This window comes from Streptomyces himastatinicus ATCC 53653, assembly GCF_000158915.1.
Lineage (GTDB): Bacteria > Actinomycetota > Actinomycetes > Streptomycetales > Streptomycetaceae > Streptomyces > Streptomyces himastatinicus.
Genome location: NZ_GG657754.1, coordinates 10855429 through 10901646 on the forward strand (window position 1 = coordinate 10855429; position 46218 = coordinate 10901646).

At 69.5% G+C, this 46218-nt stretch carries 43 protein-coding genes and 6 pseudogenes; 25 read left to right on the top strand and 24 right to left on the bottom strand.

The features are described from left to right. The first annotated feature begins 2 nt into the window (after positions 1–2). From SSOG_RS45650 to SSOG_RS45675, 6 genes are all read left to right on the top strand, one after another. A complete protein-coding gene (locus SSOG_RS45650; RefSeq protein WP_086015842.1) occupies positions 3–941 on the top strand; it encodes an LLM class flavin-dependent oxidoreductase in 939 nt (312 codons plus the stop codon). Between the two features lie 859 nt (positions 942–1800). Next, on the top strand, positions 1801–4695 hold the full coding sequence (locus SSOG_RS45655) for an AfsR/SARP family transcriptional regulator (RefSeq protein ID WP_342634406.1): 2895 nt from the start codon (positions 1801–1803) through the stop codon (positions 4693–4695). A gap of 434 nt (positions 4696–5129) precedes the next feature. Further along, on the top strand, positions 5130–8933 hold the full coding sequence (locus SSOG_RS45660; RefSeq protein WP_039940361.1) for an nSTAND1 domain-containing NTPase: 3804 nt from the start codon (positions 5130–5132) through the stop codon (positions 8931–8933). Between the two features lie 962 nt (positions 8934–9895). Next, a complete protein-coding gene (locus SSOG_RS45665) occupies positions 9896–10816 on the top strand; it encodes a dihydrodipicolinate synthase family protein (RefSeq protein ID WP_009721127.1) in 921 nt (306 codons plus the stop codon). Positions 10817–10987: 171 nt separating this feature from the next. Then, on the top strand, positions 10988–12370 hold the full coding sequence (locus SSOG_RS45670; protein WP_009721128.1) for an MFS transporter: 1383 nt from the start codon (positions 10988–10990) through the stop codon (positions 12368–12370). A gap of 146 nt (positions 12371–12516) precedes the next feature. Next, the gene (locus tag SSOG_RS45675) at positions 12517–13536 is read left to right on the top strand and encodes a LacI family DNA-binding transcriptional regulator (RefSeq protein WP_009721129.1); all 1020 of its coding nucleotides are present in this window, start codon (positions 12517–12519) and stop codon (positions 13534–13536) included. Positions 13537–13539: 3 nt separating this feature from the next. Here SSOG_RS45675 and SSOG_RS45680 read toward each other — a convergent pair whose 3' ends face one another. Next, positions 13540–14616 (bottom strand): amidohydrolase family protein, encoded by a 1077-nt coding sequence (locus SSOG_RS45680; protein WP_245606548.1) that lies wholly within the window; start codon positions 14614–14616, stop codon positions 13540–13542. 273 nt (positions 14617–14889) lie between these two features. On the opposite strand from SSOG_RS45680, the gene SSOG_RS54580 reads away from it, so the two are divergent. The 3 genes from SSOG_RS54580 (at position 14890) to SSOG_RS45695 (ending at position 17302) form a co-directional block, all read left to right on the top strand. Next, the gene (locus SSOG_RS54580; RefSeq protein WP_039940362.1) at positions 14890–15210 is read left to right on the top strand and encodes a hypothetical protein; all 321 of its coding nucleotides are present in this window, start codon (positions 14890–14892) and stop codon (positions 15208–15210) included. A gap of 522 nt (positions 15211–15732) precedes the next feature. Continuing rightward, positions 15733–16656, top strand: a complete 924-nt coding sequence (locus tag SSOG_RS45690) for an NAD(P)/FAD-dependent oxidoreductase (protein ID WP_039940364.1) — start codon at positions 15733–15735, stop codon at positions 16654–16656. Positions 16657–16780: 124 nt separating this feature from the next. Continuing rightward, positions 16781–17302 carry a GNAT family N-acetyltransferase gene (locus SSOG_RS45695; RefSeq protein ID WP_039942871.1) on the top strand — a complete coding sequence of 174 codons (522 nt, stop codon included), beginning with the start codon at positions 16781–16783 and terminating at the stop codon, positions 17300–17302. Positions 17303–17452: 150 nt separating this feature from the next. Here SSOG_RS45695 and SSOG_RS45700 read toward each other — a convergent pair whose 3' ends face one another. The 4 genes from SSOG_RS45700 to SSOG_RS45710 form a co-directional block, all read right to left on the bottom strand. Next, positions 17453–18853, bottom strand: coding sequence for an MFS transporter (locus SSOG_RS45700; protein WP_009721133.1), 1401 nt, complete (start codon positions 18851–18853; stop codon positions 17453–17455). Between the two features lie 106 nt (positions 18854–18959). Next, positions 18960–19322 carry a type III PLP-dependent enzyme domain-containing protein gene (locus tag SSOG_RS51870; RefSeq protein WP_050800221.1) on the bottom strand — a complete coding sequence of 121 codons (363 nt, stop codon included), beginning with the start codon at positions 19320–19322 and terminating at the stop codon, positions 18960–18962. 234 nt (positions 19323–19556) lie between these two features. Next, on the bottom strand, positions 19557–20195 hold the full coding sequence (locus SSOG_RS58820) for an alanine racemase (RefSeq protein WP_009721134.1): 639 nt from the start codon (positions 20193–20195) through the stop codon (positions 19557–19559). 63 nt (positions 20196–20258) lie between these two features. Beyond that, complete coding sequence (locus SSOG_RS45710) at positions 20259–21488, bottom strand: M20 family metallopeptidase (RefSeq protein WP_063631633.1); 1230 nt, start codon at positions 21486–21488, stop codon at positions 20259–20261. A gap of 99 nt (positions 21489–21587) precedes the next feature. On the opposite strand from SSOG_RS45710, the gene SSOG_RS54585 reads away from it, so the two are divergent. From SSOG_RS54585 to SSOG_RS52975, 3 genes and pseudogenes are all read left to right on the top strand, one after another. Continuing rightward, the gene (locus tag SSOG_RS54585; RefSeq protein ID WP_009721136.1) at positions 21588–22145 is read left to right on the top strand and encodes an IclR family transcriptional regulator; all 558 of its coding nucleotides are present in this window, start codon (positions 21588–21590) and stop codon (positions 22143–22145) included. After that, positions 22090–22320: pseudogene (locus SSOG_RS58825) on the top strand (IclR family transcriptional regulator domain-containing protein); the annotation flags it as partial. The gene SSOG_RS54585 and the pseudogene SSOG_RS58825, both read left to right, overlap by 56 nt. 216 nt (positions 22321–22536) lie before the next feature. After that, positions 22537–22920, top strand: a complete 384-nt coding sequence (locus SSOG_RS52975) for a RidA family protein (protein ID WP_009721137.1) — start codon at positions 22537–22539, stop codon at positions 22918–22920. A gap of 75 nt (positions 22921–22995) precedes the next feature. On the opposite strand, the gene SSOG_RS45725 is transcribed toward SSOG_RS52975, so the two are convergent. Both SSOG_RS45725 and SSOG_RS45730 read right to left on the bottom strand, forming a co-directional pair. Continuing rightward, positions 22996–23496, bottom strand: coding sequence for a GNAT family N-acetyltransferase (locus tag SSOG_RS45725; RefSeq protein ID WP_009721138.1), 501 nt, complete (start codon positions 23494–23496; stop codon positions 22996–22998). Positions 23497–23652: 156 nt separating this feature from the next. Next, positions 23653–24555: a LysR family transcriptional regulator gene (locus tag SSOG_RS45730; RefSeq protein WP_009721139.1), complete on the bottom strand. Its 903-nt coding sequence runs from the start codon at positions 24553–24555 to the stop codon at positions 23653–23655. Positions 24556–24646: 91 nt separating this feature from the next. On the opposite strand from SSOG_RS45730, the gene SSOG_RS45735 reads away from it, so the two are divergent. Both SSOG_RS45735 and SSOG_RS57230 read left to right on the top strand, forming a co-directional pair. Beyond that, the gene (locus SSOG_RS45735; protein ID WP_009721140.1) at positions 24647–25474 is read left to right on the top strand and encodes an oxidoreductase; all 828 of its coding nucleotides are present in this window, start codon (positions 24647–24649) and stop codon (positions 25472–25474) included. Between the two features lie 108 nt (positions 25475–25582). Then, positions 25583–25696, top strand: a pseudogene (locus tag SSOG_RS57230) (aminoglycoside phosphotransferase family protein); the annotation flags it as partial. A gap of 177 nt (positions 25697–25873) precedes the next feature. Here SSOG_RS57230 and SSOG_RS45740 read toward each other — a convergent pair. From SSOG_RS45740 to SSOG_RS57235, 3 genes are read right to left on the bottom strand one after another with little or no spacing between them, the layout of a single operon-like run. Next, on the bottom strand, positions 25874–26218 hold the full coding sequence (locus tag SSOG_RS45740) for a MazG nucleotide pyrophosphohydrolase domain-containing protein (protein WP_039942874.1): 345 nt from the start codon (positions 26216–26218) through the stop codon (positions 25874–25876). 19 nt (positions 26219–26237) lie between these two features. Beyond that, complete coding sequence (locus SSOG_RS47850) at positions 26238–26519, bottom strand: hypothetical protein (RefSeq protein WP_009721143.1); 282 nt, start codon at positions 26517–26519, stop codon at positions 26238–26240. Beyond that, positions 26488–26739, bottom strand: coding sequence for a DUF6194 family protein (locus tag SSOG_RS57235; protein WP_009721145.1), 252 nt, complete (start codon positions 26737–26739; stop codon positions 26488–26490). Before SSOG_RS57235 ends, SSOG_RS47850 begins: the two co-directional genes overlap by 32 nt. Before the next feature lie 141 nt (positions 26740–26880). Here SSOG_RS57235 and SSOG_RS50075 point away from each other — a divergent pair. Then, positions 26881–27153: pseudogene (locus tag SSOG_RS50075) on the top strand (IS21-like element helper ATPase IstB); the annotation flags it as partial. A gap of 156 nt (positions 27154–27309) precedes the next feature. Beyond that, positions 27310–27678 carry a DUF952 domain-containing protein gene (locus SSOG_RS45750; protein WP_039940367.1) on the top strand — a complete coding sequence of 123 codons (369 nt, stop codon included), beginning with the start codon at positions 27310–27312 and terminating at the stop codon, positions 27676–27678. A gap of 800 nt (positions 27679–28478) precedes the next feature. On the opposite strand, the gene SSOG_RS45755 is transcribed toward SSOG_RS45750, so the two are convergent. Further along, positions 28479–30005 (bottom strand): hypothetical protein, encoded by a 1527-nt coding sequence (locus tag SSOG_RS45755; protein WP_009721149.1) that lies wholly within the window; start codon positions 30003–30005, stop codon positions 28479–28481. A 188-nt stretch (positions 30006–30193) separates the two neighbouring features. Beyond that, positions 30194–30681: pseudogene (locus tag SSOG_RS57240) on the bottom strand (ATP-binding protein); the annotation flags it as partial. Positions 30682–30901: 220 nt separating this feature from the next. On the opposite strand from SSOG_RS57240, the gene SSOG_RS57245 reads away from it, so the two are divergent. The 3 genes from SSOG_RS57245 (at position 30902) to SSOG_RS57250 (ending at position 31996) form a co-directional block, all read left to right on the top strand. Continuing rightward, positions 30902–31171: a GNAT family N-acetyltransferase gene (locus tag SSOG_RS57245; RefSeq protein WP_245606549.1), complete on the top strand. Its 270-nt coding sequence runs from the start codon at positions 30902–30904 to the stop codon at positions 31169–31171. Positions 31172–31237: 66 nt separating this feature from the next. Continuing rightward, positions 31238–31768: an IS5 family transposase gene (locus SSOG_RS50090; RefSeq protein ID WP_245606550.1), complete on the top strand. Its 531-nt coding sequence runs from the start codon at positions 31238–31240 to the stop codon at positions 31766–31768. Positions 31769–31786: 18 nt separating this feature from the next. After that, positions 31787–31996 carry a hypothetical protein gene (locus tag SSOG_RS57250; protein ID WP_050800224.1) on the top strand — a complete coding sequence of 70 codons (210 nt, stop codon included), beginning with the start codon at positions 31787–31789 and terminating at the stop codon, positions 31994–31996. Between the two features lie 3 nt (positions 31997–31999). Here SSOG_RS57250 and SSOG_RS45770 read toward each other — a convergent pair whose 3' ends face one another. Next, positions 32000–32350 carry a MerR family transcriptional regulator gene (locus SSOG_RS45770; RefSeq protein ID WP_009721153.1) on the bottom strand — a complete coding sequence of 117 codons (351 nt, stop codon included), beginning with the start codon at positions 32348–32350 and terminating at the stop codon, positions 32000–32002. Positions 32351–32471: 121 nt separating this feature from the next. Here SSOG_RS45770 and SSOG_RS45775 point away from each other — a divergent pair, with 121 nt between their 5' ends. After that, positions 32472–33377 carry an NADP-dependent oxidoreductase gene (locus SSOG_RS45775; RefSeq protein WP_039940368.1) on the top strand — a complete coding sequence of 302 codons (906 nt, stop codon included), beginning with the start codon at positions 32472–32474 and terminating at the stop codon, positions 33375–33377. 168 nt (positions 33378–33545) lie between these two features. Here the strand turns inward: SSOG_RS45775 and SSOG_RS45780 are convergent, their stop codons facing one another. From SSOG_RS45780 to SSOG_RS45790, 3 genes are all read right to left on the bottom strand, one after another. Further along, complete coding sequence (locus SSOG_RS45780) at positions 33546–34004, bottom strand: hypothetical protein (RefSeq protein ID WP_106516570.1); 459 nt, start codon at positions 34002–34004, stop codon at positions 33546–33548. 551 nt (positions 34005–34555) lie between these two features. Beyond that, on the bottom strand, positions 34556–34774 hold the full coding sequence (locus tag SSOG_RS45785; protein ID WP_009721156.1) for a hypothetical protein: 219 nt from the start codon (positions 34772–34774) through the stop codon (positions 34556–34558). Positions 34775–34842: 68 nt separating this feature from the next. Then, positions 34843–35130 (bottom strand): hypothetical protein, encoded by a 288-nt coding sequence (locus tag SSOG_RS45790; RefSeq protein ID WP_009721157.1) that lies wholly within the window; start codon positions 35128–35130, stop codon positions 34843–34845. A gap of 634 nt (positions 35131–35764) precedes the next feature. Between SSOG_RS45790 and SSOG_RS57255 the strand changes: the two genes are divergently transcribed. Next, complete coding sequence (locus tag SSOG_RS57255) at positions 35765–36205, top strand: sulfite exporter TauE/SafE family protein (protein WP_245606551.1); 441 nt, start codon at positions 35765–35767, stop codon at positions 36203–36205. 293 nt (positions 36206–36498) lie between these two features. Here the strand turns inward: SSOG_RS57255 and SSOG_RS45800 are convergent, their stop codons facing one another. Beyond that, positions 36499–36990 (bottom strand): hypothetical protein, encoded by a 492-nt coding sequence (locus SSOG_RS45800; protein ID WP_039942876.1) that lies wholly within the window; start codon positions 36988–36990, stop codon positions 36499–36501. 84 nt (positions 36991–37074) lie between these two features. Between SSOG_RS45800 and SSOG_RS57260 the strand changes: the two are divergent. The 4 genes and pseudogenes from SSOG_RS57260 to SSOG_RS50105 form a co-directional block, all read left to right on the top strand. Next, positions 37075–37437, top strand: a pseudogene (locus tag SSOG_RS57260) (hypothetical protein); the annotation flags it as partial. 743 nt (positions 37438–38180) lie between these two features. Then, entirely contained in the window at positions 38181–39233 is a 1053-nt protein-coding gene (locus SSOG_RS45805) for an acyl-CoA desaturase (protein ID WP_009721161.1), read from the top strand. A 503-nt stretch (positions 39234–39736) separates the two neighbouring features. Beyond that, a complete protein-coding gene (locus SSOG_RS45810) occupies positions 39737–40072 on the top strand; it encodes a hypothetical protein (RefSeq protein ID WP_009721162.1) in 336 nt (111 codons plus the stop codon). Between the two features lie 345 nt (positions 40073–40417). Then, the gene (locus tag SSOG_RS50105) at positions 40418–40867 is read left to right on the top strand and encodes a cupin domain-containing protein (RefSeq protein WP_086015900.1); all 450 of its coding nucleotides are present in this window, start codon (positions 40418–40420) and stop codon (positions 40865–40867) included. A 72-nt stretch (positions 40868–40939) separates the two neighbouring features. On the opposite strand, the pseudogene SSOG_RS45815 reads toward SSOG_RS50105, so the two are convergent. The 7 genes and pseudogenes from SSOG_RS45815 to SSOG_RS45835 all read right to left on the bottom strand — a co-directional run. Next, positions 40940–41480 (bottom strand): annotated as a pseudogene (locus SSOG_RS45815) (transposase); the annotation flags it as partial. After that, positions 41383–41823 (bottom strand): methylated-DNA--[protein]-cysteine S-methyltransferase, encoded by a 441-nt coding sequence (locus tag SSOG_RS58150; RefSeq protein WP_009721165.1) that lies wholly within the window; start codon positions 41821–41823, stop codon positions 41383–41385. The gene SSOG_RS58150 and the pseudogene SSOG_RS45815, both read right to left, overlap by 98 nt. Positions 41824–41829: 6 nt before the next feature. Further along, complete coding sequence (locus SSOG_RS45820; RefSeq protein WP_009721166.1) at positions 41830–42483, bottom strand: HAD family hydrolase; 654 nt, start codon at positions 42481–42483, stop codon at positions 41830–41832. Then, positions 42480–42992: an amidase family protein gene (locus tag SSOG_RS45825; RefSeq protein WP_167542559.1), complete on the bottom strand. Its 513-nt coding sequence runs from the start codon at positions 42990–42992 to the stop codon at positions 42480–42482. Before SSOG_RS45825 ends, SSOG_RS45820 begins: the two co-directional genes overlap by 4 nt. Then, entirely contained in the window at positions 42989–44470 is a 1482-nt protein-coding gene (locus SSOG_RS45830) for an MFS transporter (RefSeq protein ID WP_208867472.1), read from the bottom strand. Before SSOG_RS45830 ends, SSOG_RS45825 begins: the two co-directional genes overlap by 4 nt. 824 nt (positions 44471–45294) lie before the next feature. After that, positions 45295–45468: a hypothetical protein gene (locus SSOG_RS57270; RefSeq protein ID WP_245606552.1), complete on the bottom strand. Its 174-nt coding sequence runs from the start codon at positions 45466–45468 to the stop codon at positions 45295–45297. Positions 45469–45629: 161 nt separating this feature from the next. Further along, a partial coding sequence (locus tag SSOG_RS45835; protein ID WP_208867475.1) for a hypothetical protein occupies positions 45630–46218 on the bottom strand: 589 nt, incomplete at its 5' end.

The following is a 46218-nucleotide window of genomic DNA, read 5'->3' on the forward strand; positions in this document are numbered from 1 at the left end:
CCTTGAGCTTGTGTGCGAAGGCCACCAGCCGCATCAGGCTCGGCATCGGCGTGACCTCACCGGCGCTGCGCTCGGCCCCGGCCGCCGCGAGCGGGCTGGCCAGCCTCAACGCCCTGGCGCCGGGCCGGATCATCTGCGGGGTCGGCACCGGAAACACCGCCCGGCGCACCCTGGACATGCGGCCGACCACGGCGGCCAGGCTGGAGAACTTCACCGCCGCACTGCAGGACCTGTGCGCCGGACGTTCGACGGAGTATCGCGAAGGTGACCGGGTCCGCGACATCCGGTTCCTGCACACCGGTGCGCACGTGAACACCGCCGACCCGATCGAGTTCGTCGTGGCCGCGCTGGGCGGCCCGAAGGCCGCGGCCGTCGCCGGCCGCCGCGGCGCCGGCCTCATCTCCGTCGGCCTGCTGGACCCCACCGCCTGGCACGCGCTGCACGACGCCCGCCGCCACGCCGCCCAGGCCACACCCCATGGCCCGGACTCCCTCACGGGCTCCCGGGCGGACTCTTACGTGGTCACTTCGCTCCACGTCCTCGACGAGGGCGAGGACCCACACGGCGATCCGGCCCGGGACGCCACGGGCCACCTCGTCATGTCGCTCCTGGCCTTCGCCGCCGACACACCCGCCTTCGCCGAGCAACTCGGTCCTGAGGAAGGCGAGGCGGTGCGGCGGCTCCTTGACCGGCGCGGCACCACCTCCACCGCACCGGACCGGCACACCAAGCTCTACCCCAACTACCTCGGACGCATTGCACCGCAGGACCGCGACCTGGTCCTGCCCTCGTTGATGAACACCCTGGCCCTGGTCGGCACCCGCGACGACCTCCTCACCCGCATCACCGCCCTGGAACAGGCCGGCATCGGCGAACTCCTCATCCAGCCGGTGATCGACCCGCCCACCGAGATGGCCCAGCTCGCGAAACTCCTCACCTGACTCGGCAGAACCGCAGCAAGGCTGACCAGGATCCCCGCGAGTGGCTACCTACCGCCCCGGGAGCCCGCTGCCAGTACGTCGAGGGTGCCCCTCAGCCCGCCCACATGCGCAGGCCATCGCACCACTCCAGCCCCCGGGGAGCGAGTAGGGCTTTCCGATTCGATCTCAACGAGCAGCGCGCCCGGAATGGCTCCCCATTTTGAGAGCACGCCATCCGAGGACTGCTCCTTACCGACTTTCAAGCACGACAACAGGGAACCGTTCGCACATAAAAAATCAGTGAATTCAGGGATCGCCGAACGGATGTTCTTATTCGAAGGCGCCGCCCTGGTCATTGGCGCCCCCGTGAGCTGCCCGCCGGCGCGGAGAGTCCTGCGATCGGACTTTCGGACTTGTGGCTGGTTACGCACTGGGGCCGGTTCATCCTGGGGACTACGGTGATCGGGCATCCGTAGAACAAACGGAGCGCGGAGGCGAGACGCGAGTGGATCAGGCGGTCTTCAGACGGCTGTGCGAGAAGCGCCAGTGGGGTCGGCCAGAGGATTTCCTCAAGGCGTACGCCAAGGTCGCGGCCGGCCTCGGAGAGCCGGAGCGGGTGACAGCGCGGCAGTTTCACCGGTGGCGCCAGCCTGACCCACCCTGCCCGGGACCCTCGAGGCAGCGAGTGCTGGAAGAGATGTTCGGAATGCCCCTCGAACAACTCGGCTTCACCCTCCCCCCACACCGCAGATCGACAGAGGACTTACCCGCCGCATCCGATATCCCCGCCGCCGATGAACAACTGCCGCGAAGGAAGGCCGGCGTCACCAGGAGATCGCACAAGCCGCACGATGCCGCGGACACAGGGTTACGGTTCGCCGTGCTGGGCCCGGTTCGTATGTGGCGCGGTGAGCAGAAGCTCCCGCCCCTCAGCCCGCAGGAACAGACCCTGCTGTGCGCGCTGCTGCTACGTCAGGGACGCACCGCCACCGCGGACGAGTTGGTTGACGCGATGTGGGGGGAAGCACCACCGCCTGAAGCGATCGCCGGATTGCGCACTTACGTCTTCCGGTTGCGCCGGAAGCTGGGGCCTGGCGTGCTGGTCTCAGAATCCGGAGGCTACGCGCTCCGAGCGGAGCTACAGGCGCTGGACGTTGAGGTCTGCGGGGAATACGAGACGCAAGCGAAGCGCGCCCGGGCACGAGGGGATCTGGCCGAGGCGCGGAGATTGCTGCACATGGCGCTGACGCTGTGGGAGGGGAAACCCCTTGCCGGGGTTCCCGGCCCGTATGCGCATGCCCAGCGCAGTGGTCTGGAGGAGCGGCGCCTGGCCCTGTTGGAAAGCCGTCTCGAGCTCGACTTGGAATGGGGCCTGCACACGGAGATGGTCTCGGAGCTGACCGCGCTCACGGCTGAGCAGCCGCTGCGGGAGCGGCTGCGTAGCATGTTGATGCTGGCCCTGTACCGCAGTGGCCGGCAGGCCGAAGCGTTGGGCGTCTACGCCGATACGCGCCGACTGCTCGCCGAAGAACTCGGTGTGGACCCCGGCCCCGATCTCGAGCGGCTGTACCAGCGCATCCTGCGCGTCGACCCCGCCCTCGCCGCCCCGCCCGCCGTGCCGACGGACTCGACGGCCGTCCGCCCCACCGTTCCGCGCCCGGCGCAACTCCCCGCGCGGCCGACCGACTTCACCGGGCGCCGGGCCACCGTGGACGCCCTGGGGGAACATCTGCTGCGCCCGCGCGGAACAGCGGTGGCCATCGCCGCGGTGCACGGACTGGGCGGGGTGGGCAAGACCGCCCTGGCCGTGTACGTCGCCCAGTCCGTACGGGAGCGCTTTCCCGACGGACAGCTCTACGCGGACCTGCTGGGCCACGGCCCGCGCCCGGCCGAGCCCGCGGTGGTGCTCGGCACCTTCCTGCGCGCTCTGGGAACCCCGCCCGCTGCCCTGCCCGAGGGCACGCAGGAGCGGGCGGCGCTGTACCGTTCGCTCCTGGCCGGACGCCGGTTCCTGGTCCTGCTGGACAACGCGCACAGCGCGGTCCCTGAAACCTCTCCGTTGCTGCCCGGGGCTCCGGGTTTTTTCGGGCCCTGGGTCACCAGCCGCGCCCGTTTTGGCGGATTTTCGACGGCGCCGACCTGGTCGGTCTGGATGTCATGGAACCCGCCGGAAGCCCTGGACCTCTTCACCCGGATCGTGGGCCCGGAGCGGGCCGCGGAAGAGCCCGAGGCGTGTCAGGGAGCGGTCGCGGCCTGCGGCTTCCTGCCGCTCGCGATCCGTATCGCCGCCGCCCGGCTGGCCGCTCGCCCGGCCTGGAGGGTCACCACCCTGACCGGCCGGCTGGCCGATGAGCACCATCGACTGCGCGAACTGCGCACCGGCGATCTGGCCGTCGAGGCATCCTTCGCCTTGAGCTACGGGCAGCTGTCCCCCGAGCAGGCGCGGGCCTTCCGCCTGCTGGCCGTCCCGGACGCCCCGCGTCTCTCCCTCTCCACATCCGCCGCCGTCCTCCGCCGTGACCCACGGGACGACCGCGCCACCGCGGCCCTGCTGGAATCCCTGGTCGACCTGAGCATGCTGGAGTCGACCGCATCCGATCGCTGGCGCTACCACGACCTGCTGCGCCTGTACGCCCGCGACCGTGCCGAAGCCGAGGAGACCGGCGCGGAACGCCGGGCGGCCCTGTCCCGGCTCCTCGACTTCTACCTGGCCACCGCCACCGGCACCTACGCGCTGCACAACCCCGGCGACCGGCTGCTCGACCACCTGGCCCCGACCACCCGGCCCGGACTCCCGTTCGGCGACAGCAAATCGGCCCTGAGCTGGCTCTTCGACGAAGGGCCCGCTCTGCTCGCCACCGTCCAGCAGGCGGTCGACGAGCCGGCCCTGCTGCCCCGGGCGGCCGATCTGCTGCTCGTCAGCCAGGACCTGATGGAATCGGGCACCTGCGTGCACCAGTACGAGCAGGCCGCCCAAGCGGTGGCCGACCGCGCCGGTACCGTGCGGGACGCCGGCTCCGAGGGACGGGCCCGGCTCCTCCTCGGCCAAGTACACCACCTCGCCGACCGGCTCGACCAGGCACAGGCCCAGGCGCGGCACGCCCTCACCCTCGGCCGGACGGCGCAGGACCCCCTCACTCAAAGCTATGCGCTGAACCTCCGGGGCAACCTCGCTACCGCCCGGCACCGCTACGAGGAGGCGGCGGCCCACTACCAGCAGGCCATGGAGGTCTTCCGGGCCGACGCCAACCACTACGGCGAGACCACCATGCTCATGAACATCGCCAGAGCCGACCTCGAACTCGGCCGGAGCGAGCAGGCCATCGCCGCCTGCGAGCAAGCCATCGCATCCTGGCAGGAACTCGGCGCCCGGCTCCGCCTGGCCAACGGCCACTACGCCCTGGCCCTCGCCCTCCACCGGGCCCATCGCCATGAGCAGGCTCTGTCCCAGCTCCAGCGGGCGCTGGACGGATTCGAGGAAACCAGACAGCCCTTCTGGCAGGGGATGACCCACTACCGGATGGCCCAGGTGGAACTGGCCCTGCTGCGCCCCCAGCTGGCCGCCGTCCAGGCCGAACACGCCCTCGCCCTGCTCAACGACCTCGGCGGCGACCAGCGCCGCGCCCATGCCCTGACCGTGCTCGGGCGGGCGCTGGAACAGCTCGGCCAGCCCGGACGGGCCCGCACCTGCTGGGAGCAGGCACTGCACCTGCTCGGCCGATCCGACATTCCCGAAGCCGACGAGGTACGAGCCCTGCTGGCAGCCCGGCCATGACGCCGAAGCCCCGCAGGTCGCCGGGCGGAGGCCGAGCCGGTGCGCGCCCGGCCCCCGTGGCGCGCACCGGCTTCCACTCCCGTCAGCCGGCTGCCGGCGCGCCCGCCGACCGCGGCGGCGGCCAGTTCCCCGTCCCCGTCACGACTCCGGCCGAAGCGTGGGCGGCCGTGGTGTACCTGTCCTGGTTGCGCATGGTGACTCCTCCCCGTGTCGAGCCCGGCGGGCTCGCTGTGACAACCCCGCCCTCGTTCAGGGCTGGGCGGCTCATGACCGGGGCCGGGAAAGCGTCGGGCTCCCCGGCCTTCTGGTCCCGGCCACCTCCGAGTTCAGCCGCCGCGGCATTGAATGACAGCCACCTCCCACCAGCCTGATCAATGGCCGGACCGCCCGGGAGGGGGCGCGGGGCGGGCGGGACAGACCGGGAAGGATCACCCATGGCGGGTCGTCGTGAGGCGCCGCTGGATCCGGCCGAGGGGCCGGTGCAGCGGTTCGCCTACGCGTTGCGCACGTTGCGCCAGGAGGCCGGAGGCCCCACCTACCGGGCGATGGCGCGGACGTCGGGCCACGGGGCGAGCACGCTGTCCCAGGCGGCCGCGGGGGAGCGGCTGCCGACCCTGCCGGTCGTCCTGGCCTATGTACGGGCCTGCGGCGGGGACGCCGAGGAGTGGGAGCGGCGCTGGCGGCAGGCGGCCGAGGAGGACGCCGCCGAGCCGCGGGCGGATGACGGCACCCCCGAGCCGTACCGGGGGCTGGCCCGCTTCGAACTGGACGACGCGGACCTGTACTTCGGCCGCGACCAGCTCATCGACGACGTGCTGCGGCTGACGCGCGGCCGACGCCTGGCCGCCGTGGTCGGAGCCTCCGGCAGCGGCAAGTCGTCCCTCCTGCGGGCCGGACTCATCCCCCGCCTGCGAACGGCCGGCGACCCGAGCGCGCGGCCCGCCGGCGTACGCATCATCACCCCGGGCGAGCACCCGCTGCGCGACCGCGACCGCCGGCTCACCCCGAAGGACGCGGCGAGCGGCGACACCTGGCTGATCGTCGACCAGTTCGAGGAGCTGTACACCCTCTGCACCGACCCGGCCGAACGGACGGCCTTCATCGACCTGCTGCTGGACGCCATGGACCCGGGCAGCGGGATGCGGGTGCTGATCTCGGTACGGGCGGACTTCTTCGGCAACCTGGCCGGCCATCAGCCGCTGGCCGACGCGCTGCGCGATGCCACCCTCTTGACTCCGCCCATGAACAGCGACGAACTGCGGGAAGCGATCGTCAGACCCGCCCAGGCCACCGGGCTGATCGTCGAACGCGACCTGACCGCCCGCATCATCACGGAGGTGGAAGGCGAGCCAGGCGGACTTCCGCTGATGTCCCACGCCCTGCTGGAGACCTGGCGCCGCCGCAAGGGCCGCGCCCTGACCATGGAGAACTACGAGGCGAGCGGCGGGCTCCACGGCGCGATCGCCCGCACCGCCGAGGAGGTCCACGGTCGGCTCAGCCCAGCCCAGGCCGATGTCGCCCGGAGCGTTCTGCTGCGGCTGATCACCCCGGGGGACGGTACGCCCGACACCCGCCGCCCCACCCACCGCGACGAACTCGACTTCGGCGATGAAGGCGACACCGCCACCGTCATCGAACAACTCGCCCGCGCCCGGCTGGTCACCCTCGACGGGGACACGGTCGACCTGGCCCACGAAGCCCTGATCACCGCCTGGCCCCGGCTGCGGAACTGGATCGGCGCGGAGCGCGAGCGGCTGCGTGTCCACCGCCGGCTCACCGAGGCGGCCACCGCGTGGCGGGATCTCGGCCGCGATCCTGGGGCGCTGTACCGCGGAGCGCGTCTGGCCGTCGCACAGGAGACGTTCCCCCGGCCCGGCCGGGACGGCCATCTCGTCCCGCTGGAGCAGGAGTTCCTCGGTGCCAGCGGCACGGCTCTCACCCGGGAACGCCGTCGGCGGCGCGGTCTGGTCACCACGTTCTCCCTGCTGCTGGTGGTGTCCCTGATAGCCGGTGTGGTCGCCTGGCAGCAGAACCGCACCAGCGACGAGCGCCGGGTGCAGGCCGCGGCCCGGCGCGTGGCCGCCGTGGCGGAGAATCTGCGGTACTCGGACCCGGTCACCGCGATGCGGCTGAGCCTGGCATCCTGGCGTACCGCACGCACCACGGAGACCCGGTCGGCCCTGCTGGGGGCGATGGAGCAGCGGGAGGAGGACCGGTTCGCTCCGGCCCCCGAGGACCTGGCTGATCAGCTCTTCCTCAGCGACGACGGACGTGTGCTGCTCCAGGCGACCGGTCGGCAGGTGACGGCCTGGGACGTACCCAGCCACCGCAGAACCGGGCGGTACCGCGGCATCGGTGACGACTGGCAGGTGAGCGCACTGAGTCCCGACGGCCGTCGGCTCGCCTTGTCCGGGAACGGCGGGCTGGCCCTGTGGGACGTGGCCGGCGGACGCCGGATCGGCGCACCTCTCACCTCGCGATGGCCGACGACCGCGGTCTTCGGCCCGAGCGGGCGCACGGTCCTGGCCGACGACGGCCTGGGCAGCGGCACCGTCACGGTGCGCCTGTGGGACCTGGAGCGTCGCCGCACGCTCTTCGAGCAGCGGGTGCCGGGACTCCGTAAAGCGGCCGTCAGCCGGGACGACCGCCTGGTGGGGCTGTGTCCGGAAGACGGGCGGATACGACTCTGGCGGGTCGCCGGGCAGCGCCCGGTGACGTTGAAGAACGCCTACCGGGTGGGGGAGAACGACGAGTGCGCCGTGGCCTTCAGCCCCGACGGAGACCGGGTGACCTTCGGAGTCGGAGAGCGGGCGGGCACCTGGGACACGGCCTCAGGCCGACGGGTCGACGAGTTCCGGGGCAACGGGTCCGCGGCGATGCGCTACACCGGCGACGGAAAGTTCCTGCTGACCTCGGGTCAGGGCAAAATCCAGATGTGGCGGCGACCGGTGTCCGGCGACCCCGTTTTCCAGTACGCCACCACAGGAGACTCGTCGAGCGACTTCAGCATCGATCCCGGCGCCCGGTTCGTCCGCTACATCGCCGACGCGGGTCCCGACACCGGGGCCGGCAAGGCCGTCCGTACGGTCAGCCTGGGCGATCTGGCACACCAGCGCTGGACCACGGACCCGCCGCAGGGCATGTGGCTCGGCCCGGACGGCGCGACGCTGGCCACCGCTCGATCGTCACAAGGTCAGGAGCGGTTCCGGTTCGTCGATGTGCGCAGCGGCCGCGACAAGGGGAACGCTCCCGAGATCAGCACCTGTTCCGGGGCGGACACCCCGGGCGAGCGGGGCGGTGCGCCGGACGCCTCGTGCTTTGGCCTCGTGGCGTTCGCGGCGAACGGACGCAGCGCCGCCTATACGCTGACCTCCGTGGACGAGCCGGGTTCCCGTCAGCGCGTCGTCCTGTGGCGCGAGGGGAGCGGCCCGGTCGAGCTCACCCTGGCCATCCGTCCCAGGGCCCTGATCCGCCGGATCGCGCTGAGCCCGGATGGCTCGACCCTGGCGGTGTCGCTCCGCCGGGGTACGGAGACGTGGCGGAGCGAGGTCTGGGACGTCCGTACCCGTAAGAGGACCCGGGTCGTCAAGGGCGTCGGCGGCGACGCCCTGACCATCTCTCCCGACGGACGGTGGCTCGTCACAGCGGACGGCCATGCCGTCGACCTGACCTCCCCCTCCGCGCGGGTCAGAACGCTTTCGGCGGGGGCCGGCACAGCAGACCTCCCGCCCGCCGGGGGAGCGGCGTCCAAAGGTCTGCCCTGGACGGGCGTCGAGGTGATGGCCTTCAGCCCCGACGGCCGGTATCTGGCGGCAGGCGACCACTCCGGCAGGGTGACACTGCTCGACGGCGATCTGAGCAAGCGCCTGGGCACCATGTCCGGGCTGATCACCGACGCTCACCAGGACTCCGCGGCACCGGTGACCGCGCTGGGCTTCTCCCACGACAGCCGTACCCTGGCCGTGGCCGGCCTCGACGGGACCCTTCGGCTGTGGGACGCCGCCGCCAACCAGCCCCTGGGCTCCGTCCTCCCCAACCCGTCCGACCCCGTCCAGTCCGTCGCCTTCAGCCGGGACGACGGCACGGTGACGGTGGCCAGCGATCACATTCCGTCGCAGACGTACCGCGTGTCGGAGAAACACGTGGCCGCCGCGGTCTGCAAGCGTGCTCAGGGCGGGCTCTCGCGAGGCGACTGGGAGCGGTTGATTCCCGAAGTACCGTACCGCGAACTCTGCTGAGCCCTGGGACGGCGAGCCGACCGTCACCCAGGACGGTGGGCCACTCGGTTCACCGGTTCTGGTCAGGCAGGCCAGCCCCATTGCTTGACTCGCTTGTATCCGCCACCGGGGCAGTACATGCTGATTCCCCGCCGGTCACCCAGCCAGGGACCCGGACCGTAGTTGAGCTGACGGACAGCGGATCCTTTCTTGCACTGGATGCTCGCCCCGTACCGAGCTGGCCCATGTCCGTCGCACCAGACGTTGGCGGAGGTGCTGGTCTTCCAGTTGGTGTGACACGCGATCCGCAGCTTCGGCTGAGCCGGAGCCACGTCTGCCGCTGCTGCCGGCAGGACCGGGATGGCGACTGCCGCCGCGGTCACCGCGGTCAGCACTGCGCTTCGTAGATGCACTCTTCGTTCGCCCCGATTCATTCTTGCTGACTTTCAGATACAACAACAGGAAACCGTTCACGCATAAAAAATCAGTGAATTAACGCGTCACCGAACGGAGGTTCCCTTTCGGGGGTGCTGGTCCTGCTCACTGGCACTCCAGTGAGCCGCCCCGGGGGCACGGGGAGTCCCGCGTTCGGACTTTCGGACTTGTGGCTGGTTGCGCACTGGGGTCAGGCTGCTTTGAGAGCGGCGACGTGCCGGGCACGTTCCTCCGGGTCGCTGACTGCCTCGCAGCCCTCCCGCACCGCCAGGTCGTACCCGATGGCGATTGCGCTGGCTCCCCGCGGACAGCAGGGGGCCTGCCGCCCGGCACACGGTGGCGGGGTCGAGCTCGCGTTCCGGGCGCGGGTGAGAGCGATGGTGGCCACGAGAGTGGAGTGGCGGGGGTCCTGGAAGCGGATGAGGGACTCGGGTAGAGCGCGCCCAGGACGCCCACCGCAATCTCCTTCCGCACACCTCTTGACGGAGCCCTAGCCAAGTTGTGCAATCGATTCCGTCATCGATTGCTCATGCTCAGGAGAGTGCGTCATGAATCCCATGGACCTGCGCGGCCTTGTCCCGGCCCCCGTCACCGCCTTCACCTCCGACGGCGAGGTCGACCACGCGGCCAACGCCGACCTGGCGCGCTGGCTGGTCTCCGTCGACGGAGTGAAGGGGCTGGTGTGTCTCGGGCATGCCGGTGAGGGCACGTACCTGACGGCCGAGGAGCAGGTCGCGCTCATCCGCACGCTGGTGGAGGCTGTCGGCGACCGGGTGCCGATCATCGCGGGCATCACCGGCGAGGGCACGAAGACGGCGGCACTGGAGGCCAGGCGGGCGGCGGACGCCGGTGCGGTCGGAGCCCTGGTCTACCCCTCGCACGGCTGGCTGCGCTTCGGCTTCCAGCCCGGTGCCCCGCAGGAGCGCTACCGGGCCATCCACGAGGAGTCCGGCTTGCAGTGCATCCTCTTCCAGTACCCGGACGTCACCAAGGCCACCTACGACCTGTCCACTCAGCTGGAGATCGCCGCCCAGCCCGGTGTCGTCGCCACCAAGAACGGTGTGCGCAACATGCGCAGGTGGGACACCGAGATCCCCGTCCTGCGGCAGAACTTCCCCGATCTGCAGATCCTGACCTGCCACGACGAGTACCTGCTGCACACCATGTTCGACGTCGACGGCGCCCTGGTCGGCTACGGCGGTCTGGCTCCCGAGCCGCTGGTGGAGCTGATCGCGGCCGGCAAGGCGCAGGACTACGCCCGGGCCCGGGAGATCCACGACCGGCTGCTGCCGGTGACCAAGGCGGTCTATCACCGCGGCTCTCACATGGAGGGCACGGTCGCGCTCAAGATCGGACTGCGGGCGCGCGGGATCCTCAAGGACGCCACCGTCCGCCAGCCGCTCCAGCCTCTGGGGGAGAGTGCGATCGCCGAGGTCGAATCCGCGCTTCAGCAGGCCAAGCTCATCTGACCGGTACCGCCGCACCTCCCCTCGGTCCCCTCGGACCCGCGGGCATTCCCCCGCCCGGCCGGGCCATGACAGCATCGGCGGCCTCTGCCGCTGATTTCGTCCCCCTCCCCATCCGTCGGCGCGCCCCGCTCAACGGCGCGCCGGCACCGCACCTCAACGGCGAGGAACACCATGACCAGCCATGTCGTCGACGAAGGAGCAGCGAGGACCGCCAACGCCGAATTGGTCGCCCGCCTCGAACGCCTCCCCGTCACACGCCGCCTCACCCTGATCCGCGTCATCGTCGGCAGCGCCACGTTCTTCGACGCCTACACCGTGCTGGCCATCGCCTTCGCCATGCCGGAGCTGGTGGACGCCTGGAACCTCAGTGACTCCCAGGTCGGCCTGATTCTCTCGGCCGGATATCTGGGCCAGTTGGTCGGCGCGCTCGCCTTCGGCTGGCTCGCGGAGCGGATCGGCCGGCTGCACACCCTGCTCATCACCATCGTGCTGTTCGTCTCGATGGACATCGCGTGCCTGTTCGCCTGGGACGGCACGTCCATGATGGTCTTCCGGTTCGTCCAGGGCATCGGCACGGGCGGCGAGGTGCCGGTCGCGAGCGCCTACATCAACGAGTTCATCGGTGCCCGCAAACGTGGCCGCTTCTTCCTCCTGTACGAGGTCATCTTCCCGGCCGGACTGATGTTCGCCGGTATCGCGGGCTACTTCCTGGTGCCGGTGTTCGGCTGGAAGGCGCTCTTCGTCGTCGGCCTCGTCCCTGCGGTGCTGGCCATCCCGCTGCGGCTGCTCATGCCGGAGTCCCCGCGCTGGCTCGCCGCCAAGGGCCGTCATGAGGAGGCCGACGCCGTGGTGCGGAAGCTGGAGGGTGACGCGGTGAGACAGGGACTGCCCCTGCCCGAGCCGACGCCCCGCCCGGTGGACCCCAGGGCCACGGCACGCTCCGACTGGCGCGAGCTGTTCAAGGGGATCTACCTCAAGCGCACCCTGATGATCTGGGGCCTGTGGGTGTGCGTCTACCTGGTCAACAACGGACTGGTGACCTGGCTGCCCACCCTCTACAAGAAGGTGTTCCACCTCCCGCTGGAGACCAGCCTTGCCTACGGCTGGATCACCTCCGGCGTCGGCGTCGTCGCCTCCCTCATCTGCGCGCTGCTGATCGACCGGGTCGGCCGCAAACGGTGGTACGCCGTCGCGTTTCTGGCCGCCACCGTCCCGTTGCTGCTGCTCACGGCGCTGGGCGCCACCAGCGCCACTCAGGTCGTCCTCCTCGCGCCCGTCGCGTACGCGATCCTGCAGACCATTTCCTTCTCGCTCTACCTGTACTCCGCCGAGCTGTACCCCACCCGGCTACGGGCCATCGGCACCGGCTTCGGCAGCGCCTGGCTGCGGGCCGGGTCGTCGATCGGCCCGTTGCTGGTCGGGTGGATCGTCGCCGACCTGGGCATCCGCTACGTCTTCGCCGCCTTCGCCGCCGTGGCACTCCTCGGCGGCCTGGTCACCATCGTCTTCGCCATCGAGACCAAGGGGCGGGTCCTGGAGGAACTCTCGCCCTGAGCCCGACTCGTCCGCCCGGACCGAGCACCATACGGCCCGGGCGGGGCGCTGCCGCGTTGCGCTCCGTGCGCAATCGATTTCGCGACGGCTTGCACAACGAGTACCCTGAGCGGGCGCAAGGGCGCGAGTGAGGGGAGACGAGGACGATGAGCGGGCCGGGGACCGGAAGCAAACCACCGACCATCGCCGATGTGGCCCGGGCCGCCGGGGTCAGCCCCTCCACCGTCTCCCGCGCCCTCAACCGCGAGCACCGTTTCTACCGCAGCCCGACAGCCGCGCGGATCCGCGAAATCGCCGAGGACATCGGCTACGCCCCCAACCCCGTGGCGTCCAACCTGCGCCGCCAGCAGACCAGCACCTTCGGCGTCCTCGTGCCCCGCCTGACCGACACCGTGATGGCCATGCTCTACGAGGAGATCGCCGCCGCCAGCCTGCGGCGCGGCTACCACACCGTGGTCGCCACCACCCACGACGACCCCGACCGCGAGCGCGACAGCGGCGAGGTCCTGCTCCAGCGCCGCGTCGACGGCCTGATCCTCACCACCGCCCGCACGAGCGGCGGTTTCTGCCAGGAACTCGCCCGCAGGAACGTCCCGCACGTCCTGGCCCTGCGCACCTACGGCGACAGTGCCGCGTCGGTCGGCGACGACCGTCTCGGCGGCTACCTCGCCGCCCGGCACCTCATCGACCTCGGCCACGAGCGCATCGCCCTGGTCGCCGGGCCCGATTACGCGAGCAGCGCGCTGGGCCGCCGCGCCGGGTACGAGGACGCACTGCGCGAGGCCGGCCTGCCGGTCGAGGAACGGCTGATCCTTCCCTCGGCGTTCAGCATGGAGAGCGGCGAGGACGCCGGACGGCTGCTGCTCACCCTGGACCCCCGCCCGACCGCGGTGTGCACGGTCAACGACCACACCGCCATCGGCCTGCTCTCCACCGTGCAGCGCGCGGGACTGCGCATCCCCGATGACCTCTCCGTCGTCGGGTACAACGACGTGCCCCTCGCCGCCCGGCTGCCCGTCCCGCTGACCAGCGTGCGCGTCCCGTTCCCCTCCATCGCCACGGCGGCCGTCGACCAGCTCATGGACCTGCTGGCCGACGCCCCCGCCGAGACCCGCACCTTCGCCCCCACCCTCATTCCCCGCCGCAGTACCGCGCGTCCTGCCTGAGCCTCACGTCGGCAGGCGGGAGCCCAGGAGCCGGCGGACGTTGCCCGCGAAGACGCCGGCCCGCTGCTCGTCGGTCAGATCGAGCGCGTGCACATCGGCGATGGCGGAACGGATGTAGCCCGGACCCTTCTCGGGGTCGTACGGCGAATCACTGCCGAACAAGACCCGCTCGGAACCGAAGAACTCGACGGCGCAGCGCAGGGCATGGGTGGCGCCGAACAGGGCGGTGTCGGCGTAGAACATCCTGAAGTAGTCGACGGGGCGCTTGGTGAGCGGATAGCCGGTGACGTCCTCGCGCTGGTGGGGCGGGGTGCGGGAGCCGAGCTGGTCCCAGCCGGGGCCGACCCGGCCGGAGAAGTGCGGGATCATGCTGCCGCCGTGGTGGATCAGGAACTTCAGCGCCGGATACCGTTCCAGGACGCCGGAGAAGACGATGCGCGCCATGAAGGCGGACAGGTCGTACTCCCAGCCGAACGTCCACCAGATCTCGTACTTGGAGCGCTCCTCCGTGGGGTAGTCCGCCCAGCTGGAGTTGCGGCAGGGATGTACCTGCACGAGCAGATCGAGTTCGGCGCAGCGCCGCCAGAACGGCTCGAAACGGTCCTCGTCCAGTGGGTGGCCCCGGACGTGGGTGTAGATCTGCACTCCGACCGCGCCCAACTGGTGGACGGCCCGGTCGAGTTCGGCGATCGCCGTGTCGACGTCGGTGAGGGACACGGCGGCGCAGAAGCCGATGAAGCGGTCGGGGTGCCCGGCCACGAGCGAGGCCAGGCCGTCGTTGCCCTGGCGCGCGAAGTCGGCGGAGAGCTTCGGATCACCGAAGTCCTCCACGGGCGGGGCGGCGAGGTTGATGATCTGGCGATAGCCCGGGAACTCGTCCAGCTGCCGGAAGCGGACGTCCAGGTCGACCAGAGCAGGGATGTTCATGATGCGCCGGCGCAGGTTCGCGACGGCCGCGACGCCGTCCAGGGCGAACAGGCGCTCGGCGTAATCGCGCGGGAGCACGTGGCAGAACGCGTCGAGCTTCTCGACGTCCGACACCCCGGCGGCGGTCTTGTCCGCGGTCCTCACATCCGTCATCCCGTCCAGCGTCCTTTCGCTCATCGACCGAAACCGAATGTGCAAACGATTGTGCAATCGAATGCACAATAGGTCATGGCCTGCCTGCGAGGGAAGCCGCGCGGGAGCCTCGATACGCGACACAAGATCCCGAGTCGCTACCCCGCCCGACTGGAGCAGATGGCAGAGGCGGGCCGAGAAAGTCCGCCGACCAGGTGTGAGTGCCCCCTGGCCCGGGCGTTCGGATGGGAGGACCCTGGGCGTTGGCCACTACACGTTGGGGGATGGGTAGTTGTGATCAGCATTGCGGGTCTTCGTCAGGTGCGGGCCGTGACGCAGGTGGTCGGCCGGCGTACCGCGTTACGGTACTTAGCTGTCGGCGTGGGAGCCTCGGTTCTTGCCGCGTGCGGCAAGAACTCTGATTCCGAGGAGAGCACCGGTCCTTTCGGGCAGGCGGTCAGGGCATTCGTCAGGGGCAAGTGGCGGGTCGACCCCGTAGGGGAGGAGGGGGGGCGGCTTAGCTACTGGGTCGAGGTCGAGGCGAGCAGCTGGACCGTCCAGCCGATCGCGCAGGACGCAGCGGAACAGGAATACACCTGGAAGTGGAAAGGGTAGTGGGCCCTCCAGGGCAGCAACCTGTCCCTCCAGTACCCCTTCCGGTCCCTCGGATGAACCGGAACTCGCCGCAGAAGCCTTGGCGTCCTGGGACGAGGGCCCGGCGTGGGTGCAGGCGGGTGCGGTCAGCAACGCCGGAACAGGCGAGGACCGCCAGGCGGCGTGCGTGGTGCATGGAGCTCCGCTCCCCGTGTGGGTGGTGCGGTCGAAATGCGGTGGCCGTGAACGAGGTGCTGTCCAGGTTGCAGAACGGGTGTTGCGGTCGGCGGACGTTCGGGGAGCAGGTGCCGGGACTGACTCGCCGCCACGACCGGGTTACCGAGCGGCCGAGCCCCGCGCCGTCGGCCTGGACGACTTCGCGCTCGGGCGCGGTCACGTCTACCGAACGGTCTGCTCGACGCCCGTACGGATCCGCCGCAGCCATGGGGCCATGTCGGCGAGAACTTCTTCGGCGCTCATGACTCTTTGCGGAAGCAGCAAATAACTTTGTCAGTCCCGTATTCTTCGAGGGACCGTGGCGGCATGACAAACACCTATGAAGTGATGGTGATCGGTGGCGGTGCGGCGGGTCTGTCTGCGGCCCTCGTCCTGGGCCGGGCCCGGCGCCGCACCCTGGTTGTCGACGCGGGCGAGCCGCGCAACACGCCCGCCGCGCACATGCAGGGCTATCTGTCCCGGGACGGTATGCCGCCCGCGGAGTTCCTGGAGATCGGCCGCGAGGAGATCGCGCGGTACGGCGTCGAGCTGGTCCGGGACACGGCCGTGGACATCGCCCGCGACTTCACGGTGATGCTGGCGAGCGGACGGACCGTTCAGGGTCGACGTCTCGTCGTCGCGACCGGCCTCAAGGATGCGCTCCCGGACGTACCCGGCGTGGCCGAACGCTTCGGCAAGGACGTCCTGCACTGTCCGTACTGTCACGGCTGGGAGGTCCGCGACCAGGCCTTCGGCGTGCTCGCCACGACTCCGCTCAGCGTGCACCAGGCGCTGATGGTGTCCCAATGGTCGAAGGACGTGACCTTTTTCCTGCATACGGTCGAGCAGGACGAGCTGTCGGACGACGATCTGCGCAGGCTGGCCGCGGCCGGTGTCGATGTGGTGCCGGGCGAGGTCGACGGGCTGGTGGTGGCCGACGACCGGCTCACCGCCGTGCGGCTGAAGGACGGCACGACGTTCGCGCGCGAGGTCGTGTTCACCACGCCCGGGGCCATCCCGCAGACGGATCTGCTCGCACGGCTGGGCGCCGAGCTGCACGAGACCCCGTTCGGCTCGTACCCCGTGGTCGATCCGACAGGCCAGACGACCGTGCCCGGTGTGTGGGCTGTGGGCAACGCCATGGGCTTCGCCGAGCAGGTCGTGAACGCGGCGGCCGGCGGCTACCGGGCCGGGGCCACGATCAACGGGGATCTGCTCATGAGCGACCTCAACGCGGCCATCCAGGTGTAGCCCCGTCTTCTTGGTGCCCATCACCTGCCCCTGAGAAGCGACAGCACGCTGTTGCGGGCCAGGTCGGCACAGCGCGGGGTCCCAGGCAGGAGAAATACATTGCCGTGCCATGGCGTCGGTCGGCATGCTCACAGCCGTGATCACTGGACACGAATCCGCCGACGCCACCGTCGTCATACCCGTCAGTGTGCGTGACCTACTGCCCCGCGACCTGCCGGCGTGCACCTGGTCGGGGTCGGCCACCCATCTGCGCCACGTAGAGCGAGAGTTGGTGCGCGCCGCGGCCGGGGAGGTGGACTACCTGGCTGTATGCACCCCTGTGGATCTGCCGGTGGCGATCGGCGGCATCGACTATCAGGTGTCCCGGGAAGCCGGAACCTTGTGGCAGCTTGCCGTGCTCCCGGCGCTCCAGTCCCGCGGCCTGGGAACGCTGCTGATCCGGGCCGCCGAGCAGAGGATCCGGAACCGCGGTCTGCGCAGGGCTGAACTCGCCGTGGAGGAGGACAACCCTCGAGCTCGCGCCCTGTACGAGCGTCTGGGCTACGCCGTGTACGGCCGCGAGCCCGATGTCTGGGACGAGGAAGGACCTGACGGGCTGATCCGTCGTCACGAGACGATGTGCGTTCTTATGGGAAGGGACCTTTGAGCCCCCGGCCTGGTGACCATCCAGACCGGACTGAGCGCATCACCACCGAGGATGCGGTGGCACGGCTCGGCCGCAAGCCTGGTCTGTGCGTTTATGCGTCTGCATGAACAAGGGAGGCCCGAGGTGGCGGGACCTCCCTTGCTCACCTACTTATATTTGGGCTGCCTTGCCCCGTCCGGCCACCGCCAGTAGCAGCGCCCCGGCGGCGGCGATGACGACCGCGATGGTGAACGCCGTCGCCCACGAGTGGGCGTGTTCGACCACGGCTCCGGTGATGAGCGGTGCGAGGAACCCGGCGCACCCGGCGATGAACTGCACGACTCCGGCGACGGAACCGTAGCGGGGTCCGGGCACCTCCTCGGCGACCACAGTCCAGTACTGCGCACCGGTGAAATAGAGCAGGAAGATGATGACCGCCATGAGCGCCACGGCCTCGACGGCGCTTCCGACGAGCGCGATGCAGCCGAAGAGTGCCGCCGTGAGGATCAGACAGATCACGATCGTCCAGCGGCGGACGGTGGCGGCGGCGCCGATGCGGCGTATCAGCCAGTCCGTGGCGACACCGCCTGCGATCATGCCGATGCAGCCGCCGATCCAGGGGATGGAACCGGCCACGGCCAGATGGCCCAGATCGATGCCGCGCTCGTCGACCAGATAGGTGGGAAACCAAGTAAGGAAGACGTTGAGGATCCAGGCGTAGCCGAAGTAGGCAAGCGCCGTGGCCCAGATGACCGGCCGGGCGACGTAGTGCCACATGCCCGGCAGCGCCGAAGACTTCTCACCTTCCTCGGCTCCGGCCTTGTCTGTTGCGCCACTGTCCTCGGCCCCGGCGTCTTCATCTGCGGCTCTGGCCGCGGTTCCGCTCTGCGCGCCGTGGATCTCACGCAGTTCCGCGGGCTTCATCCAGGGGTGCTGTTCGGGGGTGTCCCGTACGACGGCGAACCAGCCGACGGCGAAGAGCACGCCGATGACGCCGAAGATGATGAACGGCGCACGCCAGTTTCCGTTCGTCGCCTCGATGACGGCGACCACGATGGGGGTTCCGACGGCTCCGCCGAGCGGTGTGGCTGCATTGGCGATACCGATGGCCGTTCCGAGCTCCTGCCGCGGGAACCAGGTGTTCATCAGCTTGGCGGTGACGGTTGCCTGGGGGCCTTCGGCGGCGCCGAAGAGGATCCGGATGATCAGGAAGCTGATGAATCCCGCACCCGCCGCCGTCGCGGCGGTGAACGCGGACCAGGCGAGAGCCGCCCAGCCCATGGCCTTGCGGGGGCCGAAACGGTCGGCTGCCCAGCCGCCGATCAGCCCGAAGGGCGCGTACGAGACGGCGAAGATGCTGAGGATCCAGCCGAACGCGGTCTCGGAGAAGCCGAACTCCTTGATGATGTACGGCGCGGCGACACCGATGGCGGCCCGGTCGGCGTAGTTGAGGCAGAGCACCATGAAGTCGGCGGCGAGCACGGCCCAGCGGGTACGCAGTCTGGGCGGGCGTTCGCCGTCGGAGCTCACGGCGGAGCCCTCGGGCAGGGTGGAGGAAGCGGAGACGGACACGGGTGATCCTTCCGGGGACGGGTGACGCGCCGGAGCGGTGGGCGTTATGGGGGATCAAGCGGGAAGGAAAGAGAGAAAGGGGGGGAAGAAAAGGAAGGCAAGCCGGTCAGAAGAAGCAGCGGGCGGTGTCCACGACGCGGTAGTCCTCGTCGACGACGGGCACCAGCTGCCACTTGTCGTGCGCCGTGCAAGGGTGTGAGATGCCGAGCGCAACCAGGTCACCGACGCGGGGGCCGCCGCACGCAGGGAAGCGCAGAAAGGCGTGCTGATCGTTGAGTGCGTCGATCCGCCAGTTGCTGAGGGAGTCGGCATGACGCGCGGCATCCTGCGCCCAGGTCTCCGAAGTCCCGGCGTGCCGTGGCAGGTGGGCCAGCGGTACAGGAAGTCCCTCGTCGAAGGGCAGGTCGCGGCGGCCCGCGTCCAGCAGCGCCAGACCGTCCTCGGGAGTGGAGATCACCTGGGTCCACACTTCGATGGCGGGGGTCAGCTGGGGTGTGCCGGGCGCTGGGCGGGCCAGCCGGCCATAGAGGCCGTCGTCGTGGGGAGGAGTAGGCGCCGCTGCGCAGCAGCAGCCGTACGGGGCGTCGTCCGTTCGGAGCGTTCCGCTCCGGGGCCATGTGCTGGTCCGGCGCCGTCTCGTTCACTGCCCAGCCGCTCACGAGTTCACGGGCGACGATGTCGTAGTAGATGCTTCCGCCGCAGCTCACCAGCCAATCGCCCGTACCGGCACGGGTGTCCAGCAGGCCCGCGCGGGCGATACGGGACATGGCGTCACGGACGGTGTGCAGGAACCCGGTGACCTCGGCGAGAGCTTCGGGGGTGCGGGCGTGACTGACGCTGCCCTCGTACGCGGCGACGCCGACGACCCGAGGGCGGTTTCGGCGGCGGCTGCCTGTGCGACGGCCAGCACCTGCTCAGGGGTGCGGCAGCCGGTACGGCCGCCCGCGTGCCCGAGTTCCACGAGTACGGGAAGCGGTGGCCCGTGCGGGTCCAGGGCGGCGCCGAGGAGGCGGACGCCCTCGATGCTGTCGACGTACGCCGTGAACCCGAACTGAGGATCGGCTGCCATCTCGCGCTGTACCCAGCGGGCGAATCCCGTGTGCACCAGTGGGTTGGCGTAATGGATGCGCCGGGCTCCTCCGGCGCGGAACACGCGGGCCTGGTGGGGTGTGGCGACAGTGACGGCCCATGCGCCGAGGGCTTCCTGGTGCGCATACAGCCCGGGGGAGAGGGCCGTCTTGCCGTGCGGAGCGAACCGTCCTCGAAGAGGCGGTAGCCCTGGGAGGGGATCTGCGCGCTGAGGTACGGCGCCGCTTGTGGCGGGAGTGCCTTGAACCGCCAGCCGACCGGGCCTTCGGCGAGCTCGTCACCGTGCGGGCCGGCCTGGGCGCTGCCCCGGGGCGTGTCAGCCACCCTCGCCTCCTGGGGCGCGGCCGGAGTCGGTGGTGAGCAGGGTGACCAGCACATCGGTGGCGGTGGCCAGTTGGCCGAGGTCGATGAACTCGCCGGGCGTGTGGGCTTCGGCCATGGACCCGGGGCCGAAGACGACGGAGGGCACTCCGGCGCGGCAGATCTTGCTGGCGTCGGTGCCGTGTCCCACGCCGATGCCCGCCGGATCGAGTCCGTGGGCGGCCAGGGCGCGGCCGACCTCCGCGCTGAACGCGGCTCCGACTCCGTCGTCCTGCGCGGGGAGCGCGTAGTCGACGACGTGCGGCGGTGCCACCTCCACCCGGCCGGGGAAGCGGTTCTCGAGCTCGTCCTTCAGCTCCCGCCACACCTGCTTGGGCTCCTCGCCGCCCACGGCGCGCCGGTCGATGGTGATCTCGCAGCGCTCGGGCAGCACATTGGGACCTGAGCCGCCGGATATCTGCGTGACGACGAGGGTGGGCGCGCCGACCAGCGGCTGCTGCCGTGCGGTCAGCCGGGTGGCGACCTCGTCGCGCAGGTAGCGGACCACCTCGGCGATCGTCTCGATGGGATTGACCCGTCCCTCCGGCAGGGAACTGTGCCCGCCGGGGCCCTTGGCGACGATGCGGCAGCGCATGACTCCCTTGTGCGCCACCACGAGTGCGAGGCTGGTCGGTTCGCCGACCACGGCACCGGCGCAGCGTGCGGCGAAGCCTTCTCCGCCGTCGCCGGTGGGGTTCGTTCCCGCTTCCGTGCCGAGCAGATGAGTCACGCCCCGGTAGCGGTGCTCCTCGTCGATGGCGCCCGCGAGTACGACCGTGCGCTCGGGCGGGTGCCCGGAAGCGGCGATACGGGCGAGCGCCGACAGGAAGGCGGCCAGCGATCCCTTCGCGTCGCAGGCGCCGCGCCCGTACAGACGGCCGTCGCGGATGTGCGCGGCGAAGGGGTCGAGAGTCATTCCCTCGGTCTCGACCGTATCGAGATGGGTCTCCAGAAGGATCCACTCGTCGGTGCGGTGCCCCGGCATGGTGGCGACGACGTTGCAGCGGCCATCGGTCACCTCGTCCAGCCGGGCCGACATACCCAGGCGGCGGCAGTACTCCGCGACGAATTCCGCCAGCGGAGTCTCTGCCGCGGCGGCCTGCTCACGCGGGTTGACGCTGGGAATGGCGATGAGCTCGGACAGCAATGCCTCGTTGGTACTGCATTGCAAATCAATACGTTGCATTGGGCTGACGGTAGAAGGCAGGATGAGGAGGGTCAAGGGTCGTTGCACGTGGAGCAACCGGCGGCGGAGAAGCCGCGAAAGAGAAGGGAGGCCGAGCGGGTGACGGACACAGGGGGGAACGAGGACCGGAGCACGGCGGCGCGCAACCGCTCCTCGTCCTTGCGGCGCGCGCTGACCGTGCTGGACTTCATTGCCGACCATCCCGACCCGGCGGGCGCCTCTCTCGGCGACATCGCACGGGGGCTGGGACTGCACAAGAGCACGCTGCTGCGACTGCTGGCCCCGCTCACCGACAACGGGCTCGTACTGCGCGACACCGAGCGTGCCCGCTACCGGCTCGGCTCCCACGCCGCCTACCTCGGAGGCGCCTACCTGGACCGGCTGGACCTGCGGGAAGTCGCTCGCAACACCCTGACGAGCCTGGCCGAACAGACCGGCCACACCGCCCGGCTGAGCATCCGCGAAACCGGCGAGACCGTCCTGGTCGACGCCGTGGAGGGCAGCGGCCCCATGCCCGTACGCCTCAGACTGGGCGCCCGCAGCCCCTTGCACACGGGGCACGGCCGGATGGGCACTGCTGGCCGGACTCGACGACACCGAGCTGGCAGAGGCCGAAAAGGCGACACAGCAGGCGGCGACGAGCGGGCCGGCCAGTGAGGCGGCGGCCGAGGAACTGCGCGCGGCGGTTGCTTCGGCACGACGCCACGGTTTCGCCGCCGACGACAAGACAGCCGGACCGGGCGTGCTCAGCGTGGACGCCCCGGTATCCGACCACGACCACGCACCGGTTGCCGCCATCGGCCTCCTGGGCCCGGCGGCCGGCGGTGCGCGGAGCGCGTCGGCCTCGTCGCTGGGTGCCCTCGTACGGGATGCCGCCCGCGACATATCACGCGCCCTTGGCGCCAGGACCGGCGGAAGCGCCCGCCTCGGCGACCACAGCAGCGCCGGACATCCCGGCGGTGCCGCCGCCTCTGAAGGACCCGGACGCCCGGGCCGTACGAGCCCAGCCAAGCCGACCCCGCACCCTTCGCCGAAGGAGGCCACCCACGTGGACAGACGCCAGGCCATCAGCACCCAAGCCGCGCCCCAGCCGGTCGGCGCCTACTCACAGGCCATCGTGGCGGGCGGCTTTCTGCACACCTCGGGTCTGGGGCCGCACGACCCCGTCACCGGACGCGTCGCAGGCACAACGATCAGGGAGCAGACCGAGCAGACGATGCGCAACCTCGCCTCGGTGCTGGACGCGCATGGGCTGGACTTCTCCGACGTGGTGCGGGCCACCGTCCACCTCCAGTACCTCGACCGGGACTTCGACGTCTTCAACTCCGTCTACGAACATCACCTCACCGCGCCGTACCCGGCCCGCACCACAGTCGGTGCCGACCTGGCAAACGTCCTGCTGGAGATCGATATGACGGCGCTCCTGCGCTGAGACCGGCCGCGTGGGGGGGGGGGGGGGGCTACCACCAACCGGGTGGCGCTGAATGCTCCAACGACCTACTGCCCCTTACAGCAGGGAGCGAGTGAGCCACACCAGTTCGCCACGGTCATCCGACGAGACATGATCGCGCTCGAACCCGACCTTCTCGAGGACCCGAAACGACGGCGCATTCCAAGAACGCACCGTCGCCCAGAGCCGCTTCCGCCCGGTGACGATCGCGGCATCGAGCACCGCGGAGACCGCCTCAGTCGCATAGCCATACCCGTGCACGCGCCGGAACAGCTCGCACGCGATCTCGGGCTCGTCGAGGGAAGCACGGCCGACGGTGAGCCCGCAATACCCGATGAAGTCGCCCACATCGCGGCGGTCGATGGCCAGCAGACCGATCCCGGTCATCGCCGGCGCAGCCAGCTGAGCCTCGATCACCCGCCGGTTGTCCTCGATCGACGGCATTCCAACGCCCCGCTCAGCAGCGAGCAAGCGATGGACGTCGACGTCGGACTCGGCCCACGGACGCAGCCGCAGCCGCGCGGTTTCGAGATGGAGCGGCATCGGCCGATACGACATGGCGACACTCTATCGACGCCCTGTCCGCGTACCCGAGTGACATCGAAACTCGGCTGCGGGACCGCGGAGTGTCGAAGTGGGACGGCTGAGTGCCTGGGTCGGGCGGTTGCTCGGCTTCTGGCTGGAGGAGCCGGTTTCGGCTCATGGGTGGTGCGTTCAGGGGTGTCCGGTCGCCTGTCGACAGGCGCGTGCGTAGTCCAGCACCAGGGGACGGTGGTCGTCGGCACGCCAGGCGAGCGCGAGCTGACTGGGGGAGATACCGCGCACCGGGCGGGTGACGACGCCGCCCAGGGCGATCAGTGGTGCGTTCCCGCTGGCCAGCAGGCAGACACCGCGTCCGTCCACGAGCGCTTCGTACGTCTCGTCGGTACTGGCGATCTCAGCCCCGATGCGCGGCGCCCTGCCACCGCGGGCGTCCAGCGCGAGCCAGTACTCCCGCAGCGCCCCGGCGCTCTCCGGTAGCGCGAGGAAGGGCTCGTCCAGCAGGTCGGCGAAGTCGATGGCTTCGCGAGCGGCCAGCGGATGCTCCTGGGGCAGGGCGACCAGGCGCGGTTCCTCGGCCACCACCACCCAGGTGTAGCGGTCGGGGTCAGGCAGGGGCAGCCAGATGAAGGCGAGGTCGCTGGAGGCATCCGAGAGGCCCGCGGTCGAGTCCTCCCAGCTGACCTGGCGCAGTTTCACTGTGGCGTCGGGGCGTGCGTCGGTGAACCGGGATCTGATCGCCGGAAGCAGACCGCTGCGGCCCGGGCTGGTGCTCATCCCCACGAGGAGGGTCGTCCGCTGCCCGGCCTTGGCGACCTCGACCGCCTCCCGCGCGGCGTCCCAGGCGGCGAGTACCTGGTGGGCATGGGGCAGCAGCGCGGCACCCACCGGCGTGAGCCGGACACCCTGCCGGTCGCGCTCGAACAGCGGCGCGCCGAGCTGCCGTTCCAGCATCCGGATCTGCTTGCTCAGCGCGGGCTGAGAGACGAACAGCCGCTCGGCCGCACGGGTGAAGTGCAGTTCCTCCGCCGCGGCGGCGAAATACCGAAGATCCCTCCCATGCACATCCATAACCATTGGCTATCACAGCGGGTCTTGGACGGGCGAACGATGCCCCGGCAGGGTTGAATCCGAAAGGTCCGCAGCACTTTCCGGAAAGGGATGTCCGATGGGCAAGGTATGGCTGGTGACCGGGGCGAGCAGCGGCTTCGGCCGGGCGATCACCGAGGCGGCGGTCGCCGCCGGGGACGTGGTGGTGGCAACCGCGCGCCGCGTCGACGCGCTGGCCGACCTGGCCGCCGCGCACCCCGACCAGGTGGAGGCGGTGCCGCTCGACGTCACCGACACCGCAGGAATCGAGGCCACCGTGCTGGACGTGGTGGACCGTCACGGCAAGATCGATGTGCTGGTCAACAACGCCGGACGCAGTCACGTCGGCGCCGCCGAGGAGACCACCGACGCCGAACTGCGGTCTCTGTTCGACCTGCACTTCTTCGGACCCGCCGCACTGGTCCGGGCCGTGCTCCCGCACATGCGCGCCCGACGCAGCGGCGCGATCGTCCAGATGAGCAGCATGGGCGGCCAGATGTCCTTCGCCGGGTTCTCCGCCTACAGCGCCACCAAGTTCGCTCTGGAAGGATTCTCGGAGGCGCTGGTCGACGAGGTGCGCCTGCTCGGCATCAAGGTGCTGATCGTCGAACCCGGCGCCTTCCGCACCAGCCTGATGGGCAACATCAGCGCCAGTGAGGAGATCGCCGACTACGCCGAGGCAGTCGGTCCCACCCGGCGGATGGTCCAGACCGCCGGCGGCGCGGAACCGGGCGACCCGGCCAAGGCCGCGGCGGCGATCCTGGCCGCCTTGGACGCCGAGCAGACCCCGCTGCACCTGCCCCTGGGCACCGACGCGGTCGACGCGGTCCTCGCCCATCTCGACAGCGTCCGCTCCGACGTCACCACCTGGGAGAAGACCGCCCGCGACACCGCCTACCCGCGATAAGACAGCGGGACTGGTCAGTCGCGTTCTCCCACGGTGCGGCGGACAACACGGCGGGCCCGGCCGTATCACGAGCCATCAGCGGCTTAGCACCGCCGCGGATCGAGGTTGGCGGGCCCGGGCGATGCCCTGTTCGGCCTCGCCACCTTGACGCTCGGACACGAGGAGCCCCTTGACGACGTCGTCGCCGGTTACGGCACCGACGTCGACCTCGACGTGATCCGCTTCGGTGGCCTGGAAGCGGTAGGAGTCGGTGTCGGTCTGGAACAGCAGCTTCGCGCCCTTCTCGGTCGAGACAGCCGAACTCGTCCAGACAGAGAAGGAGGCTCAGCGACGTGGTAATCGTCCGGGGCCTTGGGGTAGCGACCGGGGCCTGGCTGACAGCCAGGCAGCACCCGCTCATCACCCTCGAGGCTCCTCGCTGTCCGGGAGGCGAGCGTTGATCGCCGTGTCGAGCTCTGCCATCGTGCGGTGGAAGGCCGCCTCCATATCGACGTCATAGCGGTGGGCCAGGATGAGCACCGACCACAGGCAGTCTGCAAGCTCATGTTCCAGGGCCGCACGCCCGCCAGGCACCTCACGGGCACCCTCCGCGGCCATAACCAGCTTGGCCAGGTCACCGACATCGCCTACGAAGCCGAGCATGAACTCCTCGCGTGTCCACACCCGGCCACGCTCCTGCAAGTTCAGCTGGTCGTAGAGATCGTGTATACGCATCGCCTGCTGTCGCAGCTCATCAAGACTCACCACAGATGCCTCCTGATCTTCAGCGGCCGACCAAGGCGCTGATCACCTTATGCGCCGCCGCCTTGCTCTGCCGCTTCACGCCGATCGCAATCCGCTCCCAAGAAGCACCCGGCTCGACGCCGGTGCCCTTGACTGCCTTGGTGTACTGGGCGTCGAACCGCTGCCTGCTGACCTTCTCCACGAATGTGGCCAGGTACGGCAGCCTGCGCGGGAGTGGTCGGCTCCGTCTCCACCTTCTCGGCCCGCTCCCGCCACGGACCGTAGATTCTTCATCGCGTCGTTGATTCAGCGCGTCGCTCATGGCGTGAGCGTGCGAGGTGATGGGCCACACGCACCAGCTCACGTGTTGACGCTTCAGTGCGCTCGCCCGGGTTCACCACCGCCAGCCAGCCGGCGGTGCCGTAGACGGGGTACGCGATCACGGTGTCGGTAGCGCCGGGGTCGACCTCGGCGGAGGCTGGTTCGCGTGGTGCGTGACCGATCCACTGGATGAACGCTTCCTTCCCACCGGCGATATTCACGCGCTGGCGCGCACCAGCGACGGGCCCAGCGCCGTGCCCGCGTTCGACGCACCAGGGAGTCCGGTACCGCTTGGCCGCGTAACGGTGTTGCCAGCCCTCGTCTTTCCTGCAGCACCTCCAGGAAGGGCTGGCTCGACGACGCTGGCGGCTGCCAGGACCATGGCGTTACCTGGCTTCCGGGTCCGCGACAGACTCGCTACCAAACTGGTCAACGATCTGGTCGAAGCCGCGGACGACGCCCAAGACCATCGCCCGCTACGGACGCGTCGATCTGAACAGCGTCGCCATCGCCTCCCATACGAATCGTTCGATGGGCGGAAAAGGACGTTCACCGATCTGCGGCTCTGCGCGGCCATAGCCGACCGCCTCACCTTCGGCCGGAACATCATCGAGACCGACACGGAGTCCTACTGACTCGCCAGCACCGGTTCCCCAGGTGCCGTTGCCACGATCCACGATCGGTTCCCGAGCCAGTTCGCCCTCGCCGCCCTGGCCCGTCGGTAACCGCCGACGGCTGCAAGGGCCGAGCGGGCAGCAGCCTCGTCATTGCCACTGCGGTATAACCAGGCCATGATCTATCACGTTGTGACCGCCACTGACTGGAATGCCCATCCCGAGCAGCCGTACGGACCTTCTTCCCTAGCGGAGGACGGTTTTGTCCACTGTTCCCCCGACGAGGCGACCACCCTGGCCGTCGTGAACGCCTTCTACCGCGACGCGTCCAGGCCGCTGCTGGTGCTGCTGCTCGACGAGGAACGTCTTGCCTCTCGGGTGGAATGGGAAGAGGCAGTCCCCGTACCACCACCCGGGGTCGGCGCGGACATCGTGTTTCCGCATGTGTTCGGCCTGATCAACCGCGATGCTGTCACGGGTATCCTGGAGATCAAGTGGGATGGTGAAGGCCGGGCAACCGGAATGCGAGCGTGGCAATCAGCCTGATATCCGAGGCTCTGACAACTGATCAGCACGTCCGACGAGAGGGCCGTATTCGGAGTGCGGGTGTGTACGTCACGGTCGCGTCCTTACACTCCTTGGCGGCGTCGTGGAGGGCTTTGGCCTCGGCACGGTCGGCGCTGAGGCTTCAGCGGAGTTGGGGCCGTTCCGCGGTCCACTGCAAGCACGAAGCCAGCTCACCTCCCTCCCCGTCACTCCCGAGAACGACGTCCCCCGATAGAGCCGGACCAAGTTCCCGCACTGAATCAGCCAGCACGGCGCCTGCGACGCCCGCGAGGCCGCACCCCAGCGCGATGGAGAAACGTCACCCAGGACGATCAGTGCCGCGCCACGGCCGGCAGCTGGCACTCCGCCTACGACGGCACACTCCTCGGCGCGGCATCCAAAGTGGTCATCGACCACGTCGTATCACTCAAAGAAGCATGGCACTCCGGCCCCTCCCAATGCACCACCGAACGGCGCCGCGCATGGGTCTCAGTGAAGTACGAGTACACCTTCACCACCAACAGGAAGAGCACGACGCCCTGGCTGCCATGCTCGGAACCTGCGCCTGGCACCGATCAATTCCCGGCACGCTGCTGTCCGCGGCGCGCCGGGAACTGACCTGTCTGCTGCCCGGGGAGAGCACCTTGACCTGCATCCCGGCGTTGCGGATATGAATCTCAGCGCATGGGTCCTCGGCGCCGAGATCCTGGCTGCCACCGGCGGTGGCATGACGAATTTCGGAACCCCGACCGCCTCGACGGTGAAAGCGGCCAAATGGCAGGCGTGGCGCTGCACAGGTCCTACGCTCGGCCCGGCTCCGGCGCCAGCTTCGACATCACGGTCGGCGACAGCGACGGGTTGGCGGCCGCCGCTTCCACCACCCGCCAGTCGTCGTCGGCGAGCAGTTCGGCTATGACCGGTGGTGGCAGGGCCGGGTGTCCGGCGGCTATAGGACGTGCCCGTCTGTCCGTCAAGCAGGCCAGCAGCGCCGGGCCCGTCGCATTGCGGTGCCGGGCGACCTCGCGGAACACCTTCCGCACCGGCGGGACGTGCCTGGTCAGGTCCTCCAGAAGCGCTGACGGCGCGTCCGGGTTGGCCGCCACCTTGGCGACGACGTGACTTCCGTGCCCCTCGACCATGGTGCGCAGTTGAGTCTCCGAGAGGCCAGGGTGCGGAGCGATGGATTTGACCACCTTCGCGTCCGCGTCGGCGGCCAGCGCATCACGGATCTCCGCCGACAGATCGCGCCGTTCGGCCAGAAGCATCCGCACGGCGGAATTCGAGGACCTGGCCAGCTCCTCGACCTCCGAGGGAGAAGCGGCGGCGATCCTCGGCAACAGGGTCGGTCCGACCTTGACCGTGCCCGCCAGGCAGGAGAGCACGTCGAGCGGCACCCGGGGGTGGTGCGCGAGTGTGCGTCGCACGTCGTGGTCGGGGTCGGTGGCCAGCGCGCGGATCAGGGTCTCGTCGATCGCCGGATTCCCGGCGAGGTCTGCCCGGACACCGGGGATGGGGTCCCGAGCGAGCCGTCCCCACACCTCCGGCGGCAGGTCCGGGCGGGCGGCGAGTGTCCAGCGCAACAGCGCCGAGGGGTGGTCGGCGAATGGGACAACGGCTTGGACAGGCGTGGACGGGTTCCGCAGCGCCAGCTCCGTGATCTCGGCGACGGTGGACTCATGGGAACCCGCACACGAGGCGCCGGACCGCAGCTCGCAGTCGAGCCGCGGACACTGCGGATCGTGCACGAACGGCGTCTCCTCGACGTCGCATACCAGGCACCGCTGTGCCGGAGGCACTCCTTCGCCGGTGATCAGCATCGCCAGCACTTCTGGTGGGGTCGCCTCGTTGGCCGCCACCATGCGGCGAACCTCGGCATGCGGATGCCGCGCAAGCCGGCCCGCCATGTCCGGCGTCGTCCACGACGCGAGCTCCGCGACGACCCGTACGTCCGAGTCGGCGGCGAGCCTCTCCACCACCTCAGGCGGAAGCCCGGCACAGGCGGCCAGCCTTTCCCGGCGCCCGCCATCCGGATCCGACGCGAACAGCAGCGCCCACTCCAGGTCACCGGAACGCTCCTCGAGCAAGGCGAGCGCGGCACGCGGCTGCGCCACGGGATCGATGTCGGCGGCGGTCAGCAGGCCCTCGTACGCAAGCCGCACGGCGATCTCCTCGCCCTGCGAGGCCAGGGCAACGGCCTGCGCATGGCTGAGCTCCGTCCGACTGGCGAGGCTGTCGGAGACGTCCGTGTCCGCGACCTCGATCAGCCGGTCGACCAACTCAGAGGGAAGGGCGGCGTTGGCGGCGAGCCCGCACAGTACATGGTGCACAGGGAGCATTCTGCCCGGCGTGGTCGAACAGGCGGTGCATTTCTACGCTGGCGGGTTACCGTGCGTCTTTGCAGATGACACCGCGGTGCCGTACTGAGCTGGGCTCCTGGTTGAGGCTGTTCGCACTGTTCGACTCCGGGAGGTCGTTCTCTGCTGCCACCTGCGCGTGGCGGGCGGATCAAGCGCCAGCTGTTGACGGCCTCTGCGATCTGCAGGGCGGCCTGGGCGGGCGTGAGGTGGGTGGTGTCGACGACCTCGGCTACGTCGTGGAGCCATGTGCGGGCCGCTTCGGCGTAGGGCTCGAGGTATTTGAGACGGAACGAGGAGGGGCCGAGATCAGTGTCCCCCTCGATGCGCCCGCGAAGGGTGTTCTGGTCAGCGTGGAGGACGAAGTACCGTACAGGGATGCCATGTTGGGCGAGGCTCGTGCTGATCTCACGCCAGTGCTGCTCGACCAGGACCGGCATCACCAGAGCGCCGCCGATGTAGTCCAGTGCGCGGCGGGAGGTCTCGACCACGAGCGGCCGCCACGGCGGCCAGTGCTGGAAGTTATGTCCATGAGTGTCTCGCAGACTTTCTCGGCGTCGAACACCCGTGAATCCGGGATCCGTAGCTGCACGAGTGCACCGGTCGTTGTCTTGCCTGCCCCGCGGGTGCCGTTGAGGCATACGATCACGGGACCCGATGCTAGCGCTGCGCGGGCGCGGACACGGGCACGCTGTCCGACGGGATCATCACCCTGTCCCCGCTGCGCCTGGACGATGCGGAGGCGCACCTCGCGGGGGAGGATGAGCCGCTGATTCGCTGGCTCAGCGGCGGTCCCGGCACACGCCCACGAGGCACTCGCGGAGACGATCGAGCTGCGGTTCGCGGCAGAGGGTTTGGGCCCCAGCCAGGTGAATCTCGCCTATGGCCTCTGCCTTTCCTGGAGGGAGCGCGGTCTGGCCACCCGCGCGGTCTGCTTGGTCTGCCGATACGCGGCAACGGAGGGTGGGAAAGAGAGGGTGATCCGGGTGGTGCCGGAGAACGCCGCCGCTGCCGCAGTCGCCCAGCGGGCGGGATTTATCCCCGGCGAGCACACGAATGGCGAGGATGGGACACGGCCCGACTGGTACATCCGGGACCTTTTGGCGACGCGTGACCAGCGAGCACGGGACACCCCTTAGAACTCCTAACGAAATGATCTTCGAGGTGATTGGGGCACTCCAGGACTGATGATCCGGGGGTGCGGGGTGGCGCGGCCGAAACCGTGGGAAGTCGATGACGAGCTGTGGGCGGTGCTCGGGCCGCTGCTGCCTAAGGTGGAGCGTCGGCCTCGGCATCCGGGACGCAAGCGGCATCCGGACCGGCTGGTGTTCCAGGGCATCCTGTTCGTGCTGCACACCGGGATCTCCTGGAAACACCTGCCGCAGGAACTCGGCTTCGGCTCGGGTATGACCTGCTGGCGCCGCCTGGCCGAGTGGACCGCGGCCGGTGTGTGGCCCCGGCTCCACGAGGTCCTGGCTGGCCGAGCTGCGCGGCGCGAATGCCCTGGACTTCTCCCGGGCGGCCGTCGACAGCTCTCACATCCGGGCGTTAAAGGGGGAGCCAACGCCGGACGAAGCCCAGTCGACCGGGGCAGAACCGGCAGCATGCACCATCTGATCACCGACGCCACCGGCATCCCGCTCGCCGCCACTCTGACCGGCGGCAACCGCAACGACGTCACCCAGCTGATCCCACTCCTTCAAGCCGTGCCGCCGGTGCGGGGCAAGCGCGGCTAGCCCCGACGCCGCCCGGACGTGGCGCTGGGCGACCGCGGCTATGACCACGACAAGTACCGCCGCCTGGTCTGGGACCTCGGCGTGAAGCCGCTGATCGCCCGCCGCGGCCTTCACTGGTTCCGCCGCCTGCGCATCCGCTGGGAGATACCCGACGACATCCACGAAGCCTGCCTCACCCTCGGATGCGCACTCATCTGCTGGCGACGTCTCAAGTCATTGCGGCAGTAATCTTCACTGCACGTGAGAGCAGTCGGAATCAGGGTCCCGCGCGATGGCGATCACGTCATCGAGCTGGTCGCGCACAGCGAGCAGGTCGATGATCCGCTGGTCCGTTTTTTCTTCACCCGTGTCCACGCACGGCAGCACCTCGCGGACCACTCTGCTCGGGAGGCCCGCGGCATACAGCTGTTGGATCAGCCGGACTCGGCCGACGGCGGTGTCGGGGTAATGCCGCTGGCCGCCGGGGCTGCAGCCCGCCTGGAGCAGACCCTGTTCCTCGTAATAGCGCAGCGCCCGGACGCTCACTCCCGCCTTCTCGGCGACCTCGCCGATGCGCGACGGTCTTCCTACGTCGGGCGGCACGCCCGACTTGCAACTGACGCCGACGTCAGCTTTTAGCGTGGTGAGCGTCGGCACTCGCCGAACATTCACGCCACTGATCTCACGAACGGCCGGTTCAGGCCGCGTGGAAAGGCAGAACCTCATGCGCGCAGTCCGCTATCACGAGTACGGCGGTGTGGAGACCCTCGTGGTCGAGCAGGTGCCGGACCCACATCCCGGGCCCGGCGAGATCCGCATCCGCGTCGCGGCGGCCAGCGTCAATCCCGTCGACTGGAAGGTGCGTTCCGGTGCGGTGCACGAAGTGCTCCCCGTGGACCTGCCCGCGATTCCCGGGCGTGATGCCGTCGGCGTGGTCGACGAGACCGGTGAGGGCGTACAGGGCGTGAGCATCGGCGACCGTGTCTTCGGGCTCGGTGGCGTCACCGGCGCGACAGCGGAGCTGGCCGTGCTCTCGGCCTGGGCCCACGCGCCCACCACATGGACCGACGAGGAGGCCGCCGGCGCCGGTCTGGCATCCGTGACCGCGATGGGCGGGCTGAAGGCGCTCGGTCCCCTCCGGGGGCGCACCCTGCTCATCGAAGGCGCCGCCGGAGGCGTGGGCAGTGCTGCGGTCGAAATCGCGATGGCTCAGGGCGCCACCGTGATCGGGACGGCCAGCGAGCGCAACCACGAGTTCCTCACCTCCCTCGGAGCCATTCCCACCACCTACGGCACCGGCCTCGCCGAACGCCTCGCCGCCCTGGCTCCGGACGGTGTCGACATCGCGCTCGACACTGCGGCCTCCGGGTCCCTGGCTGATCTCATTGCGATCGTGGGCGACCCTGCCCGCGTGTCGACGATCGCCGACTACGCCAACGCGCAGCGCCTGGGTGTGCATGTGGCCAACGCGGAGAACGACTCCACACTCCTCGCCGAAGCGGGCGAACTCGGCCGGCACGGCCACTACACACCGCGCATCGAGCGGATCTACCCGCTCGAACGGATCGCGGAAGCGCACGCGTACGCCGAGCGCGGACACACGCGGGGGAAGATTGTGGTCTGCATCTGAGCGTGTCCCACCGTTCCGGGCTTCCCGCGGCTTCGACCGCGGGAAGCCCGCACCTCCGGATCACCGGTCCTGGAGCGATCCAACCCCCTCGGAGATCATTTCGTTAGGAGTTCTTAGGGCGACCAGCTCACACCGAGCTTGAAGCTGGCACCGTCGCTCCACGTTCCATCACGGAGTCGCCAACCAGGTGTAGATGGCACCACCGAGCGACGCGAGCACACCTATGAACACCAGCACCCTCGATACCGGGTGCATCCACCGCAGCCTCGACGGCTGGTGGAGAGCATGTTCACGTTCAATGAGGCGTAGACAATCGATGTTGAGAGTCGCCGCCAAGTGCTCCTGAACCTTCTTGATCACATCCTCAGCCAAGAGCGCCGAAGCTTGAAGCCTCATGCTCTCCGAATACGCCCCCGCGAGGACGACACCCGCCAGCAGACTGATCACCGCCGCGGCGCCGTGCATATCCGCATTGAGAGCAGCTGCGTAGGCCGTAGCTGCGACAGCCAACAAGACCAACAGCGCATTGAGTACCTGGTAAGCACGTCCCCTGCGGTTTTCGTACCAGTGCCAGGCATGGTCAAGAGCAAGAGCCAACGCCTCATGATCAGTCCCCCCTTGCGTCATGAAAGCAAGATGGCAGGACCCGTCACCGTCGTCCAGAGGACCGCGCGCTGCCCGGCGCGCCTCACCACGAGCGGCCCAAGCCCATGCCCAAGCTGGGAAGCTGGCCATCCGACGTTGGGATGAAGAAGCGCTAGGCGGGCTGGGCCTTCGGCTGGTGGGGTCACTGCCGCTCCAGCGCGAGCCGTACATGTCCCTGGTCAAGGCAGTGCTGGCCTGCCCCCACCGACGCGGACTACCCCCGAGGACTACGCGCAGATCGCGCTGGTGCTCACCGCACACGCCCGCGCCGTCGCCGCCCGCCTCCAGCTGCGCTACGACGCCCACATCACGCCCCGTCGGCAAGGAGCGGGCACTCGATGCCAAGGCGCTCGCCAAGGTAGCGGATCATCTGTCAAACCCGCCGGAGAGCACGGTGAACTGCGTGCAACGACGCGCCCAGACCCTCAGCGCCCTGTACGCGCGGCTCGACCGGTACGAAGAGCCGACGCGTGCCAGTTCTCCGCTCCGCGACGCTCGTTCGCGGAGGGCGACGGCCACGGGCATCGGAGATATCAGTCGATCCAGACCACGACCGGTATCCGGATCGCGCGGAGGTCTTGGTGGACGGTGTACTCGAGGATGACGGGTTCGCCAGGGATATGGATGCTGAACCGGGCGGGGACACTCATCGGGGTGCCCGGCGGCGGCCGGTCCCTGTCCACCGCACCCCCGGCCTCGATGGCAAGGGCGGCGACGAAGTTGGAGACCTTCTTCGCCAAGTCCGACGGCATAGTCAAAATGGCCGAGGTAGCCCCGTCTTCGACGAATGCCGCCCACGCTGGCCGGGGGCGCTCGCTACTCACCCGGCGGCTCGCTCAACCTGCGCGATCAGATCCTCAACGGCGACAAGCTTCCGGCCAGCGCTCGCGTTGGCCCGGCTGGCTTCGGCGCCAGGGGCCCGGTCCAGCATGGCCTCCCGCCACCACTTCTCCATGACCGCGTCGATGGCCACTCTGCCCTCTGCGGCCAGGACCTCGCTGTAGAACTGCGTCCGCTTCTGGTCAGCGAGCGCCGTCCCGATCGCGTTGATGCTGTACGGGATCGCGGGGACCTTGTAACTGACGGGGTGATCAGGCTGCGCGCTCACACGCGTCTCCTCAAGGTCGGGAAGCGGTCTCCTACCGAGCCTACCGGCCAGACCGGCTCACACGGTCCCTTCTCTGCGACAGATACCCGGCGCTCGTCCACTCCTGCCGAGCCTTCCTGCCAAGGTGCGACAATTTCTCAGACTTGCGGTCCGAAGTCGTTGCGACGTGACCGAGGGGGCACCTCCCGAACGAGCACCCGCTCATGGAGGTCCAGACGAATCCCGAGCGGAAGCGTGATGCCTTTCCCCGAAGGCGCCATCGCGCCGTAGCAAGCAACCACGGCAACCAGGCAAGATGCCCGTCCTGAGCACTGACCAGATCCTCGTCCCCTCCGCTCGACGCGCTCAGCGCTCTTGGTGTTCGGTGCGGGAGCAGCCATGACCTCTTGGACGGGACGATCGGTCTGGGCGGCGCGGAGTTCCGCCTGCCGCTGCTGATCAGCCTCTTCGGGTTCGCCGCGCTCTCGGCCGTCATCTTGAGCAAGGCAATGAGCCTGGTCGTGGTCCTGGTCGCGCTGCCCGCCCGGCTGGCAGAGGTCCCGGCCGCCGAGGTGGCCGCACGCTGGCCTGTCGCGGTCAACCTGCTGGCTGGCAGCCTGTGGGGGCCTGGGCCGGAGCCTCCTGGGCAGTGCGCATGCGCAGCGCGACCCTCTACAAGGTGCTGTCCGCCCTGATGGTTCTCATGGCCGCTGCCCTGCTGGTCACGCACACCACCACCCTGGATACGCTTGCGCTGCCGCTGTGGGCGCAGGTGCCGTGCGGAGTCGCGGCCGGGTTCGGCATCGGGGTGGTCGCCGCCGTCATGGACGTGGCCGGAGGCGAGCTGCTGATCCCGACGATCGTGCTGCTGTTCGGAGAGGGCTTCAAGACCGCTGGAAGTCTCTCCCTCCTGGCGTCGCCGCCGACCATGCTGGTGGCTTCGCCCGCTACAGCCGTGCCGGCAGCTTCACCGTCCTCGGCGCCAACCTCCGATTCACCATGGTCATGGCCGCAGGATCGATCGTCGGCGCCATGCTGGGCGGGCTGCTCCTCGGTGTGTTCCCCGATCCGACCCTCATCCCTGTGCTGGCTGTGATCCTGCTCGTATCCGCGGTCAAACTCGCCCGTCACGACTGACTACGCCGAGATGACTCGGAGCGCGACAGCGGCTTGACATCGAGATTCGGCCGCCCACGCGCACCCCGCATGGTCCGGGGCGGGCCGCGCCAACGCTCTATCGAGCGGTCTTCCAGGAATCCTCCGCGTACCGCTCTTCCACGTCCCAGTAGGCATGAGGCCGCACTGATCAGACAGCGTCGGTCCTGGCCTCGTCAGGGTAGCGGTCGGCGATCCGCCGCATCAGCTGGCGTCGGGAACGAGACGGTCGGCTCAGCGGCTGCAGAGTATGCAGCTATCCCAGTGCGGGAGGGCACTCAGGACACGGTGCAGTGCACATGAGGCCATGGCGGCGTCGTCAGGTTCAGGGAAGCCGGGGAATCGTGGGTCGGGCATGGCCGTCGCCGGAGGGAATGCCTCCACCATGCTCTTGAACTGCTGCAAGTAGCGCTGCGCAAAGGGCGGGTCGTACGGCAACTCGTCCCAGCGGTGCCGTTGCAGAGCAAGATCGATCACCCGCAGCACGAACTCCTTGTTACGGGCTTGCTGGGCATCATCATGCCCCCAGTCGATCTCCTCCAGCTCGAAACCGACAACGCCTCGTCCTATGACGCTCTGGTCCTGCTGGGTGAGAAGCCCTGCGAACCGGTAGTCCCACGGTTCTTGGACGAGGTCGGACACCGCCAGCGTCAGCACCTCGACAAATACCGCGGTTCCCCCGTTGGTCAGCTCCAGTTCCTGGCCTGCGCCGCTAAAGACGTTCACACAGGTCACGCTACTCCGAAGCAGCGTGCCCCCGCGCGCGGGCAGACAGCCGAAGAAGTCGTCCCGGAAATGTGACGCCACCGCGAACGCGACCAAGCGCCGACCGAATGGCGCCACGACGAGGCATTGAGCGCCGTCGCTTACCTGACACCCGAAGAGATGAGTCGGGTCGCGGATGCCACCCGACGGACGCTCGCCCCCTACCAAGACCGCGAGCGACGACCCTTGGCCCGGCCTGACGGCGCCCGACCGGTGGGCCTCACCCTATCTGGGCATTACGTCTTTGGAAGAAGGGGCGTGGCCGCCCCGTCAGCCACCGATCGGAGAGTCGCGGTCTTGGCCAGCTTCTTCCACTCCGGGTCGATGGTGTCGAAGTCGGCCTCGGGGGCGCCTTCGGCGGCACGGAGCTGGGCTTCGACGGTCTGGACGCGGCCGACCGCCGCTTGATCGCCCGAGCGGTGTCCTGGATGTGGCCGCGCACGTTGTCGTCCAGGTCGCTGAGTTCGCTCTCGACGTTGTCGAGACCACTCCGGATGCCGCGGGCGTCGCCCAGCTCGTAGCCGAGGTCCTCGACCTCCCCCCACTTGCCGCGCAGCGAGACAGGTCGCTCTCCACCGAGCCGGGTAGGTGCCCTCGTTGCCCGCGGTGTCGTCGGGGATCAGGTAGTTGGTATGCGCCTCGCTGGTGATCACAACCGCGTAACCGGGTGCGGCCGCGGCCGCTGGCGCGGCGTAGGCGATGCCGGTGGGCGGTATGTCCGCGGGTGTGCGTATTTCATCGGTGGCCTACACCGGCGGCGGATCGTTGACTGCCCTCTGTGTCGCTGTTCCCTGCCGCAATGAGCTCCGTTCCATGGTGCGGTTCGAGCTCGACGGAGTGCCCGGCCCGGTCGTGGCCGGTGGCGGCCGGGGCACCTTCCCCGTGACCGTGTCTCACACCACCGGCGCGGTGGTCGGTGCGGAGTGGTGAGCATGTGTGGCGCTGGAGGAGCGGTTCCTTGGCGGCGTGACCTGGGTGTTCCGGTTCGGTGGTCTTCTGGAGGCCGGGGCGGGGTGTTGCTGGCCCCCTTCGGAGTCCTGGGGCTGGCCCCCGTGTGGCCGGGGTGTTGACGCTATGGCGCCGCATGGTTTCCGATCCGTACGTTTAAGCAGGTCAGAGCGTTGCTGGCCGATTCGTGACCGGAGTTCTCCATGTCTCAGACCGTCGTGTCGTCTGTGCCCGCTGCACCTGTCGGTGTCACCGCGCTGCGGGGGAGTGAGTTCGCTCCTCTGTTGCGGAAAGTCAGGGGATTGGGGCTGTTGGAACGTCGCAGGGGCTGGTACGCGCGGGTGATCACCGTGAACTTCCTTGCCCTGGCCGCGGTGGTGGCGGGGGTTGTCCTTGCCGGGGACACGTGGTGGTCGCTGCTGCTGGCCGTGCCGCTCGCCGTGCTGTCCGCCCGTACTGCCTATGTCGGTCATGACGCCGGGCATGCCCAGATCGCTGTCGGCCGCCGGGCGAACCGCGCTATCGGGCTCGTCCACGGCAATCTGCTTTTGGGCATGAGCTGTGCGTGGTGGAACGACAAGCACAACCGGCACCACGCGAACCCCAACCACATCGGGAAGGATCCGGATGTCGGCGCCGGCGCACTGGTGTGGACTGCGGAGCAGGCCGCTGTGCGCCGGGGATTCGCCCGCTGGGTCACCCGTCACCAGGCCTGGCTGTTCTTCCCGATGCTGTTGCTCGAAGGCATCGCCCTGAAGGTGAGCAGTGTCCAGGACCTGCGGCGGCAGCCGGTGCGTGAGCGGGCCGTCGAGGGCGCGCTGCTGGCGCTGCACGCGGCCGGCTACGGGGCTCTGCTGCTGACCTGCCTGCCGGTGGGCAAGGCTGTTGCGTTCGCGCTGCTCCATCAGGCGCTTTTCGGGCTCCACCTGGGCATGGCCTTCGCGCCCAACCACAAGGGCATGGCCATGCCCGACCCGGCGGGCGAGCGCTGGGGCCATCTGCGCCGCCAGGTCCTGACCTCGCGGAACGTGCGGGGCGGGCCGGTCACGGACTGGCTCCTCGGCGGGCTGAACTACCAGATCGAGCATCACCTCTTCCCGAACATGCCCAGGCCCCATCTCAGGCTCGTACAGCCTGTGGTCCGGGAACACTGCCGCGACCTCGGGCTCCCTTATGCCGAGACCGGGCTGCTCGACTCCTACCGGCAAGGGCTGCGGCACATGCACACGGTCGGCGGTGCGGCCCGGCCGGAATGAGAGCTTCGTCGGCTGCGGGGCCGCGCGGCGGCCTGGGTCTTCCTGTCAACCGCGCCCATGGCTTCCTGCCCGACGCCGCAAGCCGAAGCGGTAGCGTCCAGTTGCTCTTCCCTGGCTCTCCCGCTCGCCTCGCGCCGCTTCCGCGCCCTTCTCCGCTGCCTGAGCGAGGCTCAGGCCATGGCCCAGTCGGGAGTGCCTTCAGCGAGGGGGCGGCCGAGCAGGCGATCAGGTGGGCGGCCGGTTCCGGCAGCCGTTGCGAAGCCTTGGCCGGCTCGGCGGAAGCGGGGAGATCGTAGGAGTGCCCGGCGGCGGTCGCTCTCCTGTGCGGCCGAGGGGGGGGGCTGAAAGCACCGGAGGGAGGCGCCCGAACATGGTTGTGCATGCATGCTGCGCTTGGTCCCGATTCCCCTTACGCTCTCCTTGCCCGGAGTCAGAAACCGATCGGGACACGATAAACCGTGCACGCCGGTAACCGGTGCGCAGCGACTTCGCCAGGAACGGCCGTGAGCGCAGGGGAGCAGATGACCACGGAGATTCCGCCCACCGGGTTGTCCTGGGCGCGCGCCGTGGTGAAGCTGGACCACTTGCGGGCACTCACCACGCTGGAGGCGCGCTCCGTGCTGATTGCCGGCCGCGCCGAGGAGCTGGTGGTGGCCATCCCGGATGTCGCGGGGGCCGGTTGTCTAACAGGGGAGATGCGGTTGCAGGCCACCTGCTCCCTTCTCCTGGACGCGGGTTTGCGCGAGTCCTGGAAGGCCGGACGCCTGACCGGGCCCTTTCTTGAGATCTGCACCACCGAACCAGCTTCCCTCAACGCCGCCGAGCGGGGCGCCGCGTGAGCGAACCCCACGGCGACCTGCGGACGCGGAACACGCGGCCGGTTACTGCCAGTGTGTCCACGACCGCGAGCGCCCTGCCATACGGCACGGACTCCGAGCGCGACCGCCAGGTCGGTACCCGGCTGGCCGAGCTCGCCCCGGCCGCGGCTGTTCGGTGGGAGAGCTGGAGCAGCTGGCCGGGGCGCGCGAGACACGCAGCCCCCGGGCCGGCGACCGTGGTGCGCCAACGGCCTGGGAGCGAGGGGTGGGGGGCGTGGACACGCGCGTCCACCGCGGCGCTGCTGCCCAGCCAGGCCCTGCGGGGGAGAGATACAGAATTTCTGCTCAGAGAACGGAACGATGCTCATGACCGACCCGGAAATGCCTGATACGGCCCGTCTGCTGAGGATGAGTGCACACCCCGAAGGCGGTTGGTACAAGGAAACGTGGCGCAGTGACACTGAGATGCAGCCGGAGGGCTATCCGGGGCGGAGGTCCATCTGCTCAGCCATCTATTTTCTCTTGCCTCCCGACGAGGAATCCCGGTGGCACACCGTACGTTCGCCGGAGCTATGGCTGTGGCACCGTGGTGGCCCCTTGCTGCTCTTGCTGGGCGGCTCCGGCGAGAGGCCAAGCAAGGATCCGATGAAAATACTGCTGGGTCCCGATATCGCTGGCGGACAACGGCCGCAAGCCCTCGTGCCGGCCGGGCACTGGCAGTCTGCTCGCCCGGCCGGTGATGAAGAGGTGCTCGTGAGTTGCGTAGTTGCGCCTGGCTTTGATTTTGACGACTTCCAACTACTGCCGAAGGACTAGTACTTCAGCCGCGAAGCTCGACGCTATGGGTGAGGGCCGGTGTTGCGGCGAGGGGTGCCTCTATGTCGTTCGTCAAGCGAGGCGTGGGGTTCTGGATTGGTAGAAGGTGCCGTCGCGGAGCATCGCGAAGAGCACGCTGATGCGCTGTCGGGCCAGGCGGAGGAGGGCCTGTGTGTGGGTCTTTTCGCGGGCCCGGCAGCGGTCGTAGTAGGTGCGGGAGGCGGGATCGTGCAGGGCGGCGAACGCGGACAGGAACATCGCGCGTTTGAGCTGCCGTTTCCGCCGCGTGGTGCGTGTTCGCCGTGGATCGAGGTGCCCGACGACTTCGTCGTGGGGGCGAGGCCGGCGTAGGAGGCCATGTGAGAGGCGGTGGGGAAGCCGGTGCCGTCGCCGACGGTGACCAGCAAGGTGGCGGCTGTCCTGACACCGCGACCCCCGGCATCGAGGTCAGGACCAGGGGAAGAGGGTGAGCGTCCAGCAGCTGGCCGATCTGGGCCTCCAGGGCTCGTCGTTGCTCATGGTCGGCGGCGAGTGAGCGGCCCAGTGAGGGGATCACGACGTAGAGGGTGTCGGTCCCAGGGACCATGACGGTCTGCTCGTCGAGCGCGTCGAAGTCGGCCGGCCGCAGTGCTCTCCAGCGCGAGGAGCTGTCGCTTGCGGTCGATGCCGCCCGCGTAGCCGGACAGCGCCCTGCCTGCGCCGATCACGCGATGGCAGGGTCGCACGACCAGCAGGGGGCTGGCCCCGCTCGCGGTGCTGACTGCCCGGCAGGCGGTGCGCGGCGTGCCGATCAGCTCGGCAATCCCGCAGTAGCTGAGCGTCGTGCCGGTTACGGGATGGTCCAGGGTCTGCCATTCCCGGCTCCGGAAGTCGGTGCCGCAGGTGACGTACTCGATCTCGAAGTGCGTGCGCGTGATCGCGGGGCCGCGGCGGTCGCCCGTCGTGAACGGGCGCATGGTCGGTCAGCGCGCGGACTTCCGAAGGAGCGTGGACCAGTCGACCTCGGTGAGATCGGGCAGCACGAGGTCGGCGTCGGCGAGGGCGGCCGCCGGGTGCGTCGTCGTGACCGCGACGCAGCGCAGCCCCGCGGCACGGGCGGCCGCGATGCCCGCGGGGGCGTCCTCGAAGGCGATCGCGTCGGCCGGGACCACGCCCAGCGCCGCGCATCCCGCCATGAAGCCCTCGGGGTCCGGCTTGCCTCGGCTCACGTCCTCGGCGGTGATGAACGCCGCGAACAGGTCGGCGCCGCCGACCAGGTCGAGCAGCTCCCCGGCGTGGTCGCGCAGCCCCGAGGTGACGACCGCCATGGGGACGCCCTCCGCGTGCAGGGACTTCACCAGGGCCTCGGCGCCCGGCACGGCGTACGGCGGGGGGCTGTCCGGCCCGGTCTGGTAGCCGACGGCCTCCTCGAACAGCTCGTCGACCGTCCCGCCGGGGAACCGGTGCACATGGTCGGCCAACGCCTCCTTGCCGCGGCGTCCCACGAAGGTCGCGAGCAGGGCGTCGTCGACCGGCAGCCCATGGGCCCGGAACAGCCGGGTCCACGCCGCCCGGCTCCGGTGCTCGGTGGCCACCAGGGTGCCGTCGAGGTCGAAGAGCGCCGCGTGTGAGTTCATGATCGGTCAAACCCCTTTCGAGTAACTGTGCTGAGGGCTCCGGCGGATCGGCCGGTGGCGGCCAAGGGGTGCCAGACGCGCCGGTAGTCGTCGTGCCACGGGGACTGCGCTTCAAGGGCCGCCGCCGCGTGCACGACGGTGGAATCGCTGTGCCGCTGGGCCGCGATCTGCATGCCCATCGGGACGCGGTTCGTCGCGCGGCCGGCGGGGACCGTCGCGGCGGGGCCGCCCATCACGGTGCAGGGGATGGTCAGCGACCACCCGGCGTACGCGTCGACCTCCTCGTCCTCGACCTGCCGCGGCCCCACGGTGTTGCCCGTGGGGCCGTTGCGTACGCCGGTGACCGCGTTGACCGGGGTGATGAGCAGGCCGGCTTCGACGAAGACGCTCACGACGGCGTTGACCGCGGGGTCGAGCCGCTCGATGCGCTCCAGGCTCGCCGGGACGACCTCCGTGGGCGAGACGCTCCGGCTCCGGATAAGCGCCGTGAGCACGGTCGCTGTTGTCAATGCGAGATCCTCCACGAGTCGTCTCTCCTGCCTGCCTTGGCGACGGCGTGCTGGGTGCCGTCGCCTCGCGGGGCGGCATCGGCATGGCGCGTGGCCCGCAGCGCAGCCCCCGCCGAGATCAGCGCCAGCACCGCGAAAACGGCCGTGACCGTGGTGAACGCCTCCGTGGCGGCACTCGCCCCGGGGGCAGGAGCGAGACCGGAGTAGAGGGTGCCGAAGACGGCGACGCCGACGGTTCCGGCGAGCTGGGCATTGGTGCTGATCACGCCGCTGAGGTCCGTCGCGTACCGCCGCTCCACCGCGTTCGTCAGATGGCTGATGAGCGAATGGGAGCTGATCCCGAGCCCCAGCCCGCCGAGGCCCAGCAGCACCAGCAGCAGCACACCATCCTCACGGCCCAGGGCCACTGAGGTACTCACGGCGGCGTACCCGACCGCGAGGAGCAGGCACCCAGCTGAGGCCATGAACCGCTGCGTATGTTGGGGAAGGCGGGGCAGCACCGGTCCGGCGATGCCGAAGGCGGCCACCCACGAGACCATGGCAAGCCCGGCTCGCGCCGGGCTTTGGCCGAGGCCGTGCTGAAGGTACAGCGCCAGGACGAACAGCAGGGCCAGATAGGTGAGCGTGGTCAGCCCATGCGCGATCAGGGCCCAGCGGACCGGAGGCCGGGCCACCACATCGAGGCGCACCAGGGGACGACCGCCAGCGGCTCCCAGCCGCCGCTCTACGACCACGAACCAGACGAACGCGGGCGCACTCGCTACCAGGCACAACCAGCTCCATACCGGCCAGCCCTGATCGCGTCCGAACACGAGCGGGACGACGGCGAGCGACACCGCGGAGGACAGTGCGCACACCCCGTGCAGATCCAGCGGCTGGCGCTGCGTCACCGCGTCGGGCGGCAGCGCGCGCAGTCCGGCCAGGAGAAGGACGGCGCCGATCGGCACGTTGATCAAGAAGACCGGCCGCCAGCCACTGCCGAGGATGTCCGCCGAGACCAGCAGCCCGCCCAGGACCTGACCGACGATCGCACCGCCGGAGAGGGCCAACGTGTAATACCCGATGGCCCGGACCCTGGCCTGGCCGGTGAAGTGCAACTGAATCCCGCTCAGTACCTGCGGGACCATCAGCGCGGACGAAGCCCCCTGGCACAGCCGGGACACGATGAGCGTGACCGGCTCCGGCGCGATGCCGCACGCCAGGGAGGTGATGACGAAACCCAGCAGGCCGAGGAGGAAGATCCTGCGGTGCCCATGGGTGTCGCCCAGACGGGCGCCGGTCACCAGCAGCACGGCATACGCCAGGATGTAGCCGGAGACGACCAAGTCCACCTGGCCTGCGGAGGCGTGGAGGTCGGCCTGGACCGAAGGAGCCGCGATGTTCACGATCGCGGTGTCGATGTTGGCCATGAACTGACCCACCAGCAGCACCGTCAACAGCGCTGCCCGGCCCGCCCGTCCCGCGGACTCACTCCCCATCCCGCCGTCACCCTCCGCCATCCATCCTTCCGCCGATGTGCCCATCGGAGTCCTTGAAGGGGTAACACCGCCATCGCGCGCGGGGTTGCACCGATCAGGAAGGTCGCGAGAGGAGGAACCGGCGTTCCCTCTGTGGCATTCGCGCCGCTTTTGGCGGTCGCCGCCGCGGCGCTCGCCCTACGGGCCTGTCGGCGTGTTGCCGGTCAGTGCGCAGTATGTCACGTGGGCCGGAGTCGGGAACCGAGCTGGTGCCGGGCTGGACTGTGCAAAGCGCGCAGCGGACGCCACGGGCGCACTGGAGTCCACAGCGCCGGAGCCCCGGGCTGACGCCACCAGCTCTGGAGCCTGCTGACGTGAAGCGGCCCGGACCCCACGGGGAGTGGGGCCCGGCCCGCTTTCGGTATGTCGGGCGGGTTCGAGTGCAGGGCTGGAGGGCCGGGAGCCTGGGGGACGCTTGGGGGACAGCCACCCGTTGAGACTCGGTTCCAGCCGGTGTCAGCCGAACCCGGTCCCGCCGAGCCATCCGGTGCTCACGGCGGTCGGAGCCAACACAAATGCGGCCCGGCCGGCGGTGGGCCGGTGGCGCTCCCGGAAGACTCGAACCTGCGGCCAAGCGCTGAGAAGATGCCTGCTCAGTTCTCGCTAGTGCTCTGGCCGGGAAGGCCGGGTTGGCGGGTCGTGCCTTCTCGGAGGCAGCTGCGAGACGGCGGCGGCACAGGTCAGCAGCCGTGAGGTGGGGTTTGTGCAGCGCATCGCTGTAGAGCCGCATCTCATGAGCTGTTCGGTCCAGGTGCTGCCAGAAGGTGAGCGATAGGTGGAGGTCGTCACCGAGATCGACGAGACAGTCGAATGGCGAGCTCCAGCTCGTTGTGCTCCAGGAACTCAAGCGGCGCTGAGAGGTCGATGTTCGGCAGGCCCGTCAGATGGACCCGGGCCGCGTCGAGGTGGCCACGGGTCCGGTTCCAGCTGGACTGAAGCGCCTCGCGATCAACGGTCATGGCGTCAGCTCTACGGTGACGACATCATGCACGCGTGTGAAGCGCGGTGACTCTCAAGGCTAGTTGCTTCAGTCGTTGCACGTCCCTGCTTTGAGTGTCTGACTGGCAGTGACATGCCTGCCGGGAGGCAGCGGCCGAGGCCTGTGGGCACTGCCGGGTTCTCAGCGGGGTTCGGGGAAGCCGCGCAGCCCCAGCGGCATGGGCGCGGGCGTGGGAGCGTGTGCGGTGAGGGCGTGCTGCAGGAGGAGCCGGAGACGCTCTCGGCCCTTGGGCCGCATCGTGCTCTTCTCACGGTCGCCGCGCCCGGTCTTCACGGCGGCCAGGGCCCGTTGCGTCTGTTGTGCTGGGGCAGTGGCGCGGGGGTGGAAACACAGCGCCGGTCCCAGGTCCAGGTGCCGCCCGGCGACCGTGATGGCGAACTCCTCAGACCTTGCCTGCATGGCGTGTGGCTCACTGCTGAGCACGGCCCGCACGGTGGGGGAGTCAGGGCCGTCGAGGGTGAGTCCCAGCTGGGGCATGAACGGGGAGATGACGCAGTGTCCCTTGAGGAGTAGACGTGCCATGCGAAGGACGATTCGGTCGAGGGGGGGCAGCTCACCGCCTCCGACGGCCCCTTTGCGCGCACGGACCTCGAACGCGCCACCTGCGTGGATGTGCTGGTGGATCAGTGGCAGACGCAGCGCGGCCGCGGGCTCCAGCGTCTTCAGCGAGGACGTGAACTGCAAGGATGCCGGACCAGCACTGGTGTCG

Bases quoted from the DNA above. Each gene is read 5' to 3' on its own strand.
- SSOG_RS45660 (WP_039940361.1), top strand. From the start codon at position 5,130: ATGGCGGGTCGTCGTGAGGCGCCGCTGGATCCGGCCGAGGGGCCGGTG.
- SSOG_RS45665 (WP_009721127.1), top strand. From the start codon at position 9,896: ATGAATCCCATGGACCTGCGCGGCCTTGTCCCGGCCCCCGTCACCGCC.
- SSOG_RS45670 (WP_009721128.1), top strand. From the start codon at position 10,988: ATGACCAGCCATGTCGTCGACGAAGGAGCAGCGAGGACCGCCAACGCC.
- SSOG_RS45675 (WP_009721129.1), top strand. From the start codon at position 12,517: ATGAGCGGGCCGGGGACCGGAAGCAAACCACCGACCATCGCCGATGTG.
- SSOG_RS45680 (WP_245606548.1), bottom strand. From the start codon at position 14,616: ATGACGGATGTGAGGACCGCGGACAAGACCGCCGCCGGGGTGTCGGAC.
- SSOG_RS45690 (WP_039940364.1), top strand. From the start codon at position 15,733: ATGACAAACACCTATGAAGTGATGGTGATCGGTGGCGGTGCGGCGGGT.
- SSOG_RS45695 (WP_039942871.1), top strand. From the start codon at position 16,781: ATGCTCACAGCCGTGATCACTGGACACGAATCCGCCGACGCCACCGTC.
- SSOG_RS45710 (WP_063631633.1), bottom strand. From the start codon at position 21,488: ATGCAACGTATTGATTTGCAATGCAGTACCAACGAGGCATTGCTGTCC.
- SSOG_RS45725 (WP_009721138.1), bottom strand. From the start codon at position 23,496: ATGTCGTATCGGCCGATGCCGCTCCATCTCGAAACCGCGCGGCTGCGG.
- SSOG_RS45730 (WP_009721139.1), bottom strand. From the start codon at position 24,555: ATGGTTATGGATGTGCATGGGAGGGATCTTCGGTATTTCGCCGCCGCG.
- SSOG_RS45735 (WP_009721140.1), top strand. From the start codon at position 24,647: ATGGGCAAGGTATGGCTGGTGACCGGGGCGAGCAGCGGCTTCGGCCGG.
- SSOG_RS47850 (WP_009721143.1), bottom strand. From the start codon at position 26,519: ATGAGCGACGCGCTGAATCAACGACGCGATGAAGAATCTACGGTCCGT.
- SSOG_RS45750 (WP_039940367.1), top strand. From the start codon at position 27,310: ATGATCTATCACGTTGTGACCGCCACTGACTGGAATGCCCATCCCGAG.
- SSOG_RS45775 (WP_039940368.1), top strand. From the start codon at position 32,472: ATGCGCGCAGTCCGCTATCACGAGTACGGCGGTGTGGAGACCCTCGTG.
- SSOG_RS45780 (WP_106516570.1), bottom strand. From the start codon at position 34,004: ATGACGCAAGGGGGGACTGATCATGAGGCGTTGGCTCTTGCTCTTGAC.
- SSOG_RS45785 (WP_009721156.1), bottom strand. From the start codon at position 34,774: ATGCCGTCGGACTTGGCGAAGAAGGTCTCCAACTTCGTCGCCGCCCTT.
- SSOG_RS57255 (WP_245606551.1), top strand. From the start codon at position 35,765: ATGCGCAGCGCGACCCTCTACAAGGTGCTGTCCGCCCTGATGGTTCTC.
- SSOG_RS45805 (WP_009721161.1), top strand. From the start codon at position 38,181: ATGTCTCAGACCGTCGTGTCGTCTGTGCCCGCTGCACCTGTCGGTGTC.
- SSOG_RS50105 (WP_086015900.1), top strand. From the start codon at position 40,418: ATGACCGACCCGGAAATGCCTGATACGGCCCGTCTGCTGAGGATGAGT.
- SSOG_RS58150 (WP_009721165.1), bottom strand. From the start codon at position 41,823: ATGCGCCCGTTCACGACGGGCGACCGCCGCGGCCCCGCGATCACGCGC.
- SSOG_RS45820 (WP_009721166.1), bottom strand. From the start codon at position 42,483: ATGAACTCACACGCGGCGCTCTTCGACCTCGACGGCACCCTGGTGGCC.
- SSOG_RS45830 (WP_208867472.1), bottom strand. From the start codon at position 44,470: ATGGGGAGTGAGTCCGCGGGACGGGCGGGCCGGGCAGCGCTGTTGACG.
- SSOG_RS57270 (WP_245606552.1), bottom strand. From the start codon at position 45,468: ATGACCGTTGATCGCGAGGCGCTTCAGTCCAGCTGGAACCGGACCCGT.